At 73.5% G+C, this 57,197-nt stretch carries 47 protein-coding genes and 1 pseudogene (1 of these 48 running past the window's edge); 13 read left to right on the forward strand and 35 right to left on the reverse strand.

The annotated features are described in order from the left end of the window. Positions 1-144: 144 nt before the first annotated feature. The 3 genes and pseudogenes from ACIOJE_RS34010 to ACIOJE_RS34020 form a co-directional block, all read right to left on the reverse strand. Positions 145-948 carry a DUF3710 domain-containing protein gene (locus tag ACIOJE_RS34010; RefSeq protein ID WP_280684982.1) on the reverse strand — a complete coding sequence of 268 codons (804 nt, stop codon included), beginning with the start codon at positions 946-948 and terminating at the stop codon, positions 145-147. A gap of 2 nt (positions 949-950) precedes the next feature. Beyond that, a pseudogene (dut, locus tag ACIOJE_RS34015) lies at positions 951-1,485 on the reverse strand (dUTP diphosphatase). Then, positions 1,482-2,060, reverse strand: coding sequence for a PaaI family thioesterase (locus tag ACIOJE_RS34020; protein WP_280685043.1), 579 nt, complete (start codon positions 2,058-2,060; stop codon positions 1,482-1,484). The pseudogene dut and the gene ACIOJE_RS34020 overlap by 4 nt, the downstream one beginning before the upstream one ends. A gap of 135 nt (positions 2,061-2,195) precedes the next feature. Here ACIOJE_RS34020 and ACIOJE_RS34025 point away from each other — a divergent pair, with 135 nt between their 5' ends. Beyond that, on the forward strand, positions 2,196-2,645 hold the full coding sequence (locus tag ACIOJE_RS34025; RefSeq protein ID WP_280684984.1) for a DUF3093 domain-containing protein: 450 nt from the start codon (positions 2,196-2,198) through the stop codon (positions 2,643-2,645). Positions 2,646-2,931: 286 nt separating this feature from the next. Here the strand turns inward: ACIOJE_RS34025 and ACIOJE_RS34030 are convergent, their stop codons facing one another. The 4 genes from ACIOJE_RS34030 to ACIOJE_RS34045 all read right to left on the reverse strand — a co-directional run bounded on the left by ACIOJE_RS34030 (position 2,932) and on the right by ACIOJE_RS34045 (position 7,005). Beyond that, complete coding sequence (locus tag ACIOJE_RS34030; protein ID WP_030057692.1) at positions 2,932-3,231, reverse strand: DUF4193 domain-containing protein; 300 nt, start codon at positions 3,229-3,231, stop codon at positions 2,932-2,934. 473 nt (positions 3,232-3,704) lie between these two features. Continuing rightward, the gene (locus ACIOJE_RS34035; protein ID WP_280684985.1) at positions 3,705-4,688 is read right to left on the reverse strand and encodes an acyl-ACP desaturase; all 984 of its coding nucleotides are present in this window, start codon (positions 4,686-4,688) and stop codon (positions 3,705-3,707) included. A 239-nt stretch (positions 4,689-4,927) separates the two neighbouring features. Then, complete coding sequence (locus ACIOJE_RS34040; protein ID WP_400781559.1) at positions 4,928-6,223, reverse strand: sensor histidine kinase; 1,296 nt, start codon at positions 6,221-6,223, stop codon at positions 4,928-4,930. A 128-nt stretch (positions 6,224-6,351) separates the two neighbouring features. Then, on the reverse strand, positions 6,352-7,005 hold the full coding sequence (locus ACIOJE_RS34045; RefSeq protein WP_280684986.1) for a response regulator transcription factor: 654 nt from the start codon (positions 7,003-7,005) through the stop codon (positions 6,352-6,354). A gap of 442 nt (positions 7,006-7,447) precedes the next feature. On the opposite strand from ACIOJE_RS34045, the gene ACIOJE_RS34050 reads away from it, so the two are divergent. After that, positions 7,448-7,633 (forward strand): hypothetical protein, encoded by a 186-nt coding sequence (locus ACIOJE_RS34050; RefSeq protein ID WP_030057688.1) that lies wholly within the window; start codon positions 7,448-7,450, stop codon positions 7,631-7,633. A 146-nt stretch (positions 7,634-7,779) separates the two neighbouring features. Here the strand turns inward: ACIOJE_RS34050 and ACIOJE_RS34055 are convergent, their stop codons facing one another. Continuing rightward, positions 7,780-8,598 carry an inositol monophosphatase family protein gene (locus ACIOJE_RS34055; RefSeq protein WP_400781561.1) on the reverse strand — a complete coding sequence of 273 codons (819 nt, stop codon included), beginning with the start codon at positions 8,596-8,598 and terminating at the stop codon, positions 7,780-7,782. Between the two features lie 14 nt (positions 8,599-8,612). Continuing rightward, positions 8,613-9,755, reverse strand: coding sequence for a ferrochelatase (locus ACIOJE_RS34060; protein WP_400781563.1), 1,143 nt, complete (start codon positions 9,753-9,755; stop codon positions 8,613-8,615). Between the two features lie 127 nt (positions 9,756-9,882). On the opposite strand from ACIOJE_RS34060, the gene ACIOJE_RS34065 reads away from it, so the two are divergent. Together ACIOJE_RS34065 and ACIOJE_RS34070 are read left to right on the forward strand one after the other, a co-directional pair. Continuing rightward, complete coding sequence (locus ACIOJE_RS34065; RefSeq protein WP_280684989.1) at positions 9,883-11,151, forward strand: MFS transporter; 1,269 nt, start codon at positions 9,883-9,885, stop codon at positions 11,149-11,151. Positions 11,152-11,255: 104 nt separating this feature from the next. Further along, positions 11,256-12,578: a D-arabinono-1,4-lactone oxidase gene (locus tag ACIOJE_RS34070; RefSeq protein WP_280684990.1), complete on the forward strand. Its 1,323-nt coding sequence runs from the start codon at positions 11,256-11,258 to the stop codon at positions 12,576-12,578. Between the two features lie 64 nt (positions 12,579-12,642). Here the strand turns inward: ACIOJE_RS34070 and ACIOJE_RS34075 are convergent, their stop codons facing one another. Then, complete coding sequence (locus ACIOJE_RS34075) at positions 12,643-13,503, reverse strand: hypothetical protein (RefSeq protein ID WP_400781566.1); 861 nt, start codon at positions 13,501-13,503, stop codon at positions 12,643-12,645. A 517-nt stretch (positions 13,504-14,020) separates the two neighbouring features. Here ACIOJE_RS34075 and sepH point away from each other — a divergent pair. Next, a complete protein-coding gene (sepH, locus tag ACIOJE_RS34080; RefSeq protein ID WP_280684992.1) occupies positions 14,021-15,094 on the forward strand; it encodes a septation protein SepH in 1,074 nt (357 codons plus the stop codon). 57 nt (positions 15,095-15,151) lie between these two features. On the opposite strand, the gene ACIOJE_RS34085 is transcribed toward sepH, so the two are convergent. Further along, positions 15,152-16,027: a sulfurtransferase gene (locus ACIOJE_RS34085; RefSeq protein ID WP_280684993.1), complete on the reverse strand. Its 876-nt coding sequence runs from the start codon at positions 16,025-16,027 to the stop codon at positions 15,152-15,154. 166 nt (positions 16,028-16,193) lie between these two features. Between ACIOJE_RS34085 and ACIOJE_RS34090 the strand changes: the two genes are divergently transcribed. Further along, on the forward strand, positions 16,194-16,934 hold the full coding sequence (locus tag ACIOJE_RS34090; protein WP_348534174.1) for a VOC family protein: 741 nt from the start codon (positions 16,194-16,196) through the stop codon (positions 16,932-16,934). An 8-nt stretch (positions 16,935-16,942) separates the two neighbouring features. Here the strand turns inward: ACIOJE_RS34090 and ACIOJE_RS34095 are convergent, their stop codons facing one another. From ACIOJE_RS34095 to ACIOJE_RS34110, 4 genes are all read right to left on the reverse strand, one after another. After that, positions 16,943-17,599, reverse strand: coding sequence for a thymidine kinase (locus tag ACIOJE_RS34095; RefSeq protein ID WP_280684995.1), 657 nt, complete (start codon positions 17,597-17,599; stop codon positions 16,943-16,945). 61 nt (positions 17,600-17,660) lie between these two features. After that, positions 17,661-18,848 (reverse strand): alkaline phosphatase family protein, encoded by a 1,188-nt coding sequence (locus ACIOJE_RS34100; protein WP_400781569.1) that lies wholly within the window; start codon positions 18,846-18,848, stop codon positions 17,661-17,663. Positions 18,849-18,883: 35 nt separating this feature from the next. Next, a complete protein-coding gene (locus ACIOJE_RS34105; RefSeq protein ID WP_280684997.1) occupies positions 18,884-19,483 on the reverse strand; it encodes a DUF5998 family protein in 600 nt (199 codons plus the stop codon). 94 nt (positions 19,484-19,577) lie between these two features. After that, positions 19,578-22,448 (reverse strand): GNAT family N-acetyltransferase, encoded by a 2,871-nt coding sequence (locus tag ACIOJE_RS34110; RefSeq protein WP_280685045.1) that lies wholly within the window; start codon positions 22,446-22,448, stop codon positions 19,578-19,580. A gap of 233 nt (positions 22,449-22,681) precedes the next feature. Between ACIOJE_RS34110 and ACIOJE_RS34115 the strand changes: the two genes are divergently transcribed. Next, positions 22,682-22,963 (forward strand): HPr family phosphocarrier protein, encoded by a 282-nt coding sequence (locus ACIOJE_RS34115; protein ID WP_280684998.1) that lies wholly within the window; start codon positions 22,682-22,684, stop codon positions 22,961-22,963. A 102-nt stretch (positions 22,964-23,065) separates the two neighbouring features. Here the strand turns inward: ACIOJE_RS34115 and ACIOJE_RS34120 are convergent, their stop codons facing one another. The 3 genes from ACIOJE_RS34120 to ACIOJE_RS34130 all read right to left on the reverse strand — a co-directional run bounded on the left by ACIOJE_RS34120 (position 23,066) and on the right by ACIOJE_RS34130 (position 27,313). Then, positions 23,066-24,259 (reverse strand): RtcB family protein, encoded by a 1,194-nt coding sequence (locus ACIOJE_RS34120; protein ID WP_400781572.1) that lies wholly within the window; start codon positions 24,257-24,259, stop codon positions 23,066-23,068. A gap of 307 nt (positions 24,260-24,566) precedes the next feature. Next, positions 24,567-25,931 (reverse strand): M16 family metallopeptidase, encoded by a 1,365-nt coding sequence (locus ACIOJE_RS34125; RefSeq protein ID WP_400781621.1) that lies wholly within the window; start codon positions 25,929-25,931, stop codon positions 24,567-24,569. A 20-nt stretch (positions 25,932-25,951) separates the two neighbouring features. Beyond that, positions 25,952-27,313, reverse strand: a complete 1,362-nt coding sequence (locus ACIOJE_RS34130) for a pitrilysin family protein (protein ID WP_280685001.1) — start codon at positions 27,311-27,313, stop codon at positions 25,952-25,954. Positions 27,314-27,563: 250 nt separating this feature from the next. Here ACIOJE_RS34130 and ACIOJE_RS34135 point away from each other — a divergent pair, with 250 nt between their 5' ends. Together ACIOJE_RS34135 and ACIOJE_RS34140 are read left to right on the forward strand one after the other, a co-directional pair. Beyond that, entirely contained in the window at positions 27,564-30,014 is a 2,451-nt protein-coding gene (locus ACIOJE_RS34135; protein WP_400781575.1) for a DNA topoisomerase (ATP-hydrolyzing) subunit A, read from the forward strand. Between the two features lie 88 nt (positions 30,015-30,102). Further along, a complete protein-coding gene (locus ACIOJE_RS34140; RefSeq protein ID WP_280685003.1) occupies positions 30,103-31,005 on the forward strand; it encodes a sucrase ferredoxin in 903 nt (300 codons plus the stop codon). Between the two features lie 78 nt (positions 31,006-31,083). Here ACIOJE_RS34140 and ACIOJE_RS34145 read toward each other — a convergent pair whose 3' ends face one another. From ACIOJE_RS34145 to ACIOJE_RS34155, 3 genes are read right to left on the reverse strand one after another with little or no spacing between them, the layout of a single operon-like run. After that, complete coding sequence (locus ACIOJE_RS34145; protein WP_400781578.1) at positions 31,084-32,160, reverse strand: ABC transporter substrate-binding protein; 1,077 nt, start codon at positions 32,158-32,160, stop codon at positions 31,084-31,086. A 31-nt stretch (positions 32,161-32,191) separates the two neighbouring features. Continuing rightward, positions 32,192-33,067: an ABC transporter permease gene (locus ACIOJE_RS34150; RefSeq protein ID WP_280685005.1), complete on the reverse strand. Its 876-nt coding sequence runs from the start codon at positions 33,065-33,067 to the stop codon at positions 32,192-32,194. Then, positions 33,057-33,866, reverse strand: a complete 810-nt coding sequence (locus ACIOJE_RS34155; RefSeq protein WP_400781581.1) for an ABC transporter ATP-binding protein — start codon at positions 33,864-33,866, stop codon at positions 33,057-33,059. The genes ACIOJE_RS34150 and ACIOJE_RS34155 overlap by 11 nt, the downstream gene beginning before the upstream one ends. Before the next feature lie 316 nt (positions 33,867-34,182). Here ACIOJE_RS34155 and ACIOJE_RS34160 point away from each other — a divergent pair, with 316 nt between their 5' ends. Continuing rightward, the gene (locus tag ACIOJE_RS34160) at positions 34,183-35,838 is read left to right on the forward strand and encodes a sensor histidine kinase (RefSeq protein ID WP_280685007.1); all 1,656 of its coding nucleotides are present in this window, start codon (positions 34,183-34,185) and stop codon (positions 35,836-35,838) included. Continuing rightward, a complete protein-coding gene (locus tag ACIOJE_RS34165) occupies positions 35,838-36,527 on the forward strand; it encodes a response regulator (RefSeq protein WP_280685008.1) in 690 nt (229 codons plus the stop codon). Before ACIOJE_RS34160 ends, ACIOJE_RS34165 begins: the two co-directional genes overlap by 1 nt. 72 nt (positions 36,528-36,599) lie before the next feature. Here the strand turns inward: ACIOJE_RS34165 and ACIOJE_RS34170 are convergent, their stop codons facing one another. The 6 genes from ACIOJE_RS34170 to ACIOJE_RS34195 all read right to left on the reverse strand — a co-directional run bounded on the left by ACIOJE_RS34170 (position 36,600) and on the right by ACIOJE_RS34195 (position 43,705). Further along, positions 36,600-38,339 (reverse strand): cation acetate symporter, encoded by a 1,740-nt coding sequence (locus tag ACIOJE_RS34170; RefSeq protein WP_280685009.1) that lies wholly within the window; start codon positions 38,337-38,339, stop codon positions 36,600-36,602. Next, positions 38,336-38,920 carry a DUF485 domain-containing protein gene (locus tag ACIOJE_RS34175; RefSeq protein ID WP_400781586.1) on the reverse strand — a complete coding sequence of 195 codons (585 nt, stop codon included), beginning with the start codon at positions 38,918-38,920 and terminating at the stop codon, positions 38,336-38,338. The genes ACIOJE_RS34170 and ACIOJE_RS34175 overlap by 4 nt, the downstream gene beginning before the upstream one ends. Before the next feature lie 127 nt (positions 38,921-39,047). Next, entirely contained in the window at positions 39,048-39,743 is a 696-nt protein-coding gene (locus ACIOJE_RS34180; RefSeq protein WP_400781588.1) for a response regulator, read from the reverse strand. Then, positions 39,740-40,900: a sensor histidine kinase gene (locus tag ACIOJE_RS34185; RefSeq protein WP_280685012.1), complete on the reverse strand. Its 1,161-nt coding sequence runs from the start codon at positions 40,898-40,900 to the stop codon at positions 39,740-39,742. Before ACIOJE_RS34185 ends, ACIOJE_RS34180 begins: the two co-directional genes overlap by 4 nt. 56 nt (positions 40,901-40,956) lie before the next feature. Continuing rightward, on the reverse strand, positions 40,957-41,442 hold the full coding sequence (locus ACIOJE_RS34190; RefSeq protein ID WP_280685013.1) for a CcdC protein domain-containing protein: 486 nt from the start codon (positions 41,440-41,442) through the stop codon (positions 40,957-40,959). Positions 41,443-41,593: 151 nt separating this feature from the next. Continuing rightward, positions 41,594-43,705: a DNA topoisomerase IV subunit B gene (locus tag ACIOJE_RS34195; protein ID WP_280685014.1), complete on the reverse strand. Its 2,112-nt coding sequence runs from the start codon at positions 43,703-43,705 to the stop codon at positions 41,594-41,596. Positions 43,706-44,243: 538 nt separating this feature from the next. Here ACIOJE_RS34195 and ACIOJE_RS34200 point away from each other — a divergent pair. Then, positions 44,244-44,474 (forward strand): hypothetical protein, encoded by a 231-nt coding sequence (locus ACIOJE_RS34200; RefSeq protein ID WP_280685015.1) that lies wholly within the window; start codon positions 44,244-44,246, stop codon positions 44,472-44,474. Positions 44,475-44,666: 192 nt separating this feature from the next. On the opposite strand, the gene ACIOJE_RS34205 is transcribed toward ACIOJE_RS34200, so the two are convergent. From ACIOJE_RS34205 to ACIOJE_RS34235, 7 genes are all read right to left on the reverse strand, one after another. Then, the gene (locus tag ACIOJE_RS34205; protein ID WP_400781592.1) at positions 44,667-45,566 is read right to left on the reverse strand and encodes a S1 family peptidase; all 900 of its coding nucleotides are present in this window, start codon (positions 45,564-45,566) and stop codon (positions 44,667-44,669) included. A 203-nt stretch (positions 45,567-45,769) separates the two neighbouring features. After that, entirely contained in the window at positions 45,770-47,425 is a 1,656-nt protein-coding gene (locus ACIOJE_RS34210) for an RNA polymerase sigma factor (protein ID WP_280685017.1), read from the reverse strand. A gap of 449 nt (positions 47,426-47,874) precedes the next feature. Continuing rightward, positions 47,875-48,804 carry a FadR/GntR family transcriptional regulator gene (locus ACIOJE_RS34215; RefSeq protein WP_280685018.1) on the reverse strand — a complete coding sequence of 310 codons (930 nt, stop codon included), beginning with the start codon at positions 48,802-48,804 and terminating at the stop codon, positions 47,875-47,877. Between the two features lie 160 nt (positions 48,805-48,964). Further along, on the reverse strand, positions 48,965-49,870 hold the full coding sequence (locus ACIOJE_RS34220) for a hypothetical protein (RefSeq protein WP_280685019.1): 906 nt from the start codon (positions 49,868-49,870) through the stop codon (positions 48,965-48,967). A gap of 3 nt (positions 49,871-49,873) precedes the next feature. Then, a complete protein-coding gene (locus tag ACIOJE_RS34225; protein ID WP_400781597.1) occupies positions 49,874-51,322 on the reverse strand; it encodes an ATP-binding cassette domain-containing protein in 1,449 nt (482 codons plus the stop codon). Positions 51,323-51,596: 274 nt separating this feature from the next. After that, positions 51,597-52,355: an NUDIX domain-containing protein gene (locus tag ACIOJE_RS34230; protein WP_400781600.1), complete on the reverse strand. Its 759-nt coding sequence runs from the start codon at positions 52,353-52,355 to the stop codon at positions 51,597-51,599. 103 nt (positions 52,356-52,458) lie between these two features. Continuing rightward, on the reverse strand, positions 52,459-54,564 hold the full coding sequence (locus ACIOJE_RS34235; RefSeq protein ID WP_400781623.1) for a glycogen debranching N-terminal domain-containing protein: 2,106 nt from the start codon (positions 54,562-54,564) through the stop codon (positions 52,459-52,461). An 812-nt stretch (positions 54,565-55,376) separates the two neighbouring features. Here ACIOJE_RS34235 and ACIOJE_RS34240 point away from each other — a divergent pair. Beyond that, on the forward strand, positions 55,377-56,690 hold the full coding sequence (locus ACIOJE_RS34240) for an alpha/beta fold hydrolase (protein WP_280685023.1): 1,314 nt from the start codon (positions 55,377-55,379) through the stop codon (positions 56,688-56,690). Between the two features lie 61 nt (positions 56,691-56,751). Here the strand turns inward: ACIOJE_RS34240 and ACIOJE_RS34245 are convergent, their stop codons facing one another. Next, positions 56,752-57,197, reverse strand: partial view of a DUF4192 domain-containing protein gene (locus ACIOJE_RS34245; protein WP_400781603.1) — the 3' end only. 1,063 nt of this gene lie beyond the right edge of the window; only the last 446 of its 1,509 coding nucleotides appear in the window; its start codon lies off the right edge, out of view — the gene reads right to left on this strand; it ends in the stop codon at positions 56,752-56,754.

The raw sequence follows: 57,197 nt of genomic DNA on the forward strand, positions 1-57,197 counted from the left end.
GGAGTTTCATTCATCGGATTTCGCTTTCCGCTTGTCCCCGCTCTCTCGCGGCGACTCCGGAACTGTACGGGGACGGACCCGCCACATGCAAATCGCCCCTGCCCGGTGTCCCGGGCAGGGGCGATCAGTACGGCACGCACCAGGTCAGCGGACCTCGGTGATCTCCGGACCACGGGCGAACGGGTCGAGGGCCGCACCGCCGAAACGGCTCTCTCCCTCGCCGGCCGACGCAGCCGCACCGCCACCGTCGGCGACCATCTGCGCGTCCTCGGGCAGCTTCAGCACGATCGGGTCGCGGGGCGCCATCGGGGTCTCGCCGCGGACGACGACCGTCTGCTGGAAGACCTGCTCCAGGATCCCGGCCATCTCCGGCTGCACGGCGGCCTGGCCCGAGATCACGCCACGCAGGAACCAACGCGGGCCGTCGCAGCCCACGAAGCGCACCAGCTGCACGCCCTGGGTGCCGTCCGGCAGCTGCACCGGGACCTGGGCACGGAGGTGCCAGCCGAGCGGGCCTTCCTCCTCCTCGATGAGGCCGCCCTGCGAGGTGATGCCGTTGGCGATCTCCTCCCGGACCTCCCCCCAGATGCCCTCCGACTTCGGAGCGGCGAAGGCCTGCAGCTGGATGGCGCTGTTACCGAGGACGAGGGTCGCGGCGACGATCGCGTCACCGGCCACCTCCACGCGCAGCTCCATGCCCTCGACACCGGGGACCAGCAGACCCCCGAGGTCGACCCGCCCCTCCTCGGGGTTCTCCAGCTCGGAGTGGTCCCACGGGCCGTCCGGCCGCGGAGCCGGCGGCAGGCCGACCTTGTCGGCCGGGTCCAGCTCGGTCACGTTCTCGCTCTCGGCGGAACCTTCGACGTCATCGGCCGTCTCGTCGGCGCTGATGGCGTCGTCGGCGAGCTGCTCGACAGCGTCCTCGCTCTTCTGGCGACGACGGAACACGGTCACTGTCCTTCCCGGTCCAAGACCGATGCGAATACCTGCTCGGCTTCCTGCGAGGCCGCGGGAATGCTAGACCGCGGCGTGGCCACCGGTCGACCCGAACCCGCCCTCGGCGCGTGCCGACCCAGGTAGCTCGGCCACCTCGTGGAAGCGGGCCTTCTCGACCTGCTGGACCACCAGCTGGGCGATCCGGTCCCCTCGGCGGAAGCTGACCCCCTCGCGCGGGTCCAGATTGACGACGATCACCTTGATCTCTCCACGGTACCCGGCATCGACCGTCCCTGGGGCGTTCACGAGAGCAACTCCGCAACGAGCTGCCAGCCCGGACCGGGGGTGGACGAAGGCCGCGTAGCCGTCCGGGAGGGCGATGGCCACGCCGGTGGGCAGGACGACCCGCTCACCTGGGGCCAGCTCGGCGTCGACGGTGGTGCGCAGATCGGCTCCCGCGTCGCCGGGCTGCGCGTAGGCGGGCAGCGGCAGCTCGGGGTCGATGCGCCTGATCAGGACATCCAGCGGCGGGCGGGGGGCGTTGCTCAAGGGTTCACCTCAAAGGCTCGTGCGCGCTTCATCAGATCCGGGTCGTCGAGGACCTTCTCGATGTCCTCGGGACGACCGTGCGAGGTGAAGTGTTCCAGCTTCACCTGGATGAAGAGCGCCTGAGCGCGCACCGCGACCGGTCCGTCGGGGCCGCCGATCCGCGCCTCGGCGGCACTGTAGATCTTGCGGCCCTGGACTCCGGTGATCCACGCCCGCAGGTGCAGCACCGAGTCGACCGGGACGGGGCAGAGGAAGTCGGTCTCCAACCGGCCGGTGACGGCGGGGGCGTGCAGCAGCCAGTTCAGCGTGCCGAGCGTCTCGTCCATGGCGGTGGTCAGCACTCCGCCGTGGGCCAGGCCCGGACCGCCCTGGTGGACGTCGCGGACGGCGAACTCGGCGGTGACGTCGAGTCCCTCGCCGGCGACCGCGTCGATCCGCAGCCCGCCGGGGTGCTGCGGGCCGCAGCCGAAGCAGTGCTCGTAGTGGGAGCCGAGCCGGGTGCCGGGGGCGGGCGCCTCGGGGGCACGCGGCGGCAGCACGGCGTCCGGCGGCGGGGTGGTCGGGGTCGGCGGCATCGCGGGCGCCGGCCGGCCGGTGGGGGCGGTGGGGGTGGTCGAACCGGTCACGGGGCCCCACCCTACCCAGCGGTAGGGGCACGCCCGATGGGGGTGGCGTCCCGGCCCCGGCGTCAGGGCGCCCACAATGGGGGCATGTACGACGAACGCCTCACGGTGCCGCGCTCCTGGTGGCTGCTCCCGGTCGCGACCGGGCTCACGCTCGCGCTGATCCTGCTGCGGGTCAGCGGTCTGGCCGCACTGGTCGGGCTGGTGGTCGGCATCGCCGCCGGCGCGGTCGCGATCAGCAGTTACGGCTCGGCCCGGATCCGCGTGGTGCAGGGCTCGCTGGTCGCCGGACCGGCCCGGATCCCGGTGGACGCCCTGGGCACCGCGCACCCGCTGAGCCCCGCCGAGGCGGTGGCCTGGCGCGGGCCGAAGGCCAACCCGCGCGCCTTCATGCTGCTGCGCAGCTACGTCCCGACGGCGCTGCGGATCGAGGTGACCGACCCGACCGACCCGACGCCGTATCTCTATCTGTCGACCCGCTCGCCGATGAAGCTGGCGGAGGCGCTGGAGGAGGCCCGCCGCGGCGCCCGCACGTAGGGCCGGGGGCCGCGCACGGGCCGGGGAGGCCGGGAGCGCGCACCGGGCCGGAAGGGCCGAGTCGGAAAGACCTGGTCGGAAAAACGGAGAGGGACGGTTCCGCTGATGCGGGACCGTCCCTACGACTTTGTGTCGGCCGACGTGCTCATGGCCGACCCCGTCCTCCCGGTGCCGTCCGTCAGGACGGTCACCGGACCTGCCGTCCGGCCCCGCTGCCCGGGGCCGGAAGGGGCGCTGTGCCGGACCCGTGGAAGCCGCGGGTGCCGGGCCCTGTCCGCCGCGGTGCTCAGGCGCCGCAGTCCCGGCAGATCGGGTTGCCGTTCTTCTCGCTGTACAGCTGACTGCGGTGGTGCACCAGGAAGCAGCTCATGCAGGTGAACTCGTCGGCCTGCTTCGGCAGCACCCGGACCGCGAGCTCCTCGTTCGAGAGGTCGGCGCCCGGGAGCTCCATGCCCTCGGCCGCGTCGAACTCGTCGACGTCGACAGAGCCGCCGCCCTTGTCGTTCCGCCGAGCCTTGAGTTCCTCGATGCTGTCTTCGTTGAGCTCGTCGTCGGTCTTGCGTGGGGTGTCGTAGTCCGTTGCCATTGTTCGCTCTCCCCCTCCGGGTTTGTGCGGTGTGTGCGGTATCTCCAGCGCACGTAACGCATGGGGGGTCGGTCTTGTGCCCGACCCGAGGCGGAGATTTTGCCTTACTTCAAGCCCTGTTACTCAATCGACACTCAGCCAGGGGTCCGTTGGGGTGATCCACCGGGGTGTGGGAGGCCTCACGCTGGGCCATCGTCGACCTCCTTCAGCCCCGGCGCGGCAGCCACTCACAGTGACCGCCAGCCGTTCGAAAGCCTGCCGAATCCCTTGCCCACCTGGGGTGCCGACCAATCCTACGGACCGGCCTAGGTTCGAAATCCGATCACGGACGGCGATCGGCACCCCTGAGCAGGTGATCACTCTCCGAGGTCGGCCGACGTCATGGAGCGACACGGTGTGAGCTTGGTCACGTTCAGAATCATCCGGGGCAAACCACGGAAAATCCACCCACTTCGACTGCCCCGCCGCGCGCCCTACTCGGCGCTTCGGCGCGCGGCCCGGCGGGCCAGGATCGCGGCCTGGCGCTCCTCGAACTTGCGCGCCTGGCCGTCCAGCCCGTCCAGGAAGACGCCGAGCTCGTTCTGTGCCAGCAAGCCCTCCGGGCCGAGGCCGCCGAGCTCCATCACGCGCAGGTGGCGCAGCACCGGCTGCAGCACGTCGTCGTGGTGGATGCGCAGGTTGTAGACCCCGCCGAGGGCGATCTGCGCGGCGGCCCGCTCGAAGCCGGGGATGCCGTGGCCGGGCATCCGGAAGTTGGTGACCACGTCCGCGACGGCTCGCATGGCCTGGTCGGGGGCGATCTCCAGGGCGGCCTTCAGCAGGTTCCGGTAGAAGACCATGTGGAGGTTCTCGTCGTTGGCGATCTTCGCCAGCAGCTGGTCGCAGAGCGCGTCGCCGGCGTACTTGCCGGTGTTGCGGTGCGAGATCCGGGTGGCCAGCTCCTGGAACGCCACGTACGCGACCGAGTGCAGCATGCTGTGCGCGTTGTCGGACTCGAAACCCTCGGACATGTGGCTCATCCGGGCTCGCTCCAGCTCCACCGGGTCGACGGCCCGGGTGGCGAGCAGGAAGTCGCGAATGGCTATCCCGTGCCGGCCCTCCTCGGCGGTCCAGCGGTGCACCCAGGTGCCCCAGGCGCCCTCGCGGCCGAACATGCTGGCGATCTCGTGGTGGTAGCTGGGGAGGTTGTCCTCGGTGAGGAGGTTCACCACCAGCGACACCCGGCCGAGTGGCGTCACCTGGGACTGCTCGACGGCCCAGGCCTCGCCGCCCAGCACGCCGTCGAAGTCACGGCCCTGGCTCCACGGCACGAACTCGTGCGGCATCCACTCCCTGGCCACGCCCAGGTGGCGGTTGAGCTCCTGCTCCACGACCTCCTCGAGGGCCAGGATCAGCCGCGCGTCGGTCCAGCCGCTCGATCCGAGCGAGGTGCTGCTCTGCACAGGGGCGATGGTCACGGTCTTGCTCCCGGGGGACGGCACGCGCAGGACGGGCGCGTTGGGCGGGCACATCGGAGACACACTTACGGTTCCGTAGGTTACGACACCGTAAGTTGCCCGGGCAGCAAATGACAAGCCGCCCCCGCCAGGCCTTATGTCGTCTTGACGGGCCTGACGGGGGCGGCAGTGAACGGTCGCTTACGGAGCGCGGCGGCGGGGACGGCGCGGAGGGCCCGGGAGGGGCCCCGCGGGGCGGGTCAGGGGTTGGGGATCCGGACCCGCATGGTGAGGCCGCCACCGGCGCGCGGAGTGGCCTCGATGGCGCCACCGTGGGCGCGCACCACCGAGCGGACGATGGACAGGCCGAGCCCGACCCCCTTGTCGCTGCGGGTGCGCTCGGCGCCCTTGACCCGGCGGAACGGCTCGAAGATGTGCTCCAGCTCGTAGCCGGGCACCACCGGGCCGGTGTTCGAGACCACCAGCTCGCCACCACCGGGCACCTCGGCGGTGGCCAGCTCGACCCAGCCGCCCGGGGTGTTGTAGCGGACGGCGTTCTGCAGCAGGTTGAGCGCGAGCCGCTCCAGCAGAACGCCGTTGCCCGCGACCACGGCCGGGGAGAGCTTGGAGCGCAGCTCGACGTCGCGCTGGCAGGCCTCGGCGCGGGTCTGCTCCAGCGCCCGGGTGGCCACCTCGGAGAGTTCCACCGGGCGGCGGTCGGTCAGCTCGTTCTCGCTGCGGGCGAGCAGCAGCAGGCCCTCCACCAGCTGCTCGCTGCGCTCGTTGGTGGCCAGCAGGGTCTTGCCGAGCTGCTGGAGGTCGGGCGAGGCGGCCGGATCGGAGAGCTGGACCTCCAGCAGGGTGCGGTTGATCGCCAGCGGGGTGCGCAGCTCGTGCGAGGCGTTGGCGACGAAGCGGCGTTGGGAGTCGAAGGAGCGGTCCAGCCGGTCCAGCATGTCGTCGAAGGTGTCGGCGAGCTCCTTGAGCTCGTCGTCCGGCCCGTCCAGCTCGATCCGCCGGTGCAGGTCGGAGGAGGCGACGTCGCGCGCGGTGCGGGTGATCTCGCCGAGCGGGCGCAGCACCCGGCCGGCCAGCGCGTAGCCGACCGCGAAGGCGATCACGGCGAGGCAGACCAGCATCGTCAGCGACTTGCGCAGCAGGGTGGTCCGCGCGGAATCGGAGCGCGCCAGGTACTCGCTTGCCAGCGCCTGGTTGAACTGCGCGCCGTCCATCGAGGTGCCGCCGACCAGGATCCGGTTGCCCCCGAGGTCGAACTTGTGCGGCACGAAGCCCTGCACGGCGTCCTGGAAGAACACGTACATCAGCAGCAGCAGGACCACGCCGGCCATCAGGAACATGCCGCCGTAGAGCAGGGTGAGCCGCATCCGGATGGTGGGCCGGAAGGGCAGCCAGGCGAGCATGCCGTCGCCGGGGACGTGGCGTCCGGGGTGGTGCGGCCGGGTCGCGTGCGGGGGGTGCGGGGGCTTGGGCGGCACGGCGCGCGGGCCGCCGGCGGGCGCGCCGGAGGGCCCGCCGGCCGGGGGCGGGGTGGTCATGATGGTCCTCTCGGAGCGTCCGCCGGGGCGGGCGCGGGATGGGTGGAGTCCTGCCCGGTCCGACGGCCGGTTCCGGCCGGTTCCGGTCTGGTCCGGTCGGATCCGGCCAGGTGGTCCGGTGGGTCCGGTCAGATCCGGTAGCCGGAGCCCGGGACGGTGATGATCACCGGCGGGTCGCCGAGCTTGCGGCGCAGCGTCATCACGGTGACGCGCACGACGTTGGTGAACGGGTCGGTGTGCTCGTCCCAGGCCTTCTCCAGCAGCTGCTCGGCGGAGACGACGGCACCGCCGGCCCGCATCAGCACCTCCAGGACGGCGAACTCCTTGGGGGCGAGCTGGACGGTGCGTCCGTCGCGGATCACCTCGCGGCGGCCGGGGTCGACCGAGATGCCGGCGCGTTCCAGCACCGGGGGCAGCGGGACGGTCGCGCGGCGGCCCAGTGCCCTTACCCGGGCGACGAGTTCACTGAAGGCGAACGGCTTCGGAAGGTAGTCGTCCGCGCCGATCTCCAGGCCCTCGACCCGGTCGCTGATGTCGCCGGAGGCGGTCAGCATGATCACCCGGGTGGCCAGGCCCTGCTCGACCACCTTGCGGCAGACGTCGTCGCCGTGGACCAGCGGGAGGTCGCGGTCCAGGACCACCACGTCGTAGTCGTTGACCGCGATGCGCTGGAGCGCGGCCTCCCCGTCGTACACCACGTCGACGGCCATCGCCTCGCGGCGCAGGCCGGTGGCGACAGCCTCGGCGAGCAGCTGCTCGTCCTCGACGACGAGAACCCGCACGGTCGTTGTCCCTTCTCCAGGCCGGCCCCGGAAGCGGACGCACGGCTCCGACGGTGTCTCCATCCTGCCTGGTCCGCCGGTAAAGCAGCGATAAGCTGCCGCTCAGGCACGGTGCGGGGAGGGCGGACGGTCACGGTTCGCATCCGGACCAGTCCGGTTGGACTGTGACGCAGGCAACTTTCTCGCGCCGGAAGGTTTCCCTGTGTCCCCGGCGGGGAGGACAGCTGCACACCCGCGATCTGGCTGTTGGCCGATCGCACCCACCCGCCGTGCGTTCATCCGCGCCGGCCCTGGGGCTGGGACGTCACCGGGAGCGGCCGAAGGCCGTCTCCGCGCCCGACCGGAGATTCAAGACCTACCGGACCGGACGCTGCCGCTGGCCACACCTCCTCGGGGCGGAGAACGTACGACCGTGCACGTCCGACACAGTAAGGGGGCCCGTATGGACGCCTTCAAGGCCGGAATCCTGCAGCGCATAGCCAACGCCGAGCAGGACCTGCACCGCGCGATCGAGGCCGGGGACGAGTTCCTCGCCGAGGTGGAGCAGTCCGAGCTGGACGACCTCCGCCGACTCGCCGCCGAGCACGGTGTGGACACCGTGCTGGAGCGCCACCGCACCGCCGCCTGATCGATCCGACCTTCGACCTGACGCCGGACCTCCGGCACCAGCGGCCCTGCGGGGGTCGTGCGAAACCCCAAGCCCTGGCATCCCCTGTATGCCAGGGCTCTTCGCATGTTCCGGCGCCCGCGCCCAGGGCCGGACTCGCCCTGGGGCTAGTCGGCCCAGGCCCGCAGCGCGGCCAGGCGCTCCTGCAGCGGCTCGTACACGCCGGGGGCGGCGGCCACGGTCAGCTCGCCGTCCGGGCCGTGCCCGGGGCGGCCGCCGACCAGGGCGCCGGCCTCGGTGGCGATCAGGCAGCCGGCCGCGCGGTCCCAGGGGGCGAGCCCGCGCTCGTAATAGCCGTCCAGCCGCCCGGCGGCGACGTCGCACAGGTCCACCGCGGCGGCCCCGCCCCGGCGGATGTCCCGCACCTCGGGCATCAGGGCCAGCAGCACCTCGGCCTGGCGCACCCGCACCGGCTGGACGTAGTTGAAGCCGGTGCCGATCAGCGCCTGGCCCCACGGCGGGGCCGGGCGGACCGAGACCGGCCGGCCGTCGAGGCGCGCGCCGCGGCCGACGACGGCGTGGAACAGCTCGCCGCGGGCCGGGGCGTACACCACGCCGACGACCGCCCGGCCGTCCACCTCGGCGGCCACGCTGACCGCCCAGGAGGGCAGTCCGTACAGGTAGTTGACCGTGCCGTCGAGCGGATCGACGACCCAGCGCACCCCGCTGGTGCCGTGCCGCTCGGCGCCCTCCTCGCCGAGGTAGCCGTCCTGGGGGCGGCGGTCGGTGATCAGCTCCAGGACCAGCTTCTCGGAGGCGAGGTCCATCTCGGTGACCACGTCGACCGGGCTGCTCTTGGTGCCGGCCACACCGAGATCGGCGGGCCGGCCGTCGCGCAGCAGGGCGCCGGCCTGTCGGGCCGCGTCCAGGGCGACCTCCAGCAGGTCGTCGAGGAGCCCGTCGACGGGCAGGGCGGGGGTGGGCATGGGTCTCCTCGGGGTCAGCGCTCGGCGGCGGCCGGGCGGGGGGCGCGCGGGTTGGGGCAGCAGGCCACCGCGCACACGTCGTGGCTGGGGCCGAGCGCGCCCAGGGCGCAGCGGGTCACCGGCTCGCCGCGCTCGGTGGCGGCCCGCTCCAGCACCAGCTCGCGCACGGCGGCGGTGAAGCGCGGGTCGGCGCCGACGGTGGCGGCGCGGGCCACCGGCAGGCCGAGTTCGGCGGCCTTGGCGACGGCCTCGGTGTCGAGGTCGTACTTGACCTCCATGTGGTCGGAGACGAAGCCGATCGGGACCATCACCACGGCGGGCGCGCCGTCGGCGTGCTGGGCCTCCAGGTGGTCGCAGATGTCCGGTTCCAGCCACGGCGTGTGCGGGGCGCCGCTGCGGCTCTGGAACACCAGCTCCCAGGGCCGGTCCGCGACGCCGGTGCGCTCGGCGACGGCCGCCGCGATCAGCCGGGCGACGTCCAGGTGCTGGGCGACGTAGGCACCGCCGGGGCGGCCGCGGGCCGGGTCGTCCGGGGCGCCGGAGGTCTCGGCCATCGTGTCCGGGATGGAGTGGGTGGTGAAGGCGAAACGGGCGCCGGCCCGGGCGTCCTCGGGCAGCTGCGCCAGGGCGGCCAGGGTGGCGTCGATCATCGGCTCGACGAAGCCGGGGTGGTTGTAGAAGTGCCGCAGCTTGTCGACCCGCAGCTCGGGCAGTCCCTCGGCGGCGAGGGCGGCCAGCGCGTCGGCGAGGTTCTCCCGGTAGTGGCGGCAGCCCGAGTAGCCGGCGTAGGCGCTGGTGGCGAGGACGGCGATCCGGCGGTGGCCGTCGGCGGCCAGTTCGCGCAGCGTGTCCACCAGGTAGGGGGCCCAGTTCCGGTTGCCCCAGTAGACCGGCAGGTCCAGCCCGTGCTCGGCGAAGTCCTTGCGCAGCGCGGCGAGCAGCTCGCGGTTCTGCTCGTTGATCGGGCTGACCCCGCCGAACAGGAAGTAGTGCTTGCCGACCTCCTTCAGCCGTTCCTTGGGGATCCCGCGGCCACGGGTCACGTTCTCCAGGAAGGGGACGACGTCCTCGGGAGCCTCCGGCCCACCGAAGGAGAGCAGCAGCAGGGCGTCGTACGGGGCGGCGCCGGACGGTGAGGGTTTGCGCGCGTCGGACATGGCACCGATCCTGCCATTGAGGGACCGGGGACCTCCGGCGGGGCCGCGCGGGTGTCCGGAAATTACCGTTTGCCAAGGTACGTAAGCTGTGTTCACCGGCCTCGTTCCTTACCCCCGCGGAGCTCCCGTGCTGTCCAGCTACCGCCAGATATTCGCCTCCCCCGGCAGTCTGGCCTTCTCCTCCACCGGCTTCGTCTCCCGGCTGCCGATCTCGATGACCGGCATCGGCATCGTGACCATGCTCTCCCAGCTGAGAGGCTCCTACGGGCTGGGGGGCCTGGTGTCGGCGACACTGGCGGTCTCCGCCGCGCTGCTCGGCCCGCAGGTCTCACGGCTGGTGGACCGGCACGGGCAGCGCCGGATCATCGTGCCGGCGATGGCGATCACCGTGGTCGCCGTCGTGGGGCTGCTGCTCTGCGCGCGGTCGCACGCGCCGGACTGGACGCTGTTCGTCTTCGCCGCCGGCCTGGGCGTCATGCCGAGCACCGGGGCGATGGTCCGCGCCCGCTGGGCCCACCTCTACCGCGACGACGCCGGCAAGCTGCACACCGCGTACTCCTTCGAGGCCGTCGTCGACGAACTCTGCTTCATCGTCGGCCCGATCCTCTCCATCACCCTGGCCACCTCCGTCTTCCCCGAGGCCGGCGTCCTGCTCGCCGGGGTCTTCCTCGCCGTCGGCGTCCTGCTGTTCGCCGGGCAGCGCTCCACCGAGCCGCCGGTCCACCCGGCCGCCCGGCACGTCGGCGGCTCGGTGATCCTCAACCGCGGCCTGCAGGTGCTGATCCTCACCTTCGTCGCCACCGGTGCGATCTTCGGCTCGGTGGAGGTCGTCACCGTCGCCTACGCCGAGGCCCAGGGGCACAAGTCCGTCTCCAGCGTGATCCTGGCGCTGTGGGCGCTCGGCTCCTGCCTGGCCGGCGTGGTGTTCGGCACCCTCAAGCTCACCGGCTCGATGGCCGGCCGCTTCTTCGGCGGCGTCCTGTTCATGGCGCTCAGCATGGTGCCGCTGGTGCTGGTCGCCGGGTCGGTGCGCGGCGTCGGCGGGCTGGTCGTGGTCGGCGGCGCGCTCCTGGTCGCGGGCATCGCCATCTCCCCCACCCTGATCACCGCGATGGCCCTGGTCGAGCGGCTCGTCCCGGCCGCCCAGCTGACCGAGGGCATGACCTGGACGACCACCGGGCTCGCCCTCGGCGTCGCGGTCGGCTCCTCCACCGGCGGCTGGGTGGTCGACGCCGCCGGATCCGCCGCGGGCTACTGGGTGCCGCTGACCGCCGGGGTGTTCGGCGTGGTCGTCGCGCTGGCCGGCCTGGGCCGACTGCGTGCCGGACTCACCGTCGAACAGACCGCCGGAGGAGCCGCCGAAGCGGTCGAAGAGACCGTAGACCTCGAACGGTGAACTGACTAATCTCTCCCTACCCGTGGGCCTACCCGCGGGTAGGGCGGCCCCCACCGCCCCGGACCGCGCCGACCCCGGTCGGCCACGGAGCAGGAGGCGGCGCCATGCCCCAGGCCAGTACCGCGACCCCCACCCGGTGGACCAACTGGGCCGGGAACCAGAGTGCCCGGCCCGCCCGGGCCGCCACCCCCGGCACCGCGGAGGAGCTGGCCAAGGAGATCCTGCGCGCCGCCGAACAGGGCCGCACCGTCAAGGCCGTCGGCTCCGGCCACTCCTTCACCTCGATCGCCTCCGCCGGCGACGGCGTCCTGCTCCGCCCGTACGCGCTCACCGCCGTCCGCGAGATCGACCGCGAGGCCGGCACCATCACCGTCGAGTCCGGCCTCCCGCTCGCCCGGCTCAACCGGATCCTCGCCGCCGAGGGCCTCTCGCTCACCAACATGGGCGACATCGAGGTCCAGACCGTGGCCGGCGCCACCAGCACCGGCACCCACGGCACCGGCCGCGACTCCGGCTCGCTCGCCGCCCAGATCCGCGCCCTGGAGATCGTCCTCGCCGACGGCAGCGTCCGGCGCTGCTCCCCCACCGAGAACCCGCGGCTGTTCCAGGGCGCCCGGCTCGGCCTCGGCGCCCTCGGCGTGATCACCGCGCTCACCTTCGCCGTCGAACCGGCCTTCCTGCTCACCGCGCACGAGCAGCCGATGTCCTTCGACGAGGTGCTGGCGCGGCTGGACGACCTCACCGCCGTGAACGAGCACTTCGAGTTCTACTGGTTCCCGCACACCGACCGCTGCTCGACCAAGCGCAACAACCGCAGCCAGGGTCCGGCCGCCCCGCTGCCCCGGTTCAAGGAGTGGCTGGAGGACGACTTCCTCTCCAACACCGTCTGGGAGGGCGCCTGCCGGGTCGGCCGGCGCTTCCCCGCCAGCATCCCCGCCATCGCCTCGCTGGCCAGCCGCGCCTGGTCCGACCGCAGCTACACCGACACCGCGCACCGGGTGTTCACCAGCCCCCGCAAGGTCCGCTTCGTGGAGATGGAGTACGCGGTGCCGCGCGCGGCCGTCGCCGAGGTGCTGCGCGAACTGAAGGCCCTGGTCGAGCGCTCCGACTGGAAGGTCAGCTTCCCCGTGGAGGTGCGGTTCGCCCCCGCCGACGACCTCTGGCTCTCCACCGCCTCCGGGCGGGACAGCGCCTACATCGCCGTCCACCTCTACCGGGGCACCGCCGACCAGGGCTACTTCACCGCCGTCGAGCAGCTGATGGCCGCGCACCAGGGCCGCCCGCACTGGGGCAAGCTGCACACCCGGGACGCCGAGTACCTGGCCGGCGTCTACCCGCACTTCGGCGACTTCACCGCCCTGCGCGACGAGGTCGACCCGCAGCGCCTCTTCGGCAACGACTACCTGCGCCGTGTCCTTGGAGCGTAGGAGCCTCGGAGCGTAGGAGCCTCGGAGCGTAGAAGTCGCGGAGCGCAGGAGTCCCGAGGCCTGCCTAGGGGGTCGCGGCCCCGGTCGGCGCGGCGGGCGGCGGGGCCACGGACGTGGGGGCGTCGCTCGGCTCCGACGGCTTCGGGCTCGCCCCGCCGGACGGCTTCCCGCCGTCCGCGCTCGGGGACGAACCGGCCGACGGCGTCGCGCTCGGGGACGCCGAGGGCGAGGCCGTACCGTCGCCGCGCTCACCGGACCCGCCGCTCGGGCTCGCGCTCGGCTCCCGGCTCGGCCTCGTCGTCACCGGGGCCGAGGCCCCGCCGGACGGCGTCGGGTCCGACCCGTGCCCGCCGCCGGTGGACGGCCGCTCCGCCGGCGGCGCCTCCCGCGGCGAGGAGGACTTCGGGCCCACCACGCCGCCGAAGGAGGTGCCGTTGCCCGACTCGCCCTTCACCGTCGCCGACACCGGCTGCCCGGTGGCCAGTTCGAACGCCACGATCGGCGTCATCGCCAGCAGGAACACCAGCCCGGACACCGCCGCGTAGGTCTTCCAGGTCCAGCGCCGGCGCGCCCGCACCACCTGCGGCTCGTTCCACTCCGAGGAGATCACCGTCGGCGCCGGCTCCACCGGGCGCTCCGGCACCTGGCGCAGCCCGTTCACGGTCTGGCCCGGCCCCCGATCCACCACCGCCTCGCGCAGCTGCTCGCCGGTGCGCCGGAAGATGTGCTGGAACACCGCACCGCCGGTGGTGGCCCCGATACTGACCACCGCCGCGCCCAGGATCGTTCCGTACACCCCGAGTTCGGAGGCGAGCAGCGCCCCGGCCACGGTGGCCAGCGCACTCGCCGCGACCTGAGCCACACTCAGATCGATCCGCTTGCGCTGCTTCTCGCCGCCCTCCTCGGCAGGGCTCCGCTCCGACATCGACATCCCTCGGTCCGTACGACTCTTCCTCGAACAAGTCACTCCATCTTGCCCAAAGAAGGACACAAGGGGCGAAAATGCGGTTCTTCGTCCCCGATATATGTGAAGATGATCACCGTTCACCCGGCAGTGATCCGCCATTGGGGGCACGCTCTCTTGAGATTCCCGTGAATCGCGGGAGACTTGAGCGGCGAGCCGCCCCTCCGGATGCCACGAATGGAGTACTGTTCGTAAAGCCTGAGCCTTGGGTCGACTTGTCGACTGCGCCCACACCGGCAGCTTGACGAAGAGCCACGGAACAGGCACGCACGGCGACGCCGGTCCCGGATCGTCGCGAACACTCCGCGTGCGAGAACGGCCGGGACACCCAGGCGCGATGTCGACGGATGACGTGGCAAAAAGGCAACCGTGCCACAGCGGCGCAACCGGGCGGATGCCCGACACGCCGGGGAACTCAGCAAGGTTGTGGCCAGTCGCGAGTGGGCAGGCCACACTCAGTACGGGAGCAGCGACGCAGGTGACGTCGGCAGGCACCACCCGGGAGGTAACCGTGCCCGAACTGCGGGTTGTGGCCGTCAGCAACGACGGCACACGGCTGGTGCTCAAGGCTGCCGACAGCACGGAGTACACCCTTCCCATCGACGAGCGGCTGCGCGCCGCCATCCGCGGCGACCGGCCGCGCCTCGGCCAGATCGAGATCGAGGTCGAGAGCCACCTCCGCCCCCGGGACATCCAGGCCCGGATACGAGCCGGTGCCTCCGCCGAGGAGGTCGCCCAGGCCGCCGGCATCTCCGTCGACCGGGTCCGTCGCTTCGAGGGGCCGGTGCTCGCCGAGCGCGCCTTCATGGCCGAGCGCGCCCGCAAGACTGCCATCCGCCGCAACGGCGAATCCACCGGGCCGCAGCTCGGCGAGGCCGTCTCCGAGCGGCTCGCGCTGCGCGGCGCCGAGAAGGACACCGAGCGCTGGGACTCCTGGCGGCGCGACGACGGCACCTGGGAGGTCATCCTCTCCTACCGGGCCGACGGCGAGGGCCGCAGCGCCTCCTGGACGTACGACCCGCCCCGGCGCCTGGTCCAGCCCAACGACGACGAGGCCCGCGCGCTGATCGGCGAGAACGTCGAGCGCGAGGAGGAGTCGGTCTTCCCGTTCATCCCGCGGATCGCCCGGCTCCCCCAGGACCGGCCGCCCCGCCCGATGATCGACCGGCCGTCCGCCGACCGCATCATGTCCGCGCGCGAGGTCCGCGAGTCCCGCGAGGCCACCGCCGAGGCCAGGGACTCCCTGACCAGCCTGCTCGACGTGGTCCCCGCCTTCCGCGGCGACCTCGCCGTCGGCCCCGCCCCGATCGAGCCGGTGCCCGCCGAGGTCGCCGAGGAGAGCGAGGAGCCGGCCGCGGCCGCCCCGGCGGTCGGCGCGGGCTCGGCCTACGCCGACATCCTGATGCCGCGGGCCGTCGCCCCGCACCGCGAACGCCTGGTCGGCACCACCGACCGTCAGGCAGAGGCGGACGGCGTCCGGCCCGGCCGCCGGGCGACCGTGCCCAGCTGGGACGAGATCGTCTTCGGCAGTCGGCGCAAGAAGCAGGAGTAGCACAGCGTGCGGAAGGGGCGGGAGGCCGAGCCTCCCGCCCCTTCCGCACGCCCCGGCTCAGCCCGGCTGGTCGGTCACCGCCACCGGACGAGTCCCGTCGCTCGACCACTCGCTCCACGACCCCGGGTACAACGTCGCCGGCAGGCCGGCCACCTCCAAGGCCAGGATCTGGTGCGCCGCCGTCACCCCCGAGCCGCAGTACACCGCCGTCTCCCGCTCACCCGCGCCCAGCGCGCGGAACCGCGCCGCCAGCTCCGCGGCCGGCCTGAACCGCCCGTCGGCGGTCACGTTCTCGGCCGTCGGCGCCGACACGGCGCCCGGGATGTGACCGGCCCGCGGGTCCACCGGCTCGCTCTCGCCCCGGTAGCGCTCCCCCGCCCGGGCGTCCAGCAGCAGAGCGCCGCGCGCCCAGGACGCCGCGCCGTCCGCGTCCACCACCGGCAGCCGCCCCGGAGCCGGCTTGAAGTCGCCCTCCGCCGGCGCCGGAACCTCCGTCGCCACCGGCAGTCCGGCCGCCAGCCAGGCCGCGTACCCGCCGTCCAGCACCCGGACGTCCCGGTGCCCGGCCCAGCGCAGCAGCCACCAGGCGCGGGCCGCCGCCAGCGAGGCCGCGCCGTCGTACACCACCACCGGGCGGTCGGCGCCCACCCCGAGGCGGCGCATCGCCGCGCCGAACTCCTCCGGGTCCGGCAGCGGGTGTCGGCCGCCCCGGCCGGGGGCTCCGGGCGGGGCCGCGAGGTCCCGGTCCAGGTCGACGAAGTGGGCGCCGGGCAGGTGCCCGGCCCGGTACTCCTCGACCGCGGTCGGGCCGGACTGCGCGGCACCGACCAGCCGGTAGCGCACGTCCAGCAGCACCGGCGGGCGCGCGGCGGCGAGCGCCTGCGCCAACCCGGCCGCGGAGATCAGCGGGGAACCGTCGTTGAAGGTGGTCATGGCGGCCATTGTCGCGCAGCGCCGCCGCCCCACCGCTCTTTGTGCGCTCTTTGCCGGAATTTCCGCGCGGCCCGAGGGTTCGACACGCGCCAGGGTGGAAGCATCACCCTCGCGCGCGAGGATTTCCGTGCGCCAACCACCCACGAGGAGGCCCGCATTGCCCGCGGTGGAACTCCGACTGGCCCAGGGCACCCCCTGCTGGGTCAGCCTGCTGACCGACGACCTGGCCGGCGCCCGCGCCTTCTACGCCGACCTGCTCGGCTGGACCTACACCCAGGGCCCCGGCCAGCTCGGCGCCTACGTCCGCGCCGAACTCGACGGGGCACCGGTCGCCGGCCTCGGCGTCTCCACCGCCACCGGCTTCCCGGTGCAGTGGACCACCTACTTCGCCGTGGACGATGCCGACCGCACCACCCAACTGGTGCGCGCATGCGGCGGAACCGTCGCCGTCGGGCCGCTCCAGGCCGAACGCGCCGGGCGGATGGCCATCGCCGCCGACGTCTCCGGCGCCGTCTTCGGCCTCTGGCAGGGCGAGGAGCACACCGGCCGGGAAGCCGGCCCCGAACCCGGCGGACCGGCCTGGACCGAACTGCTCACCCCCGACACCGACGGCGCCGCCGCCTTCTACGCCGCCGTGCTCGACCGCCCCGTCCGGCCCACCGGCGGCGAGTCCGCGCTGCTCGTGCAGGGGCGACCGGTCGCCGGCATCCGGCACGACGCCGACCTGCGCGGCCACCCGCCCCGCTGGCGGGTCCACTTCGCCGTCCAGGACGCCGCGACGACCGCCCGGCACGCCGTCGAACTCGGCGGCCGCGTCCTGGTCGAACCGCACGACACCGCCCGCGGCCGCGCCGCCCGGCTGGCCGACCCGCAGGGTGGGCACTTCTCGGTGCTGGAGCTCCGGTAGGGCTCGCGCTAGGCCTGCTGCTCCTCGAAGGGCAGCACGTCCGGGGAGAGCACCGAGGCCCGCGCCGTCGCGGCGGTCTGCCGGCGGCGGTGGTGGCGACGGCAGAGCACCTCGTACCCGATCTCGTCCTCGTTCACCGAGATGTCGCCGACCACCACCTGGGCGCCCTCGACCACCATCACCCCGCCCACCGTCCGGGCGTTGTGCGTCGCCCGCGCGCCGCACCAGCACAGCGCCTCGACCTGGAGCACCTCGACCCGGTCGGCCAGCTCGATCAGCCGCTGCGAGCCCGGGAACAGCCGGGTCCGGAAGTCCGTGGTGATCCCGAACGTGTAGACGTCGATGTCCAGTTCGTCCACCACCCGGGCCAGTTGGTCGACCTGCTCGGCGTCGAAGAACTGCGCCTCGTCGCAGATCAGGTAGTCCACCCGGCCGCCCGCGGAGAGCCGGTGCACCACGTACGCGTGGAAGTCGAAGTCGTCCGTCACCTCGACCGCGTCCGCCCGCAGGCCCAGCCGGCTGGAGATGGTCGCCGCACCGGCCCGGTCGTTGCGGGTCAGGATGAGCCCCTGCCGACCGCGTGCGGTGTGGTTGTGGTCCATCTGCAGCGCCAGCGTCGACTTGCCGCAGTCCATCGTGCCCGAGAAGAACACCAGTTCAGCCATGGGTGGAGCAAGGGCCTTTCACATCAGGGGAGTTCGGGCGCAGAAGAGTCAGGGTCCGGGCTCAGCCGCGGACTTCGAGGAGCGGCACGAACTGCTCGACCGGGGTCATCGAGCCGTGCAGACCGATCATCGCGGACTCGCCGGGCTCGTTGCGGGAGGCGGTGATCGCGATGTCGTCGCGCGCCGCGGCGACCACGTCGCCGATCCGCCCGTACACCCGCTCGTCCACGGCCGGGCCGAACCAGCCCGCCGCGATCGCCTGGTCCCGGGTGGCCACCCACATCCGGTCGCCCAGCACCTCGCTCCAGACCGTGTGCACGTCGGCTGCCGCACCGGGCACCGCGTACACGTGCCGGGCCCGGCCCTCGCCGCCCAGCAGGGCCACGCCGGCGCCCAGCTCCCAGTCCTCGTCGAAGTCGATCCGGTCCTCCGGCGCGATGTCGATCATGCCGTGGTCGGCGGTCACGTACATCGCCGAGCGCGGCGGCAGCTGCTCGGCCAGCCGGCGGGCCAGCCGGTCCACCGCGTCCAGCGTCATCCGCCACTCGTCCGAGTCGACCCCGAAGCGGTGGCCCGCGCCGTCCAGCTCGCTGACGTAGGTGTACACCAGCGCCCGGTCGTGCTCGGCCAGCCAGGAGGCGGCCAGGTCCATCCGCTCCTCGCCCGTGGTCCGGCCCAGGAAGGTGCCGCCGGACAGCGCGACCCTGGTCAGCGGGGTCTGAGCGAACAGCGGGGATGACACCTGAGCGGTCGCCACCCCGGCCTCGTGCGTGCGCTCGAACACCGTCGGGTACGGCTGCCACGCCCGCGGGTCGGTGTGCGGCTGCCAGCGCAGCTGGTTCATCAGGTAACCGGCGCCCGGCACCGCGACCGTGTATCCGGCCAGACCGTGCAGCCCCGGCGGGGTGCCGGTACCGACCGAGGCCAGCGAGGTCGCCGTGGTCGACGGGAAGCCCGCGGTCAGCGGGCGGCCCGTGCCGCCCAGCGAACTCCCCACCAGCGAGGACAGGAACGGCGCGTACTCCGGGTGCCGCAGCAGCAGCTCCCAGCCCAGGCCGTCCACCAGGAACACCACCACCCGGTCCGCCGGGGCGATCGGCAGGGTCGCGGTGAACCCCGCGACGCCGAGCCCCGCCGCCACCGAGGGCAGCAGATCGCAGAGCGAGCCGCTGCCGTACGGGGGCGCGGGAGCCGTGGCCGGGTCAAGGATCTCGAAGGCGTCGAAGCCGTCGGCAGGTGCAAAGGACATGAATCCGGATTCGTAGCAGTCGGAGACGGCGGCGCTCAGACCCGCGGGCCGTTGCTGATCGTCGCGTCGGACAGCGCGCGGGCGAACACCAGCGCCTGGGCAACCGTCTCCGGGCCGTCACCGGCCTCGCTCACCCGCAGTGAAAGATCGTCAGCCGTCGCCGAACCGGTGTAGCCGTGGTCCGCCTCGCAGTTCGGGTCCGAGCAGCCCGCCGGCTCCAGGTCCAGCCGCTGCACCGCCCCCCAGCCGATCGTCAGCACCACCTCGCGCGGCAGCGTCCCCGGCGTGTACGTCTCCGGGTTCGCGACCATCCGGCTCAGCACGACCGAACCGATCCGGTCCAGCCGGACGCTCTCCGTCGACGTCGTCGCGAACGGCACCGCCGGGCTGCCGGTGTCCCCCGACTGCTCGTCCGTGTGGCTCACCACGAACCGGGTCGGGGTCAGCACCAGCACGGTCACGTGCCGGCGCACCTCGTTGGCGTCGAAGGTCGTCTCCTGGTGCACCAGGTACGAGCTGATCGGCTCCGGGCCCACCGCGGCCTCGACCGCCTCGGACACCAGGGCCGGGTAGTAGCCACTGCGCTCGATCGCCGAGCGCAGGTCCTGAGTGCTGGTGGTACCGGTCTTCGCCATAACTCCATCCTGGCATGGTCCGCCGACGAAGCGGGCGGCACGGCGCCGAGCTTCGGACAACAGCGCCCACGGGGGCAGGCGCAACCAAGGAAGGTTACAGGGTGCTCATGGCGCGCGGGCCCAGATCGCTACGGACGGGCAGCGGCGCGATCCGCACCCGCGCCCCCAGGATCGCCAGCCCGTACGGGGCCACGACCACCGGTTCGAGATCCACCGAGGCGATCTCCGGCACATCGTCCACCAACTGCGACACCCGCAGCAGCAACTCCTCCAGCGCGCCGGTGTCCACCGCCTCCGCGCCCCGCCAGCCGAACAGCAGGGGCGCCGCCCGCACCTCCCGGACCAGCCCGGCCACATCCTGGTCGGTGGCCGGGACCAGCCGGTGCGCGACGTCGCCCAGCAGCTCGGCCGGCGCACCGGCCAAACCGAACGACAGGATCGCGCCGACCGCCGGGTCCACCGTGGCACCGATCACGGTGTCCACCCCGCGCGGCGCCAGCCGCTGCAGCACCAGCGCCGCCTGCGCCGCGCCGCCCAGCAGCGCGTCCAGCTCGCGGTGCGCCCGGCGCAGCCCCGGCTCGTCGGTGAGGTCCAGCCGCACGCTGCCCAGGTCCGGGCGGTGGCGCAGGTGCGGAGCGGTCGCCTTCAGCGCCACCGGGTAGCCGAGCGTGGCCGCGGCCCGGACGGCCGTCTCCTCGTCCGGGGCCGGCAGCGCCGGGAAGACGTCGATGCCGTAGCGGGCCAGCAGCTCGCGGGCCTCGGCGTCCGGCAGGGTGATCCGGGCGCCGCCCGGCTGGGTCCGCGCGGCGGTCGCGGTCCGGGTGCTCAACGCCGCCTCGACCAGCGTGCGGGCGCCCGGCTCGTCGATCCGGTCCAGCTCGGGCACCCGGGCGGTCTCCTCCGCCACCGCCGTCCGGCGCCGCCACTGCGCGTAGTGCACCGCGTGCGCCAGCGCTCGCACCGCCCGTTCCGGCGCCGCGAACGCCGGGACGCCGCCCGGGCGCAGCCGGGCCGGCAGGTCGGTCAGGGCCAGGTGGGCGAGCACCAGCGGCTTGCCCAACTCCTGTGCGCGCCGACCGGCTTCGAGCAGCGCGGCGGCGATCTCCGGATCGTCCGAACCCATCTCGGGATCGTCCGGGCCGGTCAACCGGCCGCCCATGAACGCGTGCGCGGAGGTGCCGATCGGCGGGATCGCCACCGCGATCACCGCGTCCACCGCCGGGTCGGCCAGCGCCACGTCCAGTGCGATCCGGAAGTTCTCGCCGGTCGCGGCGGTGGTCAGGTCGACCGGCGTGCGCGGCCGCAGGCCCACGCTCAGGCAGGCGTCGTAGGTCAGCAGGCCCAGCGAGTCCGAGTTGCCGACCACGGCGACCCGGTCCCCCGGCGGCAGCGGCTGCAGGGCCAGCAGCTCGCCCGTGTCGTACAGCTCGGTGATCGTCTCCACCCTGATCACGCCCGCCTGCTCGAACAGCGCGCCCACCGTCGCGTCGCGCAGCCCCGTCGCGGTCGCCGGCACGGCGTGGCCCGGCGGCAGGCTGCCGGTGTGCCGGGCGCCCTTCACCACCACGATCGGCTTCACCGCGGCCAGCCGCCGCGCGATCCGGGTGAACTTGCGCGGGTTGCCGAAGGACTCCAGGTACAGCAGCACCACCTCGGTGGCCTCGTCCTCCGCCCAGTACTGCAGGAAGTCGTTGCCGGAGACGTCCGAGCGGTTGCCCACCGAGGCGAAGGAGGACACCCCGAGACCGCGCCGGTGGGCGGCCTCCAGCAGGGCCACGCCGATCGCACCGGACTGGCAGAAGATCCCGAAGCCCCCGCGGTCGGGCAGGTGGGGGGCCAGCGAGGCGTTCAGCGGGCGGTCCGGGTCGGTGTTGATCAGGCCGAAGGCGTTCGGGCCGATCACCCGCATCCCCGCCGCCCGCGCCTGGCGCACCAGCGCGCGTTGGCGGTCCCGCCCCTCCGGGCCGGTCTCCGCGTACCCGGCGGTCACCACCACCAGGCCCTGCACCCCGTGCGCGCCGCACTCGGCGACGGCCGTCGGGACGGCGCCCTCGGGGACGGCGATCACCGCGAGGTCCACCGGCCCGGGAATGTCCAGAATCGAACGGTGCACCGGGACGCCGTCCAGCACGGTCCCCGGCGGGGCGTTGCGGTTCACCGCGTAGACGGGGCGCGTGCCGTCGGGGCCGTCGGCCGGACGGCTGCCGGGGCCGCTGTCGGGGCCGCCCAGGAGATCCCGCAGGATCGCCCGGCCCACCGTCTGCGGATTGCGCGACACCCCGATCACCGCCACCGAGCGCGGGGTCAGCAGCCGCTGCACCGAGCGCGCCTCCGCCCGGTGCTCACGCGCCCGCATCACCGCCAGCGAGCGGTCCGTCTGTTCGAGATCGAACTCCAGGTGCACCACACCGTCGGTGAAACTCCGGTGCTGCGTGTACCCGGCATCGGTGAAGACCTTCACCATCTTCCGGTTCTCCGGCAGCACCTCCGCCTGGAACCGGCGGATCCCGCGCTCCTGCGCCACCGCCGCGATGTGCTCCAGCAGCGCCGAAGCCACGCCGCGGCCCTGGTGGGCGTCCTGCACCAGGAAGGCCACCTCGGCGTCCGTCCCGGCATCGGACGGGCGGCCCTCCGCGTCGATCCGGTCGTAACGGACGGTGGCGATGAAGCGGTCCCGGACCACCACCGCCAGCGCCACCCGGTCCACGAAGTCGTGGTGGGTGAAGCGGCGGACGTCCCGCTCCGACAACCGGGGATACGGAGCGAAGAAACGGAAGTACTTGGACTGGTCCGACACCTGTTCGTAGAACTCCACCAGGCGCCCCGCGTCATCCGGCGTGATCGGCCGGATTCGAGCCGTGCCGCCGTCCCGCAGCAGGATGTCGGCCTCCCAGTGCTGCGGGTAGTCCGCACCGGATTCACCGGATACCGGCTGGTCACTGGGATCCTGCTCGGGCTGCGCCACCGCGGAGTCGTCCACGTTCGTCAGGTTATCCGGCGGCGGGCCGAATGGCGCCGGGTGTGTACTCACGGCAGGGTTGACAGGGTCGCCGGCCGGGCCTTATGCCCCGAAAAGAAACAATCACAAGTCCTGAACGCGGCGGCTCGAAGCGGGTGCCTGCGTGCAACACTGGTCTAGACAACATGGCCGCTTCCCCGAGCACGGCCGTGACCAGCTTCACCGGAAAGGCACGTCTCATGGCTGAGCGCCGCGTCACCATCGGTTGGGCCGAGGGCCTGCACGCCCGTCCCGCCTCCATCTTCGTCCGGGCCGTCACGGCCACCGGCGTGCCGATCACCATCGCCAAGCCCGGCGGCAACCCCGTCAACGCCGCCTCCATGCTCGGCCTGCTCGGCCTCGGCGCCCAGGGCGGCGAAGAGGTCATCCTCGCCTCCGACGCCGCCAACGCCGACGACGCCCTCGACCGCCTCGCCAAGCTCGTCCAGGAAGGCCTCGACGAGCTCCCGGCCGCGGCCTGAGCCACCTCGACCGACGCAAGCGCCCGGCAGCCGTAACACTGCCGGGCGCTTTCGCATCCGGAATCGGCGAGGCCCCCGGTCATCCCGGCGGCCGCAGCACGGTCAGCCCTTGACGCAGACGACCTGCTTCAGGTGGGCGACGATCTCGACGAGGTCCTTCTGCTGCTCGATGACCTTCTCGATGGACTTGTAGGCGCCCGGGATCTCGTCCACGACGCCGCTGTCCTTGCGGCACTCCACGCCCTTGGTCTGCTCGACCAGGTCCTGCGTGGTGAACCGCTTCTTCGCGGCGTTCCGGCTCATCTTGCGGCCGGCGCCGTGCGAGGCGGAGTTGAACGCCTCCTCGTTGCCGAGACCGCGGACGATGTACGAACCGGTGCCCATCGAACCCGGGATGATCCCGTAGTCGCCGGTGCCCGCCCGGATCGCGCCCTTGCGGGTCACGAGCAGGTCGACGCCGTCGTAGGTCTCCTCCGCCACGTAGTTGTGGTGGCAGCTGATGACCTCGTCGAAGGTGACCTTCGCCTTGGCGAACTCACGGCGGACGACGTCCTGGAAGAGCGACATCATCATCGCGCGGTTGTTCTTGGCGTACTCCTGCGCCCAGAACAGGTCCTGGCGGTAGGCGGCCATCTGCGGGGTCTCCGCGATGAAGACCGCGAGGTCCTGGTCGATCAGGCCCTGGTTGTGCGGCAGCGCGCGGGCGACGCCCATGTGGTGCTCGGCCAGCTCCTTGCCGATGTTGCGCGATCCGGAGTGCAGCATCAGCCAGACCACGCCAGTGCTGTCGACGCACAGTTCTATGAAGTGATTTCCTCCGCCGAGCGTGGCCATCTGCTGCATGGCCCGCTCGCGGCGCCACTTGACCTCCTGCGCCACCCCGTCGAAGCGGTGCCAGAAGTCGTCCCAGCCGGCGGCCCGGAAGCCGTGCAGCTTGGTCGGGTCGACCGGGTCGGAGTGGAGGCCACGGCCGACCGGGATGGCCTGCTCGATCTTGGAGCGCAGGCGGGAGAGGTCCTCGGGGAGGTCCTCGGCGGTGAGCGAGGTCTTCACCGCGCTCATTCCGCAGCCGATGTCGACACCGACCGCCGCCGGGCAGACGGCGCCCTTCATCGCGATGACGGAGCCGACGGTCGCGCCCTTGCCCAGGTGGACGTCGGGCATCACGGCGAGGCCGTGCAGCCACGGCAGGGAGCTGATGTTGCGCAGCTGCTGCATGGCCTGGCCCTCGACGGTGGCCGGGTCGGTCCACATCCGGATCGGGACCCGGATTCCGGGTACCTCGGTGTACGTCATGGTGAACGACCTCCAGGGGTCGGGTAGTTCGGGGAAGGGCGTGCCGCGCGACGAAGTCCCGGCGTGGCTCGGGGAAGTCCGGGGGTGGGGCTCAGGCGCCCGGGGCACGGAGGGAACACGGCCTTGGGGAGCGTCGTCGTATGGTTCGCTCGACCCGCATGGTGACCGCCTCCCGTCCTGCGTCAGAGTTCGTACGTGTGTGCCGGGGAATATCTATCCACGGTACGCCGGTCGCCCGCAACGGATTTAGAAACGCCGCGGGCCCGGCGGAGCGGGTGCTCCACCGGGCCGCGCGGGGCTGCGTGGGTCAGCTGACGACGGTGACCTCGCCGATGCCGAGGGCCCGCACGTCGTCGGCGATGACGGCGGCGTCGCCGACCAGCACGGTGACCAGGCGGTCCGGCGGGAAGGCGGCGACGACGGCCTCGGTGGCGGCGGCCGTGGGCAGTTCGGCGAGCTGCCGGTAGACCTCGGCCTGGTAGTCGTCCGCGAGGTCCTGCTCGACCTGGTCGGCCAGGGTGCCGGCGACCGAGCCCGCGGTCTCGTACTTCAGCGGGGCGACGCCGACCAGGAACTGCACGGCCTCGTCGCGCTCGGCGTCGGTGAGGCCCTCGGCGGCGAGGGTGCGCAGGATGGTCCAGGTGTCGGCGAGCGCGGGGGCGGTGGAGGCGGTGTCCACCGAGCCGCTGACGGCGAGCAGCGCGCGGCCGCTGCCGTCGGCGGCGGAGCGCAGCGGCTGGGCGAAGGCGCGGACGCCGTAGGTGTAGCCCTTCTCCTCGCGCAGGACGCGGTCGAGGCGGGAGGTGAGGGTGCCGCCGAGGCAGTAGGTGCCGAGGATCTGGGCGGCCCAGACGGGGTCGTGGCGGTCGGGGCCGATGCGGCCGATGAGGAGCTGGGTCTGGACGGAGCCGGGGCGGTCCACGATGAGGACGCGGCCGTGGTCGTCGGCGGTCACGGGGGCGTGCGTGGCGGGCTCGGCCGCGCTGCCGGTCCAGGTGCCGAGGGTGCTCTCCAGGAGGGCGGGCAGGTCGGTGCCGGTGAGGTCGCCGACCACGACGACGGTGGCGGTGGCGGGGCGCACGTGGGCGTCGTAGAAGGCCTTGACGGCGGCGCGGTCGATGGACTTGACCGTGTCGGCGGTGCCGCTGCGGGGCCGGGAGAGGCGGTCGGCGGCGTCGAAGAGTTCGGCGTAGAGGGCCTTGGCGGCGCGCCGGGCGGGGTTGGCCTGCTCGTGGACGATCTCGTCGAGCCGGTTGGCGACGAGGCGCTCGATCTCGTCCTCGGGGAGGGCCGGGGCGCGCAGGGCGTCGGCGAGCAGCGAGAGGCCGCGCTGCAGGCGGGAGGCGGGGACCTCCAGGGAGACGCGGATGCAGGGGTGGTCGGCGTGGGCGTCGAGGGTGGCGCCGGCGCGTTCGAGTTCGGCGGCGAACTCCTCGGCGGTGAGGGTGTCGGTGCCTTCGCTGAGGGCCCGGGCGAGGATGGCGGCGACGCCGTCGAGGCCGTCGGGCTCGGCGGCGAGCGGGGCGTCGAGGAGGACCTCGACGGCGACGAGCTGCTGGCCGGGCCGGTGGCAGTGCAGGACGGTGACGCCGTTGCCGAGGGCGGCGCGCTCGGGGGCGGGGAAGGCCCAGGGGCCGGGGGTGCCGGGCTCGGGCTGGGGGTGGAACGTCATGGTGGGGACGTAGTCGGTGCTCATGCGGCGGCACCCTCCTCATCGGTGGCAGCGGTGGCGTCGGCGTCGTCGGCCGCGGTGGGCTCGTAGACGAGGACGGCCCGGTTGTCGGGGTGGAGCCGGGCCTTCGCGACGGCCTGGACCTCCTCGGCGGTGATGTCGAGGACCTTGGGGAGGGCGTCGTTGAGCAGCTTGGGGTCGCCGAACAGGACGGCGAAGCGGCAGAGTTCGTCGGCGCGGCCGGCGACGGTGGTGAGCCGGTCGAGCCATTCGCGCTCGATCTGGGCCTGGGCCCGTTCGAGTTCCTCGGGGGTGGGGCCTTCGGCGGCGAAGCGGGCGAGTTCCTCGTCGACGGCGGCGTCGATCTGCTCGATGGTGGCGTCGCCGGAGGTCTTGACGTCGAGCCAGCCGAGGCTGGGGGCGCCGGCGAGGCGCAGCAGGCCGAAGCCGGCGGCGACGGCGGTGCGGTCGCGGCGGACGAGCCGGTTGTAGAGGCGGCTGGACTCGCCGCTGCCGAGGATGGTGAGGGCGAGGTCGGCGGCGTCGGCGTCGCGGGTGCCGTCGTGCGGGAGGCGGTAGGCGGCCATCAGCGCGCGGGAGGGGACGTCCTCGTGGACGTGCTCGCGCAGTTCGCGGCCGATGGTGTCGGGGAGTTCGCCGGAGCGCGGGGGCTGCTTGCCGTCGTGGGCGGGGATGCTGCCGAAGTACTTCTCGACCCAGGCGATGGTCTGCTCGGGGTCGATGTCGCCGACGACGGACAGGACGGCGTTGTTGGGCGCGTAGTAGGTGCGGAAGAACGCGCGGGCGTCGTCGAGGGTGGCGGCGTCCAGGTCGGCCATGGAGCCGATCGGGGTGTGGTGGTACGGGTGGCCGTCGGGGAACGAGAGCGCGGTGAGCTTCTCGAAGGCGGTGCCGTAGGGGACGTTGTCGTAGCGCTGGCGGCGCTCGTTCTTGACGACGTCGCGCTGGTTCTCCATGGACGTCTCGTCGAGGGCGGCGAGCAGCGAGCCCATGCGGTCGGCCTCCAGCCAGAGCGCGAGCTCCAACTGGTGGGCGGGCATGGTCTCGAAGTAGTTGGTGCGCTCGAAGCTGGTGGTGCCGTTGAGCGATCCGCCGGCGCCCTGGACGAGTTCGAAGTGCCCGTTGTTGGAGACGCTGGCGGAGCCCTGGAACATGAGGTGCTCGAAGAGGTGGGCGAGGCCGGTGCGGCCCTTGACCTCGTGGCGCGAGCCCACGTCGTACCAGAGGCAGACCGCGGCGACCGGGGTGAGGTGGTCCTCGGAGAGGACGACGCGCAGGCCGTTGGCCAGGCGGTGCTCGGTGATGGCGATGGCAGCGCCATTTCCTCCGGTGGAGGCGGATGCGGGGGCCGGGTTGGCCATGCGCTCGGGTCCTTCCCGTCGTCGATGTCGGGGTTCGTGTGGCGTCCCCCATTGTGGTGCAACGCGTGGGGGGCGTGTTCGTGCTCCGCGCGGACGGGGCGTTCGCCAGGGGCGGAAGAGGGGCGCTGGCCGGGAGTGTCGGCGCGAGGGTCCACAATGGGGGCGCCGCGCCCTGTTGACGGGGGCCGGCGGATGGACGTCAGAGACTGACCGAGACACAGCAAGCGAGACGTAAGGGAGCCCCGCCGCGATGGCCCGCCGCAGTTCGCAGACCCCGCCGCCCGGAGACTTCGAGGAGCGGATCCTCGATGTCGACGTCGTGGACGAGATGCAGGGCTCCTTCCTGGAGTACGCCTACTCGGTGATCTACTCGCGTGCGCTTCCCGACGCGCGGGACGGTCTGAAGCCGGTGCACCGCCGGATCCTGTACCAGGCCAACGAGATGGGCCTGCGGCCGGATCGCGCGCACGTGAAGTGCGCCCGTGTGGTGGGCGAGGTGATGGGCCGGCTGCACCCGCACGGCGACGCGTCGATCTACGACTCGGTCGTCCGGATGGCGCAGCCGTTCTCGATGCGGCTGCCGCTGATCGACGGGCACGGGAACTTCGGTTCGCTGGGCAACGACGACCCGCCGGCCGCGATGCGCTACACGGAGTCGCGGCTGACGGCGGCGTCGATGGCGATGGTGGAGTCGATCCACGAGGACACCGTCGACTTCGGCCCGAACTACGACGGCAGCGAGCAGGAGCCGTTGGCGCTGCCGGCGGCGTTCCCGAACCTGCTGGTGAACGGCGCGACGGGCATCGCGGTCGGCATGGCGACGAACATGCCGCCGCACAACCTGTCCGAGGTGGTGGCGGCGGCCCGGCACCTGATCAAGCACCCGAACGCGGACCTGGACACGCTGATGCGGTTCGTGCCCGGTCCGGACCTGCCGACGGGCGGGCGGATCGTGGGCCTGTCGGGGATCCGGGACGCGTACGAGTCGGGCCGCGGCACGTTCAAGATCCGGGCGACCACGACGGTGGAGGCGGTGACGGCGCGCCGCAAGGGCATCGTGGTGACCGAGCTGCCGTACAACGTCGGCCCCGAGAAGGTCATCTCGAAGATCAAGGACCTGGTCAACGCGAAGAAGCTGCAGGGCATCGCGGACGTCAAGGACCTGACCGACCGCGAGCACGGGCTGCGGCTGGTGATCGAGGTGAAGAACGGCTTCGTGCCGGAGGCGCTGCTGGAGCAGCTCTACAAGCTGACGCCGATGGAGGAGACCTTCGGCATCAACAACGTGGCGCTGGTGGACGGCCAGCCGCTGACGCTGGGGCTGAAGGAGCTGCTGGAGGTCTACGTCGACCACCGGTTCACCGTGGTGCGGCGGCGCAGCGACTTCCGCCGGCGCAAGCGGGAGGAGCGGCTGCACCTGGTCGAGGGCCTGCTGGTGGCGCTGCTCGACATCGACGAGGTCATCGCGATCATCCGGTCGAGCGACAACGCGGGGCAGGCGAAGGAACGCCTGATGGAGCACTTCTCGCTGTCGGAGACGCAGACCGCGTACATCCTGGACACGCCGCTGCGGCGGCTGACCCGGTTCGACCGGGTGGAGCTGGAGCAGGAGAAGGCGAAGCTGAGCGCGGAGATCGCGGAGCTGACCGAGATCCTGGAGTCGGACGTCCGGCTGCGCAGCGTGGTGTCGTCCGAACTCGGCGCGGTGTCGAAGCAGTTCGGGACGGAGCGGCGGACGGTGCTGCTGGAGGCGGGGGCGGCCCCGTCGGCGGCGCTGTCGGTGCCGCTGGAGGTGGCGGACGACCCGTGCCGGGTGCTGCTGTCGTCGACGGGCCTGCTGGCGCGGACGGCGGACGGGGAGCCGTTCGAGCTGTCGGAGAAGCGGTCGAAGCACGATGTGATCGTGTCGGCGGTGCCGGCGACGGCGCGGGCGGACGTGGGTGTGGTGACGTCGGCGGGCCGGGTGCTGCGGCTGCCGGTGATCGACCTGCCGGCGCTGCCTCCGACGCCGTCGCCGACGCTGGCCGGCGGTGCGGCGGTGGGCGAGTTCCTGCGGTTGGAGGACGGGGAGCGGGCGCTGGCGCTGACCACGCTGGACGAGTCCTCGCCGGGGCTGGCGCTGGGCACGGTGCAGGGTGTGGTGAAGCGGGTGGTGCCGGAGTGGCCGACGAACAAGGACGAGTTCGAGGTGATCGCCCTCAAGGAGGGTGACGAGCTGGTGGGCGCGGTCGAACTGCGCACCGGCGAGGAGGACTTGGTCTTCATCGCCTCGGACGCGCAGCTGCTGCGCTACCCGGCGGGGCAGGTGCGTCCGCAGGGCCGTCCGGCGGGCGGCATGGCGGGGATCAAGCTCTCCGACGGGGCGCGGGTGCTGTCGTTCACGGCGGTGGATCCGGCGGCGGACGCGGTGGTGGTCTCGGTGGCGGGCGCGTCGGGGACGCTGTCCGGCGAGGAGCAGACGTCGTGGAAGGTGACGCCGTTCGAGCAGTACCCGCGCAAGGGCCGGGCCACGGGCGGCGTGCGCTGCCAGCGCTTCCTGCGCGGCGAGGACGGCCTGACCTTCGCCTGGGCGGGCGCGGCCCCGGCCCGGGCGGCGACCGGCAAGGGCGCGCCGGTGGAGCTGCCGGAGCGCGACCCGCGCCGTGACGGTTCGGGCACGCCGGTGACGACGCCGATCGCGGTGGTCGCCGGCCCGGCGTAGCCGACGGCCGACCGGAGGAGGGGCGCCGTCCGGTACCCCTCCTCCGTCGTTCCGGGGGACGGCGGGTGGTGAGGGTAGCCTTGCCCGGGTGAGCACCTGTGCGACGGCGTCGCGTGAACTGTCGGAGCCGCTGGCCGCCACCGCGGCGGTGGCGACCACCTGGTTGCTGGTGGAGCAGAACGGGCCGTGGGGCGCGAAGGCGCTCGGGGAGAGCCATCTGGATCCGGCGACGGGACGGGCGCTGGAGGCGGCCGCAGCGGGCACGGGGGTGCGGGTGGCGCTGATCCGGCGGCCGGGCCGGCATGCGGACTGCCTGCCGACGGCGGGGCACGAGGTGCTGGTGGCGCACACGGTGCCGGGTCGCGGCTGGGTACGCCGGGCGGAGGTGGCCGATCCGGCGGAGCTGCTGGCGCTGGACTTCGCGGCGCTGGGCGGTGGCGACCACGGCGGTTTCGGGGTGGAGCACGTCGGCGGCCCGCTGGCGCTGGTGTGCACGAACGGGCGGCGGGACCGCTGCTGCGCGCTGCTGGGCCGTCCGTTGGCGGCGGAGCTGGCGGCGGCCGGGCACAGCGAGGTGTGGGAGGTGACGCACCTGGGCGGGCACCGCTTCTCCCCCACGATGCTGGTGCTGCCGTACGGCTACGCGTACGGGCGACTGACGGCGGAGACGGCCAAGGAGGTGCTGGCGGCGACGGCGGCCGGGCACGTGGTGCCGCAGTGGTCGCGGGGCTGTTCGGGCTGGGACCGTCCGGGCCAGGCGGCCGAGCACGCGGTGCGGTTGGCGACCGGGGAGACCGGGGTGGACGCGCTGACGCTGGCCCAGCGGCCGGACGGCGAGGGCCGCTGGCTGGTCTCGGTGCTGCACGCGGACGGCCGGGCCTGGGAGGTGGACGTGATCGAGACGGTGAGCGAGCCGCCGCGTCCGGAGAGCTGCGGCAAGGCGGCGGGGACGCCGTCGCGGATGGACGTGCTCTCCGTCCGGGGGATCTGACGAGACCGGGGGCATGACGAGCGGCCGGCCCCGCGCCCGTGGGGGTGAGCGCGGGACCGTCGCATCGGGGGAGACCGGTCAGCCGGTGACGGCCTTGCCGACGAACTCGGTGGTGTAGGTGCGGGCGAGGTCGATGGTGCCCTCCTTGCCCTTGACGTCCGGGTGGAAGGCGGCGAGCACGGCGAGGACGGTCTTCGGGCCGTCGGCGGGCATCACGCCGTCGGTGGTGAACATCGGCAGGGTCGCCTTGATCGCGGCCGCGTACTGCTCGGCGCCGCCCTGCGCGTAGTCGGCGGGCATCTTCGCGGCGATCTCCTCGGGGCTGTGCGTGGACATCCACGTGAGGGTCTTGACGAAGGCGTTGGTGAGCTTCTGGGTGGTGTCCTTGTTCTTCTCCACCCAGTCGGTGTTCATGTAGAGCGAGGACGACGGGTAGAGGCCGCCGAGGGCGTCGCGGGAGCCCTCGGGGGTGCGCATGTCGTAGAGGATCTTGCCGAGGCCCTTGTCGAGGATGGTGGCGACGGTCGGGTCGGTGGTCATCCCGGCGTCGATGCTGCCCTGCTGGAGCGCGGCGATGAAGGTCTGGCCGGCGCCGACCGCGATCGGGCTGAACTCGCTGACGGCGGCGCCGTTCTTGACGGCGAGGTACTTGGTGAGGAAGTCGGTGGAGGAGCCGATGCTGGTGACGCCGAGCTTCTTGCCCTTGAAGTCGGCGCCGGACTTGATGGCGTCGGCCTGTTTGGTGGAGACGATCTCGACCTCGCCGGGGGCCTGGGCGAACTGCACCACGGACTCGACGATCTTGCCCTTGGCCTGCAGGTCGATGGTGTGGTCGTAGAAGCCGACGGCGCCCTGGACGTCGCCGGCGAGCAGGGCGGTGGTGGCGTTGACGCCGGCCGGCTCGGTCATCAGCTCGACGTTGACGCCGGCCTCGGCGAAGAAGCCGAGCCGCTGGGTGAGCATCGCGGGCAGGTAGATGACCTTGTCCAGACCGCCGACCATGATCTTGACCTTGGGCCCGTCGACCTGCCGCCCGGCCGGGGCGGCGGCGCCGTGGGCGGTCGTGGCGGCGTCGTTGGCGCAGGCGGCGAGCGGGAGGAGCAGGACGGCGGCGAGGGCGGCTGCGGCAACTCTGCCGGTCGAGTTCGGGCGCATGGGTGGGGGTGCCTCTCTCTGCAGGGGGGATTCAGCGGCCGTCGCCCGCGTCGGCGGGCTTCCAGCGGAACAGCTTCTTCTCGGCGAAGGTCAGCAGTCCCTCGGTGAGCAGCGCGACGACGGCGAGGATGGTCATGGCGGCGTACACGCCGGCCGCGTTGAAGGTGCCCTGGGCCGCGGCGACGAGCAGGCCGAGGCCCTTGGTGGCGCCGATGTACTCGCCGACGATGGCGCCGATCAGGGCGAAGCCGAAGCTGACGTGCAGGCTGGTGAAGATCCAGGTGGTGGCGGCGGGGATGACCACCTGGAGGGTGACCTTGCGGTTGTCGGCGCCGAGGATGCGGGCGTTGGCGACGAGGTTGCGGTCCACCTCGCGGGCGCCCTGGAAGGCGTTGAAGAAGACCGGGAAGAACACCAGGACCACGGCGGAGGCGACCTTGGAGGCCGGACCGAGGCCGAACCAGATCAGGAAGATCGGGGCGAGCACGATCCGCGGGATGGCGTTGAGCACCTTGATGTAGGGCCCGAACACGTCGGCCAGGAAGCGGATCCGGCCGAGCGCGATGCCGAGCAGCACACCGCCGATGACGCCGATCACCCAGCCGGTGAGGGCCTCGTAGAGGGTGTAGCCGATCTGTTCGCCGAGCGAGCCCTGCGCGGTGCCGTGGGTGACCCACTGCCAGATCTGGTCCCAGATCCTCGACGGCTGCGAGAAGTTGAACGGGTCGATGACCTCGGTGCGGGCGCAGACCTCCCAGAGCCCGAGGAAGGCGAGCAGGACCGCGACCCGGGCCCCGTAGACGGTCAACTTCCGGTTGCGGGCGGCCCGTTCGCGGGCCTCGGTACGGCTGACGGGGGCGGCCGCCGGGGGCTTGCCGGCGACGGCCGATGCGGTCTCAAGCGGCACGACCCGCTCCTCTCTCGCGGGTGATGCGCACCTCTTCGCCGAGCGAGGCCCAGATCTCGCGGTACAGCTCGACGAACCTCGGTTCCAGCCGGACGGCCTCCACGGTGCGCGGTCGTGGCAGGTCGACGGTGAAGATCTCCTTGACGGTGGCCGGTCCGGCCGTCATGACGACGACCCGGTCGGCGAGCGCGATGGCCTCGTCCAGGTCGTGGGTGACGAAGACGACGGAAGAGCCCGTGCCGGCCCACAGCTCCAGCAGCTGGTCGGACATCAGGGCACGGGTCTGCACGTCCAGCGCCGAGAACGGCTCGTCCATCAGCAGGATGGCCGGGTCGTTGACGAAGGTCTGGGCGAGCGCGACGCGCTTGCGCATGCCGCCGGACAGCTGGTGCGGGTAGCGGTCCTCGAAGGCGGCGAGGCCGACCCGGCCCAGCCAGTCCCGGGCCCGCTCCCTGGCCTCGGCGGCGGGCACGCCGCGGAAGCGCGGCCCGGCCATGACGTTGGACAGGACGGTGCGCCAGGGGAAGACGGCGTCCTGCTGGAAGACGAACCCGACCTTGGGGTCGATCCCGCGGACCGGCTCGCCGTACACCAGGACCTCGCCCTCGGTGGGCTCCTCCAGGCCGCTGACCAGGGTCAGCGTGGTGGACTTGCCGCAGCCGGTGGGTCCGACGACGGCGACGAACTCGCCCTGGGCGACGGTCAGATCGAGATCGCGGACGGCGGTGTGCAGGGCCCCGGACGGGGTGCGGAACCGTTTGGTCGCGCCGGTCAGCTCGATCGCCGGGGTTGTGCTCATGGTGACCTCCCGGGTCTGTGCTTGCCCCTGGAAGGTAGGAGCGGGCCGGGCCACGGCGGGAGCCTTCTCGGCGTACTGCGATTTCTCCGCATTGAGGGGTGTTCTGCTCGTTTTGCTTCCGCTACAACTGCGGGGACGCGGCTGACAGAAACACCCGGGAAACATAGGGTGTCCCAACCCCACCCCGGCCCGACCCCCGAACCCGCCGACCGCCCCCGCCTGAGCCACCCCCACCCGCACGGCCCATCACCCGCACGGCCCGTCACCCGCGCCGCCCCCACCTGCACGGACCCGCAGCCCCCGAGAGGAGGCCCGGATGAAGCTTCCCCACTGGCCCCGCCGGGTCTTCGCGCAACTGCTGCTGAGCCAGACCGTCGTCACCGTCGGTGTCACCGCCGTGACCGCCGGGCTGTTCCTGGCCCCGGTCAGCAGCGAACTGGACCACGACGCGATGCAGCGGGCGCTGTCGATCGCCCAGGCCACCGCCACCGACGAGGCGATCGCCCGGGCCGCCGACGCCCGCGACTCGGCGACCGCCCAGCGCAACGCCGAGCAGATCCGGCTGGCCACCGGCGCCAGCTTCGTGGTGGTCACCGACCTGGACGGGATCCGGCTCTCGCACACCGACCCGGAGCGGATCGGCCACCGGGTCAGCACCGACCCGGAGCCGGCGCTCAGCGGCCTCAGCGTCACCGCGATCCAGCAGGGCACGCTGGGCCGCACCGCGCGCGGCAAGGTGCCGCTGCGGGTCGCGGACGGCCGGATCGTCGGCGAGGTGTCGGTGGGCATCAGCGACGACTCGATCCGCCGCCGGCTGCTGAAGATGCTCACCGGGATCCTGCTGTGCGCGGGGGCCGGCCTGGCCGCCGGGACGGTCGCCACGCTGGCGCTGGCCCGGCGGCTGAAGCGCCGCACCCACAACATCGCGCTGGCCGACATCTCGGCGCTGCTGGTGGAGCGGGAGGCGATGCTGCACGGCATCCGCGAGGGCATGGTGGCGCTGGACGAGCGCGGCCGGATCCGGCTGGCGAACGACGAGGCGGTCCGGCTGCTCGGCCTGCCGGAGGACTGCACCGGCCTGCCGATCGACGCGGTGCTGCCGCCGGGCCGGCTGGCCGACGTGCTGACCGGGCGGATCACCGGCGCCGACCTGCCGGCCGTCCGGGACGACCGGGTGCTGGTGGTGAACCGGATGAGCACGGCCCCCGGCCTGACCTCGGGCTCCCGTCGTCCGCCCGGCCGACGGGAGCCCGGGGACGGGCCCGTGGGCGGCGCCGTCGTGACGCTGCGCGACCGGACCGAGCTGGAGTCGCTGGTCCGCGAGCTGGACACCACCCGTAGCCTGACCGAGGCGCTGCGGGCGCAGGACCACGAGCACGCCAACCGGATGCACACCCTGCTGGGCCTGCTGGAGCTGGGCCGCCACGAGCAGGCGGTGGCCTTCATCTCGGAGCAGTCCGGTTCGCACGCGGTGGTCGCGGCGCGGATCGCCGAGCAGGTGCAGGATCCGCACGTCGCGGCGCTGCTGGCGGGCAAGACGGCGGTGGCGGGCGAGCGCGGGGTGCGGCTGGTGCTGGCCCGGGCGGCACACCTGCCGGACGCGGTGGTGGACGCGCGGGCGCTGGTGACGGTGCTCGGCAACCTGATCGACAACGCGGTGGACGCGCTCGCGGCGGGCGGCGGCGGCCGGGTGGAGGTGACCCTGGCGGCGGCCGGATCCACGCTGCTGCTGCAGGTCGCGGACAGCGGCCCGGGCGTGCCGGAGGAGCTGCGCGAGCAGGTCTTCGAGGAGGGGTGGACCAGCAAGGACGCACCCGCGCACCGTCCGCGCGGGCTGGGGCTGGCGATGGTGCGGCGGCTGGTCGAACGGACCGGCGGCCGGATCGTGCTCGACGCGGGGCCGCTCGGCGGCGCCCGGTTCACGGTCGAGCTGCCCGAGGCCCTGCTCACCACTCAGCTCGTGGAGGCCTGATGATCGACGTACTCGTGGTGGACGACGACTTCCGGGTCGCGGACGTGCACGCCGCGTACGTGGCCAAGGTGCCGGGCTTCCGGGTGACCGGCACCGCGCACTCGGCCGGGGAGGCGCTGGCCGCGCTGGAGCGCCGCCCGGTGGACCTGCTGCTGCTCGACCACCACCTGCCGGACGAGACCGGCCTGGCGCTGGTGCGCCGGCTGCGGGAGCGGCAGGTGGCCTGCGACGTGATGATGGTGACGGCCGCCCGGGACGTGTCGACGGTGCACGCCGCGATGCAGCACGGCGCGCTGCAGTACCTGGTCAAGCCGTTCACCTTCGGCGGCCTGCGGGACAAGCTGGTCGCGTACGCGCAGCTGCGGCACGCGCTGGCCGGCCCGGCGGCCCGGGAGGCCGGCCAGGACGAGGTGGACCGGCTGTTCGCCACCCTGCGCAGCGCCGCCGCCCCGGCCGGCCCGCTGCCGAAGGGCCACTCGGCGCCCACCACCGACCTGGTGCTGGGGGTGCTGCGGCAGGCGGGCCGGCCGCTGTCCGCCCAGGAGGTCGCGGACGCCACCGGACTGAGCCGCTCGACGGCGCAGCGCTACCTCAAGCAGCTGGAGCGGGACAGTCGACTGCGGCTGACCCTGCGCTACGGCGACACCGGCCGCCCCGAGCACCGCTACGGGCTGGCGGCCCGGGCCTAGGGCCTGCCCGGCCCTAGACATGCGGGAACCCCGGCAGGCCCGCGCCCGCCGGGGTCCCCTCGCGCGCTGTGCTCAGGCCGCGCCCGCGCCGGTGAGGGCGCGCACCTCCAGCTCGGCGAAGCGGTCCGTGTCGGCGGGCTCGGGCGAGGTGATCGTCCCGATCCAGCCTGCCAGGAAGCCGAGCGGGATGGAGACGAGGCCGGGGTTCTCCAACGGGAACCAGTGGAAGTCGACGCCGGGGAAGAGCGCCGCCTTGGTGCCGGAGACCACCGGCGAGAAGACGACCAGCACGATCGCCGGGACCAGCCCGCCGTACACCGACCAGACCGCGCCACGGGCGGTGAACCGCGACCAGAACAGGCTGTACAGCAGGACGGGCAGGTTGCTGGAGGCCGCCACCGCGAAGGCCAGGCCGACCAGGAAGGCGACGTTCAGCTGCTGGGCGTACAGGCTGATCGCGATCGCGGCCGCGCCGATCCCGACCGCCGCGAACCGCGCCACCCAGACCTCCTGGCGCTCGCTGGCCTCGGCCGACTGCTCCGAGCCCGTCGAGTCCACGCCCCCCGACGCCGGGGCGGCTGACCGGGAGGCCGGGACGGCGCCGCGCCGCAGGAAGGGGCGCCGGCGGCGCGTCCGGCCGCGCCAGGCGCCGGCCCAGATGTCGTGGGCGAAGGCCGCCGAGGAGGCCAGGGTGAGCCCGGCGACCACGGCGAGGATGGTGGCGAAGGCGATCGCCGAGATCAGCGCGAACAGCACCACCCCGCCGGTGCTGCCGTTGCCGCCGCCGAGGACCAGGGCGAGCAGCGGAACGGCGGTGTTCCCGGCCGAGTTGGCGTGCCGGACCTCCGACGAGCCGACCAGCGCGGTCGCGCCCAGGCCGAGCGCGATGGCCATCAGGTAGAAGCCGCCGACCAGGCCGATCGCCCACATCGTGGAGCGGCGGGCGGCCCGCGCGGTGGGCACCGTGTAGAAGCGGGACAGGATGTGCGGCAGCCCGGCGGTGCCGAGCACCAGGGCGAGGCCCAGGCTGAAGAAGTCGAGCCGGCTGGTGAAGGTGGCGCCGTACTTGAGGCCGGGTTCGAGGTAGCGCGGACCGGCGCCGCTGTGCTGGGCGGCCTGACGCATCAGCTCGCCGACGTCACCGTGGAAGCGGACCAGCAGCAGCACGGTGAGCAGCACCGAACCGGCGATCAGCAGGAAGGCCTTGACGATCTGGATCCAGGTGGTGGCCCGCATCCCGCCGATCGTGACGTAGACGATCATCAGGCCGCCGACGGCGATGATGGTCCAGGTCCGGGCGGTGGCGCTGTTGGTGCCGAGCAGCAGGGCGACCAGCGAGCCCGCGCCGACCATCTGGGCGACCAGGTAGAGCAGGGTGACGACGACGCTGGCGCCGCCGGCCGCGGCCCGTACCTTGCGGCGGCGCAGCCGCAGCGCGAGCACGTCGGCGAGGGTGTACCTGCCGGCGTTGCGGACCAGTTCGGCGACCAGCATCAGCACCACCAGCCAGGCGACCAGGAAGCCGATGCTGTACAGCACGCCGTCGTAGCCGTACAGCGCGATCAGCCCGGCGACGCCGAGGAAGGAGGCTGCGGAGAGGTAGTCGCCGGAGAGGGCGAAGCCGTTCTGCAGCGGGGTGAAGTCGCGGCCGCCGGCGTAGAAGTCCTCGGTGGCGCTGCCCTGGCGGCCGACCCAGAGGGTGATCGTCAGGGTGACCAGGACGATGACGGCGAAGAGCACGATCGCGAGGTCGTGGTGGTCGCCGGTGGGGGCGACGGGGGGCGGGGTGGCGGTCGTCATCGCGGTCGTCATCGCAGCTGGTCCTGGGTGTCCCAGCGCAGGCCCAGGGCGGCGCGGTCGCGCTTGGTCCGGGCGTTGCGGGCGTAGAGCCAGGTGAGCAGGAAGGTGGTGGCGAACTGCAGCAGGCCGAGCAGCCAGGCCACGTTGAGCGGGCCGGCCACCTGGCTGCGCATCAGGCCGGGGGCGGCGGCCTGGGCGGCGACGTACAGCAGGTACCAGCCGAGGAAGGCGCCGCTGGTCGGGAAGACGAACGCCCGGTAGCTGCGGCGGATGTCCTGGAAGGCCTCGCTGCGCTGGACGGCCCGGTACACCTCGGTGCTGTCGGTGGCGGGTACCAGGGCGCGGGCGGCCGCCGGTTCGACGGCGGGTTCGGCGAGCGGGGCGGCGGCAGCCCGGACGGGCGGGCGCTCGACTGCTACCGGCTGGGCCACCTGGACGGGGGCCGGCTGGACCGTACGGGTGGGCACCGGCTGGGCCGGTACCGCCAATCGGCCGGATGCGGTCGGCCGGTCGGCGTCGGTGGCGGCGGCCGGAGCGGCCCACCAGTCGAATCGCTGTCCCTGCCCGGGACTGCTCGTCTGCTGCTGTGGCACTGCTGCTCCTGCGACCGGTCGGGCACTCTGACCTCAACCATGATGGCGGCCCCCGGACAGCGCCTCTGACCATCGCAGATACGTTCACTCGATGAGGTGGTCGATCATCCGACAGACACTCATCCGACTACTGCTGCGTACCGGTGATCCCGTGTCGAAAGGCGTACGCGACCGCCTGCGCCCGGTCCCGTACGGCGGTCTTGGCGAACAGGTTGTTGATGTGCGTCTTCACCGTGGCCGGGCTGACGAACAGCCGCTGGGCGATCTCGGTGTTGGAGAGCCCCTCGGCGATCAGCGCCAGCACCTCCGCCTCCCGGGCGGTCAGCCCGTCCGGCAGCTCCCCCGGTCGGCCGGCCGGCTTCCCGGCCTCCCCGGCGGATCCGCCGGACGCCCCCGACAGCCGCTCCAGCAGCCGGAGTTGGACCTGCGGCGAGAGCCCGGCCGCCCCCGCACGGACGTCCGCGATCGCCCGGGCGATCTCCTCGCCCCCGGCGTCCTTGGTGAGGTAGCCGCGTGCCCCGGCCTGCAGGGCGGGGAACAACGAGTCGTCGTCGGCGTAGGTGGTGAGCACCACGACCTCGGTCCGCGGGTGCGCGGCCCGGATCCGCCGGGTCGCCTCGACGCCGTCGCAGCGCGGCATCCGCAGGTCCATCAGCACCACGTCCGGGTGGTACCGCTCCACCATGGCGACGGCCTCCTCCCCGTCCGCCGCCGCGCCGACCACCTCGATGCCGGGCAGCAGCCCCAGCAGCATCACGATGCCCTCGCGCACCACCGTCTGGTCGTCCGCCACCAGCACCCTGGTGAGCCCCGCCCCGCTCATGCCGGCACCCGCAGCAGCACGCGCCACCCTCCGTCCTCCGGGCCCGCCAGCAGGGTGCCGCCGAGCAGTTCCGCGCGTTCGCGCATCCCCAGCAGACCGTACCCGCTGCCGCTGGCCGCCAGCTCCCCGGACGGTTCGCCGCGCTGGGGCCGGGAGTTGCGCACCTCCAGCTCCACCGCCTCCGCCAGGTAGCGCAGTTCGACGGAGCACCGGGCGCCGGGCGCGTGCTTGCGGACGTTGGTCACCGCCTCCTGCGCGGTGCGCCGCACGGCGAGGGCGGCCTCCGCGGCGAGCGGCCGGGGCGTACCGGTGACGGTCAGCGCGGCCCGCTCCCGCCCGGCCAGTTCCACCAGGAACTCCCCGACCGGGGTGAGTTCGCCGCGCAGCGCGGACAGCGCCTGCCGGGTCTCGACCAGCCCGTCCTGCGCCATCCGCCGGGCGGCGACGACCCGTTCGCGGATCTGCTCGCGGTCGGTCCCGGCGTCCAGCATCAGCCGGGCCGCCTCCAGGTGGACGAGCTGCGCGGAGAGGCTGTGGGCGAGCACGTCGTGGATCTCCCGGGCGATCCGGGCACGTTCGGCGAGCGCCGCGCTCTCCGCCTCGGCGGCCCGCGCGGCCCGTTCCTGCACGAGCAGCCGCCGGGCGGTGCCGCGCGCCTCGATGTCCAGCCGCAGCAGGTAGCCGAGCAGGCCGAGCCCGCCGATGGTGGTGACGATGCTCAGCCAACTCGCCCAGCTGGCCGCGGTGTACGAGCCCAGTGCGGCCGCCGCGGTGAGCACGCCGGGCGCGGGCGGCAGCCGGACCAGGGCGACCACGGCCAGCCCGCACCAGAGGAAGTCGGCCAGCAGGTAGGCCCGCCCCCCGTTGGCCAGCCAGGCGGCACCGATCATGGCGGCGGCCAGGCCGAGCGAGGGTGCCAGGCGCTGCTCCCGGGTGAAGTACAGGTAGCCGGCGCTCAGCCCGGCGGCCACGAGCAGCCCGCCCGCCGCGGCCGCCTCCGCCCAGCCGGAGTACTTGCCGCCGCCGAGCGTCGCCCAGCAGACGACGACCAGCAGGACGGTCCGGCCGAACATGGCGAGGACCCACCGCGGTCGGCTCTCCGCCTCGCGCTCCAGCCCCTCGCGGGACGGCCAGCGGGTCCAGTACCACCCGGCCACGGGTGCCTCCTCGCAGATCTCGGACAGCCGGTCCCGGCAGCTCCCGGGCCGGGCGTTCAGTTCAGTACGGCGGCCTGCTTCGGCAGGTCCAGGGCCCGCGCCCGCCAGTTCACCACGAGCGCGCGGACCAGCAGCATGACCGCCAGGCCCAGCATCAGCACGCTGCCCGCCTGGTGGACGTGCAGGGCCGCGCCGATCCCGTACAGGCCGAGCCGGATGGCGATCATCCCGACCCAGGCGGCCACCGTGGCCTTGGTGCCCTTGGCCCAGACCGCGCCGTCCTCGGCCCGCCACAGCCGCACGGTCCAGCCCCAGACGGAGCCCATCGCGAGCACCGCCACCAGCCCGGTGGCCAGCAGGGCGGCGGACACCGCGGTGTGCTGGTGGTCGACGAGCTGCGGATCGCGCAGCGCGATCGCGCCGAGGATCAGGGGCAGCAACCAGAAACGGCGCTCGGTGTCCAGGCGCTGGGCGCGCATCTGGCGCTGGACGACCAGGACCATCACTGCGGCGATCACCACGACGTTGACGAGGGCGCTCATCGGACTTCTCCGTCCCGAGGGGAGGCTTGTGCTGACCTCTCCGACGCTACGGATCCGGCGCCCCCGGCTGATCGGCGCCGGGGTGGACGGGCAGGTGGAACCCGCAGCACAAGGGCCCTCCACCCACGGGTGGAGGGCCCCGGTCACACGGTCAGGCGTCGATGCGGGAGCGGTCCAGGGTGGCCGCCGAGTCCACGATGAACTCCTTGCGCGGAGCGACGTCGTTGCCCATCAGCAGGTCGAAGATCTTCTCGGCCTGCTCCAGGTCGCCCAGGTTGATCCGGCGCAGCGTGCGGTGGCGCGGATCCATGGTGGTCTCGGCCAGCTGGTCGGCGTCCATCTCGCCCAGGCCCTTGTACCGCTGCACCGGCTCCTTCCAGCGCATCCCCTTGCGCTGGAACTCCAGCAGGGTGGAGCGCAGTTCGGCGTCGGAGTAGGTGTAGTGGTACTTCTCCTGGCCGCGCTTGGGGCTGGTGAGCTCGATCCGGTGCAGCGGCGGCACGGCGGCGAAGACCCGGCCCTGCTCGACCATCGGCCGCATGTAGCGGTGGAACAGGGTCAGCAGCAGGGTGCGGATGTGCGAACCGTCGACGTCGGCGTCGGCCATGAAGATGACCCGGCCGTAGCGGGCCTGGTCGATGTCGAAGGTACGGCCCGAACCGGCCCCTATCACCTGGATGATCGCGGCGCACTCGGTGTTCTTGAGCATGTCGCTCACCGAGGCCTTCTGCACGTTGAGGATCTTGCCGCGGATCGGCAGCAGCGCCTGGAACTCGGAGTTCCGGGCGAGCTTCGCGGTGCCGAGCGCGGAGTCGCCCTCGACGATGAAGAGCTCGCTGCGCTCGACGTCGTCGCTGCGGCAGTCGGCCAGCTTGGCCGGCAGCGAGCTGGTCTCCAGCGCGGTCTTGCGACGCTGGGCCTCCTTGTGCTGGCGGGCGGCGACCCGGGTGCGGGCGGCCGCGACGACCTTGTCCAGCACGGCCCGGGCCTGGAGCTTCTGGTCCTTCTTGGCCGAGGTCAGGAAGGCCTTGAGCTCCTTGGCGACGACGGCGGCGACGATCCGGTTGGCCGCCGAGGTGCCGAGCACCTCCTTGGTCTGGCCCTCGAACTGCGGCTCGGCGAGCCGGACGGTGACCACCGCGGTGAGGCCCTCGGTGGCGTCGTCCTTGGTGATGTCGTCCTCGGCGACGCGCAGCAGCTTGGCGGCGCGCAGCGCCTCGTTGACGGTCTTGGCCAGCGAGCGCTCGAAGCCGGTGACGTGGGTGCCGCCCTTGGGGGTGGCGATGATGTTGACGAAGGAGCGCAGGGTGGTGTCGTAGCCGGCGCCCCAGCGCAGCGCGATGTCCACCCCGAGCTGGCGGGTGACCTCGGTGGGGGTCATGTGGCCGAGCTCGTCCAGGACGGGCACGGTCTCCTTGAAGGTGCCCTCGCCGTGCAGCCGCAGCACGTCGCAGACCGGCTTGTCGGGGGCCAGGAACTCGCAGAACTCGGCGATGCCGCCGTCGAAGCGGAAGACCGACTCCTCGACCTGCTCGCTCTCGGTGAGCCGCTCGTCCCGCACCACGATGGTCAGGCCGGGGACGAGGAAGGCGGTCTGCCGGGCGCGGCTGTACAGGTGCTCCAGCGAGAGCCGGGCGTCCTTGAGGAAGATCTGCCGGTCCGCCCAGTAGCGGATCCGGGTGCCGGTGCGGGTCTTCGGCACCTTGCGCGTCCTGGTCAGGCCGTTGGCGGGCTCGAAGGGCGCGTCCGGGCTGGTCTCGGTGAAGATGCCGGGGGTGCCGCGGCGGAAGCTGACCGCGTGGGTGTGGCCGCCGCGGTCGACCTCGACGTCCAGCCGGGCGGAGAGGGCGTTGACGACGGAGGCGCCGACGCCGTGCAGGCCGCCGGAGGCCGCGTAGGAGCCGCCGCCGAACTTTCCGCCGGCGTGCAGCTTGGTCATCACGACCTCGACGCCGGACAGCCCGGTCTTGGGCTCGACGTCGACCGGGATGCCGCGCCCGTTGTCGCGGACCTCGACCGAGGAGTCCGGGTGCAGCAGGACCTCGATGCGGTCGCAGTGGCCGCCCAGCGCCTCGTCGACGGAGTTGTCGATGATCTCCCAGAGGCAGTGCATCAGGCCGCGACTGTCGGTCGAGCCGATGTACATGCCGGGACGCTTGCGGACCGCCTCCAGGCCCTCCAGGACGAGCAGGTGCCGAGCGGTGTAGTTGGAACCGTCGTCGCCGGCCAGCAGTGCGGACGGCACGGTCGTTTCGGCACTCACGCGGCACTCTCCTCGGTGAAGTTCTGTCTCATCGGTCACATCAGGACGCATCCGGACCATCCGCCAGTGCAGCACGCCGCACCGACAGCCGTCGCCCAGTGTGCGCGCACCGCCCCGCTGGGTGCGCAGCACGGCGGGCCGCTCCCGCGCAGCTTGTACGCGCTGCGCGAACAAGGACCGCACCGGCCTCCGGGGCCCCGGGGCGCCATCTCCTCCCGGTACCACCGGTCCTGGCGGATCGTGGGGCCTGGCGCAGGCTCCGGAACTGCCGTTATGCAGGCTACCGGGGCCCGGGACGGGGCTTATGCTCCAACCCGGCAGAGGATTATGCTACGCGGACCTCGCACCCGGTCCCGATCGGGCGTTCGAGCGACGGGCGGATCCTGGGATTCGGTACGCATGAACCACCGGCCCCCGGGGCACGTCCTCATCAACACAGCAGAATCCTCAGAGAAGAAAAGCCACGAGCGGGAACGTTTTCGGCCTGGTTGGATGTTGACCCTGGTACGACAGCTCGTCGAGCTAGAGAAGAGGCGACGTGACTACTGTTCTGACCCCTGCGAGCCCGCTCACAGCGGCTGACCGCTGCGACCGCTGCGGCGCCCAGGCCTACCTGCGCGTCGTACTCGCCAGCGGCGGAGAGCTGCTCTTCTGCGCCCACCACGGCCGGAAGTTCGAGCCCGAGCTCAAGAAGATCGCCGTGGAGATACAGGACGAGAGCGGCCGTCTCACCACCCCCAACGCCACGGCGGCCGAAGAAGAGCGCTGATCCCGAGCGCCGCACCAGCAGCCGACGTCGAGCTGTGTCCGGCCGCGCACCGCGCGCGACCGGTGGGCCGGGCGACGGGTCCCCTTCGGGGGCCAGTCGCCCGGCTCTGTCGTTCCCCTGGCCGAACACGGTCCGCACCGACGTGACGTCAGAACGTGACCGGCCGGTCACCGGCGGCGGCCCGGTCGGGCCTCACAGCACCGAGCGCACCGCGTCCGCGACCGAGGCCACCCTGGTGTAGACGCCCGGGTGGGCCGCGTCGGCACAGCCCGTCCCCCAGGACACCAGGCCCACCAGTCGGCCGCCGACGACCAGCGGGCCGCCGCTGTCGCCCTGGCAGGCGTCCCTGCCGCCCTTCTCCTCGCCCGCGCAGACCATGCCCCGGGCGTCGAACTTCCCGTCCGGCCCGCCCGGATAGGCCTGCGCACAGGTCTGGTCCGCGACGATCGGCACCTCCACCCCGCGCAGCGTGGGCGAGTAGTCGCCCCGCCCGGTGCTGTCCCCCCAGCCGAAGACCTGCGCGGTGGTCCGGGGCGCGTACGGGCCGGTCTCGCCCTGGCCGATCAGGCCGATCACCGGCCGGGAGCCCTGCGAGTCGGCGAGGGTGAGCACCGCGACGTCGTTCACGTTGGCGGCGAAGGCGTAGTCGGGGTGGATCCAGACCGACCGGACGGACACCTCGCGGCCGACCGAGCCCCGCAGGTCGTCCCGACCGACGACGACCTTGAGGCCCGGCCGGTCCACCTTGGCGCCCTTGGTCTCGTCGTAGAAGCAGTGCGCGGCCGTCACCACCTTGGTCGGCGTGACCAGTGCGCCCCCGCAGAACTGGCCGGAGCGGCCGCTGCCGAACTGCTGGCGGCTGGACAGCGCCACCACCCACGGGTGGTCGGCGGTGCTCACGGCGGTGCCGCCCACCACCCGGCGCTGCGCCTCGGCCGGCCCGGCCGTACCGAGCGCGGCCAGCGGAACGGGGACGGCGGCCAGCAGCGCCAGCACGGCGGCCCGTCGGCGGCGCGCCGCGCGGGCGACCGACGGGCTCGCCGGCGGCGGGGCGGGGGTCGGCAGGGCAGCGCGGTCCGGGTTGGGCAACACCGGTGACTCCAGTCGGCTCGGCAGCAGGCAACCGGCACAGCGTAGGTGATCAACTACACTGCGCGACCGTTTCCCGTCGCACCGCCACTCGGACGAGGGACAACGGCCACCCGGACGCTGACCCGCCCGGACCCGGACAGCCGCGAAGGCCCGGAGCCGTACGACTCCGGGCCTTCGTCACGCGCTTGCGAACGGGGTGCAGATCAGTCCAGGTAGTCGCGCAGCACCTGGGAGCGCGACGGGTGGCGCAGCTTCGACATGGTCTTCGACTCGATCTGGCGGATGCGCTCACGGGTGACCCCGTACACCTTGCCGATCTCGTCGAGCGTCTTCGGCTGACCGTCCGTCAGGCCGAAGCGCATCGAGACCACGCCGGCCTCGCGCTCGGAGAGGGTGTCCAGCACCGAGTGCAGCTGCTCCTGGAGCAGGGTGAAGGAGACCGCGTCGGCCGGGACGACCGCCTCGGAGTCCTCGATCAGGTCACCGAACTCGCTGTCGCCGTCCTCACCGAGCGGGGTGTGCAGCGAGATCGGCTCACGGCCGTACTTCTGGACCTCGATGACCTTCTCGGGGGTCATGTCGAGTTCCTTGGCCAGCTCCTCCGGGGTGGGCTCGCGACCCAGGTCCTGGAGCATCTGGCGCTGGACGCGGGCCAGCTTGTTGATGACCTCGACCATGTGCACCGGGATGCGGATGGTGCGGGCCTGGTCGGCCATGGCGCGGGTGATCGCCTGGCGGATCCACCAGGTGGCGTAGGTGGAGAACTTGTAGCCCTTGGTGTAGTCGAACTTCTCGACCGCACGGATCAGACCGAGGTTGCCCTCCTGGATCAGGTCCAGGAAGAGCATGCCGCGACCGGTGTAGCGCTTGGCCAGCGAGACCACCAGGCGGAGGTTGGCCTCCAGCAGGTGGTTCTTGGCGCGGCGGCCGTCCTCGGCGATGATCTCCAGCTCGCGCTTGAGCTTGGGGGCGAGCTTGTCGGCGGCCGAGAGCTTGTCCTCGGCGAACAGGCCGGCCTCGATGCGCTTGGCGAGCTCGACCTCCTGCTCGGCGTTGAGCAGCGGGACCTTGCCGATCTGCTTCAGGTAGTCCTTGACCGGGTCGGCGGTGGCGCCGGCGACGGCGACCTGCTGGGCCGGCGCGTCGTCCTCGTCGTCGTCGGAGAGGACGAAGCCCTCCGACTCCTCCTCGGGGCCGGCCTCGGCCTCGGTGCCGGCCTTGTCGCCGGGCAGGGCCGCGTCTTCGAGCAGCTCCTCCTCGCCGAGCAGCTCCTCCTCGCCCTTGGCACCCTTGGCGGTCGCGGTCTTCTTGGCGGCGGCCTTCTTGGCCGGCGCGGCGGTCTTCTTGGCGGCGGCCCTCTTGGCCGGGGCGGCCTTCTTCGCCGCGATCGCCTTCGCCTCGCCGACGACCATGGCCGTCTCCTCGGCGGTGATCTCGGCGGACACCGTGGGAGCCGGCGCGGCGGCGGCCGCGACGGCCGGGGCCGCCACGGGCGCACCGGGCGCGATCCGCACGGGCGGCTTGGTCGGGGCCGCGGGGGCGGCCGGGTTCCGGGTGGTGACAGCCTTGGTGGCGGTGCGCTTGGTGGGGCTCTTGGCAGCAACGCTCTTGCGCTTGGCGCCGGCCGGCTCGGCCGCGCTGACCATGAGATCCACCCCCTCCTCAATCAGCACCTGGTTGAGGCTGCGCATGACGTTCTTCCACTTGGTGACCGGGATCTGGTCCGCCTCGAACGCCTGGCGCACGTCGTCACCGGCGATCTGCCCCTGGGCCTTGCCCCGCTCGATGAGCGCCAGCAGAGCTGCGGACTCGGCGATCTCGGGGGGAAGTGAACGGGATGTGCTGGCCGACACGAACAACCTCTCGGACGATGAGTGGACTCGAACCCGTACCGGCCGCCCGAGCGGGCGGGGAAGGAAATCGCGCGTCGGACGCGCGGTGTCGATTCCGACCGACTCGGGCTTGAGGACTGGGCTTGCAGGACGGCAGCAGCGCCGCGGACCAACACAGCATTGTGACATGTTGGAGTATTCCGGAGCTGCTCCCGCTCAGGAGACATCGCTGCTACTCGTCAAGTGTTACGCATGGCCTTCGTGTCGCGGGTCACACCACTCGGCACCCACAGCCACGGGGCCGCAATCCATCATCGCTCACCCGCGCCGAAACCTGTTGTCATGGACGGGGCATCACGCTTTCCGGGCGGGACCGCCGACGCGCAGAAGCCCTCCGGCTGCGCCGCGCGGGTGCGGCCGGAGGGCCCTGGAGGAGCGGAGGACGCCCGGGGCGCCCGCTCACCGGAACAGCCCGCTCAGTGCTCCCGGGGGGCGGGGACGGACGGCTCGATCTCGGGGTGGACGGTGAGCAGCGCGCGCATCGCGACCTCGCCCGCGGTTCCGTCACCGGTGCCCAGCGCGTCCACCAGCCGGGCGTGCAGACTGACCGAGGACTCGGAGGGCCGCTCGCAGGAGGTGGCCGGGCCACCCGACACCTGCAGCGCGCCGGCCACGATCCCGGACAGGTGCTCCAGCATCCGGTTGCCGGCCATTTGCAGTACCAGTCCGTGCAGCTCGGCGTCGGCCCGGCTGTAGGTGGCGAGGTCGGCCTGGGCGGCGGCGTGGCCCATGATCTCGACCAGCTCGACCAGCCGCTGCTGGACGTCCTCCCGGCCGTGGCCGGCGGCGAGCCGGGCGGCCAGCGGCTCGATCGCCCAGCGGAGCTCGAACAGCTCCCGGCGCTGCTCGTCCCGCTGCGGACCGAAGGCGCGCCACTCGATGATGTCCGGGTCCAGCAGGTTCCAGTCGGCGACCGGGCGGACCCGGGTGCCGACGTTCGGCCGGGCGCTGACCAGGCCCTTGGCCTCCAGCACGCGCAGCGACTCGCGGACGACGGTCCGGGACACCTCGAACCGCTGACCGATCTCCTCGGGCACGAGCGGCCGGTCGGCACCGAGGTCGCCGGAGACGATCATCTGGCCGAGCTGCTGGACCAACTGGCCGTGCAGACCGCGACCGCGGCTGCTGGTTGTCTTGCGGCCGACCCTGGCGAGATCAGACTCGGCGCCCTCCCAGCGGGGCGCCGGCGGGGTCTGCCGGTCGTACGAGAAGCGGTCCAGATCGCCTGGGCCGTGGATGGGCCCTTCGGCGGAACGGGCGGGGGTCATGGTGGGGTGCGCAAGGGTACTCACAGCTCCTTTGTCGGCGATCGGCAGGCGCAGCTTGAGAATTCTCGTGAAAAGCACACGAAAGGGTGATCGACCGCGACTGGATAATTGACTTCTTATCAGGAAGAACCGCGCATTGCGGTCACTGCTGGTCGATCTTGATGGTTCGGTGCGGTCGTGCGCGCCGGGTGAGGGTGCACGCCGTGCGGGAGTGCGCGCCGGGTCGAAGCGCACCGGGTCAGAGCGCGCGCCGCCGGGCCTGCACCAGGAGCGCCGTGAGCAGCAGGACGACCGCGGGCGCCGCCACCGCCGCGAGCAGGACCGGGTCCGTCAGCGCCGTACTCCCGGCCACCGCCTCGTGCTCCCCGCCGTAAACCCAGCCGTAGGCCCACTCGATGCCGGATTGGAAGGGCAGCAGTTCGGCCGCCCGGGTCGGCCACGGCGTGCCGGTCCGCCGCAGCAGCAGCGCCACCCCGGACTCCAGCAGTGCCGGCAGCGCGCACAGCAGCAGCACTCCGGCCGCTGCGCTGCGGGTCAGCGACGCCGTCAGCACCCCGGTCCAGCCCGCCACGACGGTCAGCAGGACGAACGTCAGCAAGGCCGCCGGCACGCCGTGGCCGGCCACCAGTGCCACCGGGGCGAACACGCCCGGCAGGTCGGCCAGACCGGACAGCCCGGCGGCGGCCAGCGCCTCCGACACCCGGTCCGACAACGCCGTGGGCTCCGCCCAGGCGGCCACCGTCACCCCGCCCGGCAGCGCGAGATGCACCGCCAGCGCGTCCAGCAGCAGGGTCGCCAGCGCCAGCAGCGCCGCGACGGGGCCGATCACCAGCAGCTTCGCCAGCAGCAGCCGCACCCGTCGCAGGTACGACACCTGGGAGGCCGACAGCCCCGGGTGGCACACCTCGTGCCCGTAGGAGAGCGCGCCCAGCACGCCGGCGCCGAACGCGGCGAACGGCAACGGGATCAGCGGTACGGCGGCGGTCAGCAGCCGTACCCCGGCCGGGGCGGCCAACGGTCCGTCCGGGGCCTGGCTCGCCAGGACGGCGGCCGCGGTGGCGTTGCAGAGCAGCACGGCGGCGAGCAGCAGCCAGGTGGAACGCAGGCCGCGCAGTCGGCGCAGCTCGTAGGCCAGGACACGCACGGTTCACTCGCTCCGGTGGTCGTCGGGGGTGGCGGGGGCCGGGCTCGCCGCCGTGGCCTGGGCCAGGCGGCCGAGCCGAACGGTGTCGTCGGTCGACAGGTCGGCGGCGGCGCTCCCGCGGCGGCCGGCGACCAGGGCGGGCGCGGGCTCTCCGGCACTGGCGGCGGGGGCGAGGGCGGCGGGGCCGGCGACCAATGCGGATCGGGCCGGAACGCCGGGGCCGTCGCGGAACAGCCGCTCCACCGCGACGGTCGGGCCGGAATCGGCGGGGTCGGCCCGGTGGGGGGCGGGGCCGAGGGCGGCCAGGGCGGTCGTGACCGAGGTGACGGGCAGGGCGCGGGTGGGCAGCGCCAGCTCGTCCCGGTGCCGGCTGTCCTGGTGCTGGCCGTCCCGGTGCCGGCCGTCCCGGTGCTGGCCGTCCCGGTGGTGCGGGACGGTGACGGCCGGGGCGTCAGGAGTCGACTCGAGGGCGGGCTCGGCGGCGGGCTCCGGGGCGGGCTCGGCGGCGGTGAGGGCCGGCTGGACGCGGAGGTGGCCGGAGCGGCCGGAGGCGACCGGCAGGGCGGCCCGGGGCGCCGACTGCTCGACCACCCGGTCGGCCAGCTCGTGCAGCAGGATGCCGTGGCGGTAGGCGAGTTCGCCGATCTCGGTGCGGTCGATGCCCGCCACCGCGAGGCCCGCGCCGCCGTCGCGGCGCACCTCGGCGCCCTGGCTGACCAGCAGGTCGGCCAGCCGCGACATCTGCGGCCCGCGGACGGCCACTTCGGGGCTGAGTCTGGTCCGGCAGAAGTCCGCCACCGGCTGGTCGGCCACCAGTCGGCCGCGATCCAGCGTGATGACCCGGTCGGCGAGCTGCGCGGCCTCCTGTGGGGTGCGGGTGGTCACCAGGACCGTCCCGCCGGCGACGCCGAACGAGCGCAGGAAGGAGTGGAACCACTCGACGTTGCGCGGCGACAGGCCATCGGTCGGCGCGTCCAGCAGCAGTGTGCCGGGGTCGCCGAGCAGGGCGGCGGCCAGGGCCAGCCGACGGTGCATGCCGGGCGAGAAGGAGCGCAGCCGCTGTCCGGCGACGGCGGCCAGCCGGGTCTGCTCCAGGAGTTCGTCGGCCCGCCGCGCGGGGACGCCGACCGCTGAGGCCAGCATCCGCAGGTGGCAGTGCGCCTTGCGGCCCGGGTGGCCGGCCATGGCGGCCGCGCCCGGCCCGGGGCCGGGCAACAGCACGCCGACCTCGCGTTCGGGGCGGCGCAGCCGGCGATAGGTGCGGCCGTCGAAGAGCGTGACGCCCTGGCCGCGTTCGAGTTCGAGCATCAGCCGCAGCGCGGTGGACTTGCCCGCGTCCTCGGCGCCGAGCAGCGCGGTCACCATGCCGGGCCGGGTGTCGAAGGTCAGATCGAGGACCGCGGGTGGGACGCCCTTGCGGTAGACCTTGGTCAGTCCGGTGATCTGGATCATCGCTGCCTGCTCCCATGCCTCGGCCGGCCTGCTCGACGCGGAGCGCCCCCTGACGTGTCGGCGTGTGCCCGCACGGCTCCGCGCCAGCACATTAGGGGTCGGCGGCGGCGATTCCGGGCATTACGGGAGCGGCGCGGGCCCGTCGGCCGCCCACCTCACCCGATCAGGGGACAATCCGATCCTGCGATTCCCGGTCGGGGGCGGGGTGGGCCAGGGTGGGACGGCCGTGGCGGTGGGCGGCGGTGGGCGGGGTGGGCCGGGTGGGCCGGGGTCGTCAGGACTCCGGGCGCAGCATGGGCGGGTTGAGGGCGCTCGCGCCGCCCGCGGTGAACAGCTGGGCCGGACGGCCGCCCTGACGGGCCGTCGTGCCGCCGGAGGGCAGCAGGAAGCCCGGGGTCCCGGTGACCTTGCGGTGGAAGTTCCGCGGGTCCAGGACCACGCCCCAGACCGCTTCGTAGACCCGGCGCAGCTCGCCGACGGTGAACTCGGTCGGGCAGAAGGCGGTGGCGAGGGAGGAGTACTCGATCTTGGAGCGGGCGCGTTCCACGCCGTCGGCGAGGATCAGCCCGTGGTCGAAGGCGAGCGGGACGCCGTCGACCGGGCTCTGGCCGAGCAGTTCGCCGACCGGGGCCCAGCGGGCGCTGCTGGCGTCGCCGCCGGCCCGGGGGGTCGGCAGGTCGGGCGCGAGGACCAGGTAGGCGACGCTGACCACCCGCATCCGGGGGTCGCGCTGCGGGTGGCCGTAGGTGGCGAGCTGCTCCAGGTGGGCGCCGGCCGCGCCGGGGCCGACCGCCTCGTGGCCCGGGGCGGAGTGAGCGCGCAGACCGGTCTCCTCGGCCAGCTCCCGGGAGGCGGCCTCGGCCAGGCCCTCGTCCGGGCGGACGAAGCCGCCGGGCAGTGCCCAGTACCCCTGGAAGGGCGGCTCGCCGCGTCTGACCAGCAGGGCGCAGAGCGCGTGGTCGCGCACCGTCAGCACCACCAGGTCAACCGTGACAGCGAACGGGGGGAAGGCCGACGGATCGTAGCGCGACATGGCGACGATCATAGTCGTCTCTCTGACGATAAGCACAGGCCACGGACAGGCTTCGCCCGGCCCGCCCGGCCGTCGCCGGAGGCGGACGGGCCGGGCGGGGGCGTCAGCGGGCGACCAGTTGCAGCGCCGCGGAGGCCTCCTCGACCATCGCCACTCCGATCCGGCTCACCCGGACCGAGAAGGGCTCTCCGGCCACCCGCAGGCCGGTCAGCTCCAGCTCGCCGAGCGGAGCGGTGCTGGCCGGGCGGACCAGGACCCGGCCGCCCGGGACGTCGGGGCGAACCCCGGCGAGTGCGAACACCGCGTGCGCGGCGCCGGCCGCCGAAACGGCCGCCGGGCGGCAGGCGGCCGGGTGCGGCACCGGCGGGCAGCCGGGGGTGCGCTGCTCCCCCGCGTACATCTCGGGCAGCCGCCCCTCGTAGTGGGCGGCCGCTGCGAGCAGACCCTCCAACAGGGTGCCGGCCTCGTTCTCGTGGCCGGTCTCGGCCAGTCCGGCGATCGCCAGCGCGGTCTCGTGGACCCGCACCGCCCCGCCCCGGTGGCCCAGCGGGTTGAAGCGGGGGGACTTGGCGCTGAGCGTGCGCAGGCCCCAGCCGCTGTCCAGATCCGGCGCGACCAGGCGCTGGGCGAGTAGCCGGGTCTGTTCCCGGTCCAGCAGGCTCTCGTGCCGGCCGCCGTCGGCGGCGAGCCCGGTGTCGAGCAGGTGCACCAGGGAGGAGGCGACGGCCGGCAGCGGCTGACCGCCCGGGGCCAGCCCGGCGGCGGGGCGGCCGCCGGAGAGGTCGTCGATCCAGAACCGCTCGCGGAAGCGCCCGCGCAGGTCGGCGGCCCAGCCGCGCCACTGCTCGGCGCCGGGGCGGCCGAAGGCCTCCAGCAGTTCGGCGCCGTGCAGGGCGGCGCGGTGGGCCTGCGCCTGGACCTCGGCGCGGGCGGCCACCGGGTGGGCGGCTCGGTCCTCCGCCGGACGGCTGAGGTCGGTCACGAAGCCGTCGACCAGGCCCTCGCGGAGGGCGGCCAGGGCCCGCTCGGCAGCCGGGAGCAGGTCGGCGGTCTCCGCCCGGGGCAGGCCCCAGCGCCAGGCCTCGGCCAGCACCGTGACGAAGAGCAGGGTGGCCTCGGTGGCGGTGCAGGTGGGCGGCAGCTCGGGGCCACCGTGCCGCAGGGCCCCGGGCAGCAGGCCCTCGGTGCGCCCCGGGACGGGGGTGAGCTGCTGACGGCGGGCCAGCGCCCGGAGGGTGCCGGCGGCGAGCCGGGTGCCGAGCGGCAGGGTCAGCCGGGCGGCCCAGAGCGCGTCGGCCGGGGCCAGGCCGAAGCGCCAGGGCGCGCCGGAGGCCGGGTAGAGGTCGGTCGGGCGGTCCGGGTCGGCGAACAGGAGCGTGCCGAGGGCGTCCAGGGAACGGGTGACCAGCAGGGCGGCCCGGGCGTCGTCGCTGCGGACCTCCGGTTCGGCCCAGGGCAGCGGTACGCCGGTGCCGCGCCCGCCGGGTGGGCGCGGGCCGGAGGCGGTGCTCTCCAGTTCGGCGCGCAGTTCGACCGACCAGCGGGCGCCGGGTTGGACCTCCAGGTCCCAGCGGAGCACCCCGGCGCCGGCCAGCACGGCGTGCGGGGAGGGCTTGGCGCTGACCACGGCGCTGTGCGCCGGGCCGGCCCAGCGCAGCCCGGCGGACTGCACCTGGCCGGGCAGGTCGGGCGGGCGGTGCCCGGCAGCGATCTCGGCGACCGGGCCGAGATCGGTGCCAAGGGCGATCTCCATCGGGAGGCGGGCGGGCCGGCTGCCGGTGTTGCGCACGGTGACGGTCTCCATGCCGTCCGCGTGCCGCAGCCGCTCGACGGTGAGCGCCGGGTCCGGATCGAGGTCGCCGGGGAGCCGGACGGCGCCGAGGAACCGGGCCTGGGCGGTGCTGGTCAGGGTGCCCTGGAGCGGCAGCGGCTCCATGCCGCCCAGGCGCAGCTCCATCCGGGCGAGCACCCGGACGCCGTTGCGGTAGAAGCCGTGCAGGCCGTGGCCGCGCAGCTGTCCGTCCGGTCCGGAGGCGGCCATCGCGGGGGCGTTGACGCAGAGCACCGCGTGGTGGACGGCGGGGGGCTGCGGCCGTGGCGGGGCCGCGAGCCGGCTCGGGCCGGCGGGTGCCCCCGCCGGTCCGCCCGCCTGGACCTGGTCGGGACGGCCGACCGGTCTCGGCGCGCCGACCACGCTCTCGGCCGGCATGGCCTGTGGTGGCCTCGTGGCGGTCACCGGACTCTCCTCCCCTCGGCGGTCCGGTGGCCGGTCAGGCCGGTGGGCCGCGAGCACGCTCGATCGCGTGCTGATGGTGCCGGGCCGGCGGGGTGTCCCGTCGGCGGGTGTGCCGTGTCTGGCCGTACCCGGTGCCGGGCCGTGCCATGCGGTGCGGTGCGCGGTACCGGGCCGGTACCGGCGCGCCGCGCGCCTTCGCGTCGGGCCTGCCGCGGTGCCCGGTACATCGCCAGGTCCGGTGCGCCGGCCTGCCGGTGATGCCCGGCCCGTGGCCCGCGCCCGCCGGACCGTTCGAGCCCGTGGTGGCCGCCGGCCCGGTGGTGCGGGCGACGGCCGCCCGCTCCGGCACCGTGACGCCGTGGCCGCCCCGCTCGGCGGGCGGCCGACCGGAACCGGGCTGCCGGACGGCCGTCGGCCGTCGGCCGGGTGCAGGGCCCCCGGGGTGAACGCCGCGCACCACCTCCAGGTCACGCCCGACGCCGGGTACGGTCCGTCGCACCCGGCGGGCCGGGCGGTCGTGCCGCGGCCCTCGGTCCGTCACAGTCGGGCCGTCACCAGGGCGGCGTCGCAGGCTCGCCGCCGGGCGGCGGCCGCTGCGCCCCAGGTCCGGGGCCTGCCGCGAGGACCACCCCGACCCGCCCCCGCATGCCTGATCGAGTGGACGGTGGCCGTCGAACCGGCGCCCGACCGCGGCCAGGATACGGTGCGGGGGTCGCGGCGCCCGCACCCGGTGACCCCGTGAGCCGCGACGTGACCGCTGTGACCAGCAGAGACCGAGGAGTTGCATGTCCACCGTCAGCCGGCTGCCCGGGATTGTCACGACCGACCACGTCTTCCGACTCCCCCTCGACCACGCCACCCCGCAGGGCGAGCGGATCGAGGTGTACGCCCGGGAGGTGGTGGCCGCCGGCCGCGAGCAGGCCGATCTGCCGTGGCTGCTCTTCCTCCAGGGCGGGCCCGGCGGCAAGGCCGCCCGCCCGCTCGGCCGGGACGCCTGGCTGGAACGCGCCCTCGACGACTACCGGGTGCTCCTGCTCGACCAGCGCGGCACCGGCCGGTCCACGCCCGCGACCCGGCAGACTCTCGCCCGGCGCGGCGGCGCCCAGGAACAGGCCGACTACCTGGCGCACTTCCGCGCGGACTCGATCGTGCGGGACGCCGAGCTGATCCGCCACCAGCTGCTCGGCGCGGACCGGCGCTGGAGCGTGCTCGGCCAGAGCTTCGGCGGCTTCTGCATCCTCACCTACCTCTCCATCGCTCCCGAGGGCCTGACCGAGGCCTTCGTCACCGGCGGCCTGGCCGGCCTCGGCAGTTCGGCGGACGACGTCTACCGCGCCGCCTACCCGCGGGTCGCCCGCAAGAACGAGGACCACTACGCCAGGTTCCCGCAGGACGTCGAGGCGGTACGACGGATCGCCGCGCACCTCGCCGCCACCCCCGCCACCCTGCCCGACGGCGGGCTGCTGACCGTCGAGGCGTTCCAGGCCCTCGGGCTGATGCTCGGCGGCGGCAGCGGCTCCGGCACCCTGCACTACCTGCTGGAGGAGGCCTGGGTGGACGGCGCGGCCGGCCCCGAGCTGTCCGACACCTTCCTGGCCGGTGTCCAGGCCAGGCTCTCCTTCGCGGAGGGCCCGCTGTACGCCGTGCTGCACGAGTCGATCTACGGCCAGCGCTCGGTGGACCAGGGCGGCACCGCCTGGTCGGCCGAGCGGGTCCGCAAGGAGTTCCCGCAGTTCGACGCCCGGGCCGCGCTGGACTCCGACTCGCCGGTGCTGTTCACCGGGGAGATGATCTACCCCTGGATGTTCGACACCGACCCGGCGCTGCGCCCGCTGAAGGAGACCGCGGACCTGCTGGCCGCCCGCACCGACTGGCCGGACCTGTACGACCCGGCGCGGCTGGCGGCCAACACGGTGCCCGTCGTGGCGGCGGTCTACCACGACGACATGTACGTGGAGACCGCCGATTCGCTGGAGACCGCCCGCGCGGTGCGCGGCGTGCGGACCTGGATCACCAACGAGTGGGAGCACGACGGCCTGCGGGCGAGCGGCGGCACGGTGCTCGACCGCCTGATCAAGATGGCGCACGGCGAGGCGTAGCGGAGCCCGGCCGGGCACGGCGGCGAGGCTCCGGACCGCCCCCGACGGGCGCCCCGCGAGGTCAGCGCGCATGGCGGGCTCCCCTCGCCGCCCGACGGACGCCCCGGCAGCGGTGCCGCCCGGCGGCCGACGGTGCGGCGGCCGACCGGCACGCCGCCGCCCGACCGAGCCGCAGTCCGCGGGCCGACCGCTCCCGGGACGCCGGAACCCACCCGGGCGCCGGCAGCAAGGCTGCCGGCCCCGGATCGCCCGGCCCCGGCGCCGGTTCGGCGGGGCCGACAGGACCGACGGGGCCGCGCTCGGCCGCTGCGGCCTGTGCGGCCTTCGAGGCCTTCGAGGCCTTCCGGCGGCGGCGCGCGGCCCCCGCCGGGCCGGGCCGCCCACCGTGGCCGCCCGGGCCGCCGCCCGGGCCCGCGGCGGGCGCCGGCCCCGGTGCGTCGGCGCGCGCCGGTACGGGCCCGTCCTCCTCGCGCCTCCGCCGCTGCGCCTCGACCGCCGCGAGCAGCG

It is taken from the genome of Kitasatospora sp. NPDC087861, from assembly GCF_044742585.1.
Lineage (GTDB): Bacteria > Actinomycetota > Actinomycetes > Streptomycetales > Streptomycetaceae > Kitasatospora.

Bases quoted from the DNA above. Each gene is read 5' to 3' on its own strand.
- ACIOJE_RS34020 (WP_280685043.1), bottom strand. From the start codon at position 2,060: ATGCCGCCGACCCCGACCACCCCGCCGCCGGACGCCGTGCTGCCGCCG.
- ACIOJE_RS34025 (WP_280684984.1), top strand. From the start codon at position 2,196: ATGTACGACGAACGCCTCACGGTGCCGCGCTCCTGGTGGCTGCTCCCG.
- ACIOJE_RS34030 (WP_030057692.1), bottom strand. From the start codon at position 3,231: ATGGCAACGGACTACGACACCCCACGCAAGACCGACGACGAGCTCAAC.
- ACIOJE_RS34040 (WP_400781559.1), bottom strand. From the start codon at position 6,223: ATGACCACCCCGCCCCCGGCCGGCGGGCCCTCCGGCGCGCCCGCCGGC.
- ACIOJE_RS34050 (WP_030057688.1), top strand. From the start codon at position 7,448: ATGGACGCCTTCAAGGCCGGAATCCTGCAGCGCATAGCCAACGCCGAG.
- ACIOJE_RS34055 (WP_400781561.1), bottom strand. From the start codon at position 8,598: ATGCCCACCCCCGCCCTGCCCGTCGACGGGCTCCTCGACGACCTGCTG.
- ACIOJE_RS34060 (WP_400781563.1), bottom strand. From the start codon at position 9,755: ATGTCCGACGCGCGCAAACCCTCACCGTCCGGCGCCGCCCCGTACGAC.
- ACIOJE_RS34070 (WP_280684990.1), top strand. From the start codon at position 11,256: ATGCCCCAGGCCAGTACCGCGACCCCCACCCGGTGGACCAACTGGGCC.
- ACIOJE_RS34075 (WP_400781566.1), bottom strand. From the start codon at position 13,503: ATGTCGGAGCGGAGCCCTGCCGAGGAGGGCGGCGAGAAGCAGCGCAAG.
- ACIOJE_RS34085 (WP_280684993.1), bottom strand. From the start codon at position 16,027: ATGACCACCTTCAACGACGGTTCCCCGCTGATCTCCGCGGCCGGGTTG.
- ACIOJE_RS34095 (WP_280684995.1), bottom strand. From the start codon at position 17,599: ATGGCTGAACTGGTGTTCTTCTCGGGCACGATGGACTGCGGCAAGTCG.
- ACIOJE_RS34100 (WP_400781569.1), bottom strand. From the start codon at position 18,848: ATGTCCTTTGCACCTGCCGACGGCTTCGACGCCTTCGAGATCCTTGAC.
- ACIOJE_RS34105 (WP_280684997.1), bottom strand. From the start codon at position 19,483: ATGGCGAAGACCGGTACCACCAGCACTCAGGACCTGCGCTCGGCGATC.
- ACIOJE_RS34115 (WP_280684998.1), top strand. From the start codon at position 22,682: ATGGCTGAGCGCCGCGTCACCATCGGTTGGGCCGAGGGCCTGCACGCC.
- ACIOJE_RS34120 (WP_400781572.1), bottom strand. From the start codon at position 24,259: ATGACGTACACCGAGGTACCCGGAATCCGGGTCCCGATCCGGATGTGG.
- ACIOJE_RS34125 (WP_400781621.1), bottom strand. From the start codon at position 25,931: ATGACGTTCCACCCCCAGCCCGAGCCCGGCACCCCCGGCCCCTGGGCC.
- ACIOJE_RS34130 (WP_280685001.1), bottom strand. From the start codon at position 27,313: ATGGCCAACCCGGCCCCCGCATCCGCCTCCACCGGAGGAAATGGCGCT.
- ACIOJE_RS34135 (WP_400781575.1), top strand. From the start codon at position 27,564: ATGGCCCGCCGCAGTTCGCAGACCCCGCCGCCCGGAGACTTCGAGGAG.
- ACIOJE_RS34145 (WP_400781578.1), bottom strand. From the start codon at position 32,160: ATGCGCCCGAACTCGACCGGCAGAGTTGCCGCAGCCGCCCTCGCCGCC.
- ACIOJE_RS34155 (WP_400781581.1), bottom strand. From the start codon at position 33,866: ATGAGCACAACCCCGGCGATCGAGCTGACCGGCGCGACCAAACGGTTC.
- ACIOJE_RS34160 (WP_280685007.1), top strand. From the start codon at position 34,183: ATGAAGCTTCCCCACTGGCCCCGCCGGGTCTTCGCGCAACTGCTGCTG.
- ACIOJE_RS34165 (WP_280685008.1), top strand. From the start codon at position 35,838: ATGATCGACGTACTCGTGGTGGACGACGACTTCCGGGTCGCGGACGTG.
- ACIOJE_RS34170 (WP_280685009.1), bottom strand. From the start codon at position 38,339: ATGACGACCGCGATGACGACCGCCACCCCGCCCCCCGTCGCCCCCACC.
- ACIOJE_RS34180 (WP_400781588.1), bottom strand. From the start codon at position 39,743: ATGAGCGGGGCGGGGCTCACCAGGGTGCTGGTGGCGGACGACCAGACG.
- ACIOJE_RS34190 (WP_280685013.1), bottom strand. From the start codon at position 41,442: ATGAGCGCCCTCGTCAACGTCGTGGTGATCGCCGCAGTGATGGTCCTG.
- ACIOJE_RS34225 (WP_400781597.1), bottom strand. From the start codon at position 51,322: ATGATCCAGATCACCGGACTGACCAAGGTCTACCGCAAGGGCGTCCCA.
- ACIOJE_RS34230 (WP_400781600.1), bottom strand. From the start codon at position 52,355: ATGTCGCGCTACGATCCGTCGGCCTTCCCCCCGTTCGCTGTCACGGTT.
- ACIOJE_RS34235 (WP_400781623.1), bottom strand. From the start codon at position 54,564: ATGCCGGCCGAGAGCGTGGTCGGCGCGCCGAGACCGGTCGGCCGTCCC.
- ACIOJE_RS34240 (WP_280685023.1), top strand. From the start codon at position 55,377: ATGTCCACCGTCAGCCGGCTGCCCGGGATTGTCACGACCGACCACGTC.